Below are 55726 nucleotides of genomic sequence, written 5' to 3'. Positions count from 1 at the left end.
TTGTACAGCTGCGATGGAGACTGACCCGTAACGGCCGTGATCTCGGACGCCAGCAGCGCCAGCAGGATGCCGTCCTTGTCCGTGGTCCACACGCTGCCGTCCAGCTTGTTGAAGGAAGCGCCGGCAGATTCTTCGCCACCGAAGGCGCCCTCGCCGGACAGCAGGCCGGGCACGAACCATTTGAAACCAACGGGAACCTCCACCAGCTTGCGGCCCAGGCCGGCAGCAACGCGGTCGATGATGGAGGAAGACACCAACGTCTTGCCGACCACTGAGTTCGGGTTCCAGCCGCTGCGGTTCCGGTACAGGTAGTCAATGGCGACGGCGAGGTAGTGGTTCGGGTTCATCAGCCCACCATCTGGTGTAACAATGCCGTGGCGATCCGCGTCGGCGTCGTTCCCTGTGGCGATGTCATAAGCAGCAGTGCCGTCGGCACCTGCGGCCATCCGCTGGATCAGGGACGCCATGGCCGACGGCGAGGAGCAATCCATGCGGATCTTCTCGTCCCAGTCGAGGGTCATGAAGGCCCACTGCGGATCAACGGTGGGGTTCACCACGGTGAGGTTGAGCTGGTGGCGTTCGCCGATCTCGCCCCAGTAGTCCACGGAAGCGCCGCCCATGGGGTCGGCTCCGATTCGGACACCGGCGTTACGGATGGCGTCAAGGTTGAGCACGGTCGGGAGGTCGTCAACGTAGCTGCTGAGGAAGTCGAACTTGCCCGTGGTGTCGGCGGCCAGTGCGTCGTTCAGCGGCATGCGCTTGACGCCTCGGAGCCCGTTTTCCAGGAGCTGGTTGGCGCGGTCGGCGATCCAGCCGGTGGCATCAGTGTCTGCAGGGCCGCCGTGCGGAGGGTTGTATTTGAAGCCGCCATCGCCGGGCGGATTGTGGCTGGGGGTGACCACGATGCCATCGGCCTGTGGCGTGCCGGGCGCAGCTTCGCGGTTGTACTTGAGGATTGCGTGGCTCAGGGCCGGCGTCGGAGTGTAGGCGTGGCGCGCGTCCACCAGAACAGTGACTCCGTTGGCTGCAAGAACCTCCAACGCGGAGTTCTGCGCGGGTTCGCTCAGTGCGTGGGTGTCGCGGCCGATGAACAGTGGGCCGGTGATGCCCTGGCGCCCGCGGTATTCGACGATTGCCTGCGTGATCGCGAGGATATGCGGCTCGTTGAACGATGCCTTCAAGCTGGATCCGCGGTGTCCCGACGTTCCAAACGCCACGCGCTGCGCGGGATCGCCCAAGTCCGGAGCTACGTCGAAATACGCGTCCAGCAGGGCTGTGATGTCAACAAGGTCCTGGGGAAGGGCAACTGTGCCCGCTCGGCTAGCCATGGGTTCCAGCATGCCAGACCACACGGCCTGCTGACAGGAAATGTCCGGGATCTGGCCCCTGTGACGTTGGATGGCGTCAGGACAACCCAGGAAGAGGCAAACTTTCACTTTGCGTTCAGGAGTGACTGCTAGCCAAAAAAAGATCGCTCCCTCCCGGCGCATCAGGCCGGGGAGGAGCGATATCAGCGCGAAGAGCGGCCGACGCTAGACGGCGGTGTACCCACCATCAACCAAGACGTACGAGCCGGTCATGAAGCTGGCCTTCTCGGAGAGGAGGAAGGTAGTAACGTTCGCGATCTCCTCGGCCTTACCCAACCGACCCAGCGAATGCTTCGCTTCGAGCCCGTTGATGACTTCCTTGGGTGCGGCGGACAGCAAGGGTGTGTCGATGTAGCCGGGTCCGATTGCGTTGACGCGAAGACCCTGGGCGCCATATTCGGCAGCAGCGTTCTTCGTCAGGCCCACCACTCCATGCTTTGCGGCGGTGTAGGCGGCGTTGCCGGGAGCGGCGACAGCGCCGTGGATCGATGCCATGTTGACGATGGCTCCCTCGGCAGCGCCTGCCGCAAGGATGGCCGGGACCTGGTAGCGCATTCCGTACAGGACACCGCTCAAGTTGATGGCGATGACGCGGTCCCAGTCTTCGATGTCGACTTCTCCAACAGGAGCGCTGGCCCCGCCGATACCGGCATTGTTGACGGCATAGTTGAGGGCTCCATAGGTCTCCACGGCGAAGTCCACGGCCTTCTTGCTGTCCTCGGCCACAGCTGTGTTGCCTTGGAACGCAACTGCCGTGCCGCCGTCGGCCGTGATCTGATCGGCCACGCGCGTGGCGGCGTCGAGGTTGACATCCACAACCACCACTTTGACGCCGTTCTTTGCGAGGTCCTTGCTGATCGCTTCCCCGAGCCCTGAACCGCCGCCGGTGACGAGTGCGGTCTTGCCTTCGAAGTTACCCATGATTCCTCCTTCGCGGGACAGGATCCCGCCGATTTCGTTGGTGAGCGCCTCTTGAGTCGCTACTGATGTAAACCGAGTCAGACTCGAAAACATTCCATGCGTATGCATGAATATGATCTTTCTCGCATTTGTGGCCATGTCCACGGAGCCCGCTACCTTATGCGGCACCCGCGACGGCGGTAGTGTTGGGACCAAAGACCAAATGCAGGGGGATTCCTATGTCAGATCAGCCATCCAAGGGCAACGAAGACAAGCCGGCGGGCTACGAACCGCCGCAGTACGTTCCGCCCGCCCAGTTCAGCGCACCCGAGTCGAGCGCGCCGGGCCAAGGCGCACCGCACCAGGGCGCCTCAGACCAGGGAGCGCCGGGCCAGGGCGCATCAAGCGAGGGCGCCAACGCCACGCAGCCCCTCCCGCCCTATGAGCAGAGCGCACAAGGGCAGGACTCCTACGCGCAGGACGCATACACGCATAATGCCCAGGGCCAGAACGACTTCTACGCCCAGCCGCAGTCGCCCGCCAGCGCATACACGCCGGGCGACTACAGCCAGCAGCCCCCGTCGCCCTACGGCCAGCCGCCCAGCCCGTACCAGCAGCAGGCGTTCGGCCAGCAACCCTACGGCCAGCAGCCGTACGGTCAGCCCCAGTCGCCGTACGGCCAGCCTGCGTACTACGCCATGCAGGCCGAGCCCAAGGGCTTGAGCATTGCCAGCATGTGCTGCGGTATCGCCATCTTTGTTGGGTTCGGGTTCTTCATCCTGCCGCAGATCGCCGCCGTGATCCTGGGACACCTCGGGCTCAAGCGCGAGCCCGCAGGCAAGGGCATGGCAATCGCCGGCCTGGTGATGGGATACATCGGCATTGCGTTGACCGTGATCTTCGGCATCATCTTCTTCGCTGCGATCGGCGCCTCCAGCAGCGGGCGCTACAACTACTAAAACAAACGCGTACGACGGCGGCCCTTGCGTCAGGTGGGAATCCCACCGAACGCAAGGGCTGCCGTCGTTTAACGTCAGTCCGTTACGGCTGTTACCGCACGCCACCCATCAGCTTTTTGATCGCGGGCGATGCTGCAGCCAGACCGACAGCCAGGACCACTGCCACGCTGCCGATGCCGATGAAGTACGGGAGTTCATCCTCGGGGTTGTAGAGCCCGGCGAGGATGCCGGCCAGCGTGGTGCCGAGCGAGACGGACAGGAAGAACAGCGCCACCATCTGGGTGTGGAAGGCCTGCGGTGCGAGCTTGGTGCTCACGGACAGTCCAATGGGGGAGAGGAACAGCTCCGCCAGGGTGAACATGAACAGGATGCCCACCAGTGCCAGCAGCGGGGTCTTGCCCTCGCCGGCCAGCGGGATGAACGCCAGGAATGCCAGGCCCATGATCAACAGGCCCGCGGAGAACTTCAGCGGCGAACTCGGCTGCTTGGAGCCCAGCTTGGTCCAGAGGGCAGCCATGACGCCGGCGAAAATGATGATGAATACCGGGTTGATCGACTGGACCCAGGCCGCCGGCATTTCCCAGCCGAACAGGTTGCGGTCCAGCTTCTCCTGCGAGTAAACGGCGATGAAGGTGAACTGCTGCTGGAACAATGCCCAGAACCCGGCCGATGCGACGAACAAGGGGATGAAGGCGATAACGCGCTTGCGCTCCACGGCGGTCACCAAAGGGCTGCGGAAGATGAGGAACAGGTAGACCACAGCGGCGCCGATTGCGGCGTAGGCCATGCTGCTGGCCAGGTTGTTGGCGTTGACGAGCCCCGTGCCGAGCAGGACGCCAATGACAATCAGGATGCCCAGGAAGATCAGGCCGTACTTGGTGCGGTCTTTCGCCGGCAGGGGGTTGGGAACGCGGTGGGCTTCCTCGGGGAGCCTCTTGCGGCCCAACGAGTAGATGACCAGGCCGATCGCCATGCCCACGGCTGCAGCGCCGAAGCCGATGTGGAAGCCGTAGCTTGTCTGCAGCCAGCCGGTGACCAGCGGGCCAATGAGGCCGCCCAGGTTGATGCCCATGTAGAAGATGGAGAAGCCGGCGTCGCGGCGCTCGTCCTTCTCGCCATACAGGCTGCCCACCAAGGCCGTGGCATTGGCTTTCAGGCCGCCGGAGCCAATACCTACCAACACCAAGCCTGCGATCAGGCCTGGAATGCCCGGCAGGAGGGCCAGCGCGATGTGGCCCGCCATGATCATGATGGCCGAACCGAACAGGACCTTTTCGGAGCCGAAGAGACGGTCGGCGAGCCAGGCGCCGAGGATCGTCGACAGGTAAACGCCACCACCGTACGCGCCCACCAAACCAGCGGCGAGCCCCTGGTCAATGGAAAGTCCGCCCTGCTCGGCGGTGAAGTACATGTAGTAGAGCAGGATTCCCTGCATGCCGTAGAAGGAGAATCGCTCCCACATTTCCACGGAGAAGAGGCTGGCCAACATCTTTGGGTGGCCGAAGAATGACGTATCGCCCGCTGGCTTTGCGGACTCAGCCGTGGTTTGAGGTGTGCTCATTTTCTCAATGCTGGCACTGACTGCGGGCATTGTCACATCGATATATGCCCGGGGCAACCACTTTCCATATGTTAGACGCTGGTCTTAGTGGGTCTCGAGGACTGCTGCGAGCTGGAGAAGCAACAGTTCAGATCCCTTACGGCCGATGAGCTGAATCCCCATGGGTAACCCTGATGCAGTGGTGTGCACCGGAACGCTGATGGCCGGCAGCCCGCACACATTCACCATGGAGGACCACGGCGCGTACTCACACTGTCTCTTATAGTCCTCATCCGCGTCGCCGGCCCACTCGCTCGGCCACGGTTCGCCGCTGTGCCCGCCACCGGTGAACCAGCCGATCGGGCGAGGCGTCTTCGCCAATGTGGGCATGAGGATCACATCCCATTCGGAGTATTGCGCGATGGTGTCGTGCTCGAACTGCCGGAGGAATCCCAGAGCCTCGTTCACCTTGGACGCGCTCCGTTGTTGCGCCCGACGTCGGAACGTCCGGGTCAACGGGGTCAGGAGCGCCTCGCGCTGGGGTGCTATCCGGGCACTCCCGACGCCGGCAGTCCAGGCTGCTGTGAAGGCTGCGGGATAGCGGTTGTCATAGCGGATTTCCGCTTCGGCGACGCTGTGGCCGGCGTTCTCCAGGAGCTTTGTCCCGAGCGCCAAGGCGTCCATTGCTTCCGGCTCGATCCCGAACGGATAGACACCCGCCCACGGGCTGTCCAGGCTCACACCGATTTTCAGCGGCTCCGGTGCCCGGCCCACATTGGCGAGGTAACCGCCGTCGGGCGCTTGATCCCGGGGAACCAGCGCGTCCATCAGCAGCGCCGCATCCGCTGCAGATCGTGCGAGCGGTCCGGCGACCACCAACTTGGCGGCGTCGCCTGCGCTCGCGCCCGACGGCACCACGCCCCGGCCCGGTTTCAACCCGACCAGTCCGCAGGCGCCGGCTGGTATCCGGATGGACCCGCCGCCGTCGGTCCCTGGCGCGAACGGAACCAGCCCCGCAGCCACCGCGGCAGCGCTACCGCCTGAGGACCCGCCGGAGCTTCGACCCATGGAATGCGGATTGCGCGACGGCGGTGCGACGCGGTTTTCGCTGTAGGCGGTCAGCCCAAACTCTGGAACCTGGGTCTTGCCCAGCGAGATGACGCCTTGACCCTTCAAGGTTGCTGCGAGGGCGCCGTCCTCGGGCGCGGGCTTGTGCTCAAGAGCTGCGCTGCCGTGGGTTGTCGGTACCCCGGCGACGTCGGTGAGGTCCTTGAATGCGGTGGGCATGCCGTGAAGAAGGGGCAGCTCTTCCAGACGGCCTTCCCCGAGCAGCCTGACGTGCAGGTCATCGGCCGTCTTGGCATCGGTGAGGGCTTGCTCGGAAGTCACGGTGACAAAGGCGCCCAGCTGCCTGTTTCGGGATTCGATGGCAGAGAGGAAGTGCAAGGTTGCTTCGCGGGCCGAAAGCTCACCGGCAGCCAGGGCATCGCGGAGTTCAACAGCGGTGAGGCGTGAAAGGTCCTGCAATGAGGGATCAACCAAGGAAACGCGACTCCAACCGTTCCTCAACAGCAACAGCGTCCACGCTCTCCCCGGCACCCGCGGTGACCCGGAAAGCGGCCTTGTTCTTCACTTCGGACACCACCTCCACAAGGTCCGTGCCCCGGTAAACCAGCCCAACGCCGTCGTCCGTGCAGTGCGTTTCGCCCAACGTGCCGTCGGCTACCAGCTTGTGGATGGCGGGTGCACGGGTCAGTTCAGAGTCGTAGTGCACCCCGTTGCCGTAAGGGAGGAATCCCAAGGCGTTGGTGACTGGGCGCAACTCGGGTCCGAAGGAGTCCGTTACGCCGCCCTGATACCAACAGATGGATCCGGCGGAGACGCCGGCCAATACCACGCCGCCTTCCCACGCTTTCCGGAGGATCCGGTCCAGCCCATGCGCGCGCCACACGGCCAGCAAGTTCACCACTGAACCGCCGTTGACCCACACCACGTCCTGTTCCAGGAGGTGGGCTTCCGGATCCTCGATATTGGGCATGGTGAAGAGGCTGAGGTGGCTGAAATCGAAGCCCGCAATACGTGCGGCCTGGTCCATTTCCGCTGCCCACCAGCGCTGATCGCCGGATGCGGTGCCGATGTGCGTCACGCGGGGCGCCCGGCCATTCACGCCGGAGAGTTCCACGGCGTAGTGCATCAGGTGGTTGAACTCGATCCTGGTACGCTCGCCCGGCTTGATGCCGCCCGATGTTGCCAGGATGGTGGGTTGATCAGCAGCCATGGGTTACTCCTGCCAGCAGATTTTTGGAGCGCTTGGGTCCCAGTCTTGACGTCCGGGCCAACAGCGCGCAAGTCACGGAGCAGCACCCAGCTCCGGGGACTAGGCTTGTTGCTGACTTGAATCGATGGAAGGGACTGCCATGAGCGATTTCGATACCGTACCTGTGGGCGACATTCCGGCCGATGCCAGCATCCTGGACGTCCGCGAAGACTATGAATGGGTTGCCGGGCATGCTGAAGGTGCCCGTCACATCCCCATGGACCAACTGCCGGCACGGCTGGACGAGCTGGACCCGGATGATGATCTCTTTGTCATCTGCCGCACCGGCGGCCGATCATTCCGGGCTGTGCAGTGGCTGGTGGGCCAGGGCTACTCGGCTGTGAACGTGGCCGGCGGCATGGACATGTGGTTCGAGGCAGGCAACCCGATGGTCTCCGATAATGGCCTCAAGCCGGTTGTTCTCTAGCCCGCGTATATAACCAGCAAGGAATATTCGATGTCAGCAGTCACCTACACGTTCCTCGGCCCCGAGGGCACCTTCACCGAGGCTGCCCTCATGCAGGTGCCAGGTGCTGCTGACGCCACCCGAATTCCGTGCACCAACGTCAACACGGCACTGGAGCGCGTGCGCGTGGGTGAAGCTGACGCGGCCATGGTCCCCATCGAGAACTCAGTGGAAGGCGGGGTCACTGCCACGCTGGACGCGATCGCCACAGGCCAAGAGCTTCGGATCATCCGTGAGGCCCTTGTTCCCATCACTTTCGTGCTCGTGGCGAGGCCCGGCGTCGGGCTTTCCGACATTAAGCGGATCTCGACGCACGGCCACGCGTGGGCGCAGTGCCGCCTGTGGGTGGACCAGAACCTTCCGAACGCGGACTACGTCCCCGGGTCGTCCACGGCCGCGTCCGCCATGGGCCTGCTGGAGGACGACGCTCCCTACGAAGCCGCCATCTGTGCCCCGCTGATTGCTGCCGAACAACCCGGCCTCAACGTGCTGGCAGAGAACATCGGCGACAACCCGGACGCTGTCACGCGATTCATCCTGGTGAGTCGCCCCGGTGTCCTGCCGGAGCGGACCGGAGCGGACAAAACCACCGTGGTGGTGCCGCTGCCTGAGGACCATCCCGGCGCCCTCATGGAGATCCTGGACCAGTTCGCGTCCCGCGGCGTGAACCTGAGCCGCATCGAATCACGGCCCACCGGACAATACATGGGACACTACTTCTTCAGCATCGACGCCGATGGTCACGCCACCGATTCGCGGGTGGCTGACGCCTTGGCCGGCCTCCACCGAATCAGCCCCGCAACCCGGTTCCTGGGCTCCTACGCCCGCGCGGACAAGCAGGCCGCCGTGGTGGCTCCGCATACCTCCAATGCTGCTTTTGCTTCGGCGCATGCATGGGTTGATTCGATCCTTAAGGGTTCGTAGGCGCAGTCCACAAGGTAGAACCATTGCCCTTTCGCGGTGATACTTCTGTGCGTATGCTTGCCTGATCCATAAACGATGGATGAATGCCAAATGAAGGGAGCGGTCATGACTGTCCACAGCGATGACAAAGACGGCCAGGGCATGATCGTCAATCCCAAGCCCTCAAGTGAAAACAAGGATGACTGGGACGGCGACGATGCTGATCGTGCGGATCGCCTGCGCTTTGAAGAAGAGCAAGCCATGATCAAGGAGCAGTCCGAGGCCCGGGCTGCAGCCAAAGCAGCAGCTGAAGAAGCCGAGAAAAACGCAGGCCAGCCCGAGAACGGCGCCGTCTAGGCGGTCTTGGCCTTCGGCACCCGGACCAGCAAGGACCCTGGCTCCACCTGAACCGTGACCTTCGTGGCTTCACCCGAGGGGTCGCCGTCGAGCTGTGTCGCCATCGGTTCCTGGCTGCGAATGACGACCTTCCCCGAGCGGTAGAAGCTCATCATCGGCAGGTTCCGCTTGTGCTTGAACAGGATCTTTGCGTACATGGCGAGCCAGCCGAAAGCGCTGCGGGGACTCATCACCACGATGTCCAGCATGCCGTCGTCGATCATGGCTTGAGGGATGAAGTCGATGCCGCCGGGTATCAGTCCACAATTGGCGAACAGCACGCTGCGGATCTTCCGGGACTGCTCTGGCTGGTCATCCATGGTGATGGTGACTCGTTTGCGACGGCCCGGCAGGTGGCGGACGCCTGCCTCTGTGTAAGCGAGCCAGCCAACACTCCTCTTGAGGTCTTCCTTGGTGTCGCCAACTACCTCGGCATCCAGGCCCATGCCGGCGATGACCAGGAACGTGTGCTCGGCTGACTCGCCGGTGATGTCGTTATCGATGCCCATGGTGGCGGTATCGATGTAGCGCTGATGCCCGAACAGTGCGATCTGGATGCAGTTGGCAACGTCCGTGACGTCCAGGTCCACATTGCGGGCCAGCAGGTTTCCCGTGCCCAGCGGGATGAGCCCCATGGCAACATTCTTGTGCGCCAGCGACTCAGCCACCACGCGCACGGTACCGTCGCCACCGCACGCCAGAACGACGTCGGCCCCGGAGGCCAGCGCCTGGCGCGACTGCCCGTAACCGGGGTCCTCCGGGGTGGTTTCGAAGAATTTTGGGGTGTCCCACCCTGCGAGGTCGCAAGCATCAATGATGGCCTGCCGCGCTACTTCCGCATTGTTTTTCACCGGGTTGAGGATGACAGCAACGCGCTGGTCACCGGCGCCCGGCTTGTGGGCGTCCTCCCGGACTGCGCTCCTGATGTGCCGGGCTTTCAATCTGCGCACACCCCACCAACTGGAGACGGCAAACGCCACGCCCCCAGCGAGAATCACGTACAGGATCCAGTCGCTCATGGTGCTCCAACACTATCCTCCTGGGCCGTCCCCTCTTTGCCGCCCGGTCGGGGCGGCCAGCCTTTGCCCGCCCCGGGCCGGAAATCCGCGGCTGATTCGATACTCTTGTGTGGTGATCGACGTAAAAGACCTCAGCGAAAATCCGGACAAGTTCCGTGCCAGCCAGCGCGCCCGTGGCGCCGACGAGTCCGTCGTGGACGCGATCATCTCTGCTGACTCCGACCGCCGTGCCGCGCTGATCCGCTACGAGAACCTGCGCGCCGAGCAGAACGCCTTCGGTAAGAAGGTGGCGCAGGCCAAGGGCGAGGAGAAGCAGGCGCTGCTTGCCGAGGTTAAGGAACTGGCCAACTCGGTGAAGGCCGCCTCGGCTGAGGCCGATGCTGCCCAGGCCAAGCAGGAAGAGCTGCTCCGCGTCATTCCAAACCTCGTTGTGGACGGCGTCCCCGAGGGCGGCGAAGACGACTACGTGGTGGTCAAGACCGTGGGTACCCCACGCGAATTCACCGACTTCGAGCCCAAGGACCACCTGGAAATCGGTGAACTGATCGGCGCCATCGACATGGAGCGCGGTGCCAAGGTTTCCGGCTCGCGCTTCTACTTCCTCCGCGGCGTCGGCGCGCGGCTGGAAATGGCGCTGCTGCAGATGGCCATGGAACAGGCCATCGATGCCGGCTTCGTCCCCATGATCACTCCTACTTTGGTGCGTCCGGAGACGATGCAGGGCACCGGTTTTGATGTGAAGCACGACGCCGAGATCTACCGTCTCGCTGAAGACGACCTTTACCTTGTGGGAACCTCGGAGGTGGCCCTCGCCGGCTACCATGCGGACGAGATCCTGGACCTCTCCGATGGCCCCATCCGCTACGCGGGTCAGAGCTCCTGCTACCGCCGGGAGGCTGGCTCTCACGGCAAGGACACCCGTGGCATCATCCGTGTGCACCAGTTCAACAAGGTGGAGATGTTCATCTACACCACCGTTGAAGAGGCAGCTGCCGAACACGAACGCCTGCTGGCTTGGGAAGAGGAAATGCTGGCCAAGTGCGAGCTCCCCTACCGTGTAATCGACACCGCTGCCGGCGACCTCGGAATGTCCGCGGCCCGCAAGTTCGACTGTGAAGCCTGGGTACCCACGCAGAACGCTTACCGTGAGCTCACCTCGACGTCCAACTGCACCACGTTCCAAGCACGCCGCCTCAACATCCGCGAACGTGTGGTCAATGAGGAAGGCGTCGCCAAGGGCACGCGCGCCGTGGCCACACTGAACGGCACTCTCGCCACCACACGCTGGATCGTGGCCATCCTTGAGCACCACCAGAACCCGGACGGTTCCGTCAACGTCCCCAAGGCGCTGCAGAAGTACCTTGGCGGGCTTGAGGTTCTGCCGGTTATCTAGTTCCTCTTTGGTTCCGCGGATCCCGCTCTTGTCCGTTAAGCCTGCCGTTGTACGGCTCGCATAGCCGACAAGAGCGGGATTTTTCGTTGGCACCTGTCCTCCACAGCCTGGGTTGTGCACATAGGAGGGCTGGCCTGGTGACCCTTCGCCTTAGTGGGGCTTGCGGGCAATAACGATCAACTCGCCCTGCCCGGAACCCACTTCCTCGCCTGCCCATCCTCCGAGGATGCGCTCCACCTCGAAGCCCGCGAGGCCCAGGTCTTGGCGCAGCTGGTCCTCGCTGCGAAACGCCAGGACCGACGACTCTGTTTCATCGAGGCTTCCGCCAAGGAGCCGGTGCTCGGTTAGCGCAACGAGCCCGCCGGGCAGCAGAACACTCTCCATCCACGTTTCCATGATGGAGCCATCGGGAAGCGTGTGAGCGCCTCTGGTGTTGCCTGGAGTCCAGCGCTCCCACGCCTTGGCTGCAGGATCCCGGGAATCGAAGGCCAACCGCCCGCCGGGTCCCAGCGCGCGGTGCACGTCGGCAAGCGTCAGTGACCAATCGGCGTCGTCATTAATCGCTTGCGCGACGTGTGCGGTCATGACCGCCGTGTCGAAGGAATCCTCTTCGGGGATCTGCGCCGACGTGCCGTCCACCCACGTGACATTGTCTGCCCCGGGTTTCTGCCGTGCGGCGGTGAGTGACGCGGAGTTCGGATCGATGCCAACCACGTCATGTCCATGGGCAGCCACAGCCAAGCTGATCCGCCCGGTGCCGCATCCAAGGTCCAACACCCGGCTGTTCGGACGCTCATTCACGAACGTCAGGAAGAAGTCGTCATCCACAGCCCATTGATTCTCTGCGTCATAGAGGGCTGACAGCTGGGCGCCGGTCATTCGTGTAAGCATCCGACCACCCTACCCGCGGTCAAAACCCCGCGTTGTTTGCCCCACTTATCGTTGTGTGGCGGGGAATTCGAACGAACGCGGGAGCGTGGGGAATGGGCACAAAAAAGGAAGGGAATTATCCCTTCCATATTCAATGTATAACGCACTGGGGGGCTTGCGGCAAGGGCCCCCCGGTGCCGAACAATTGATCCACGAACCCCATCACCAACGGAAAAGGGAGTCGTGGTATGCCTAAAATCAGCCCCCTGAAAACCAGCGCCTTCGCTCTGCCTGAACATCTGGAACGCAAGGCGGATTCGAAGCTGATCGGCAAAGATGAGCAGCAGTTCGAAGCCATCGCAGCGAGTCTTTCGGAGTCTATTGCGGAACTGTCCAACCGTCTCGATGTCACTCGAAAGCAGCCCGGCGGTCGCGGCCAGGCTGCACTGGACCGGGACCAGGAGATTCACAGGACCGCAGCGCGCCTCAAGGCCCTACGGCGCTTCGGTTTGGACCTTTGCCTGGGACGGATGGTGAGCGCGGATAGTCCGGACCCCGTGTACATCGGCAGGCTTGGCCTCAACGACAGCCAAGGGCGCCGGCTCTTGATTGACTGGCGCTCCCCGGCAGCCGAGCCCTTCTTCGGAGCAACCCATGCCAATCCGATGGGGCTGGTAAGTCGTCGCCGTTTCCGCTGGACGCGGGGGCGGATCAGTGACTATTGGGACGAAGTGTTCACCACAGGTGGCTTGGAAAATAACACTGCCCTTGATGACCAGTCGGCATTCATTGCCAGCCTGGGCAGCAGTCGCTCACCGCGGATGAGGGACGTGCTGGCGACAATCCAGGGTGACCAGGACCAGATCATTCGGGCCGGCTCTCGCGGTGCTTTAGTGGTGGACGGCGGTCCGGGCACCGGAAAGACTGTGGTCGCCTTGCACCGCACGGCCTACCTGCTCTATTCGGATCCCCGGCTGAGCCGCCGCAGCAACCATCGAAAGAGCGACGTCCTGTTCGTTGGTCCGCACCAGCCTTACCTCGCCTACATTGCCGATGTCCTTCCCAGCCTGGGTGAGGAAGGTGTGCAGACATGCACGTTGAGGGATCTTGTCCCCGAAGGTGCCACGGCTGCCGCCGAAAGTGATCCCGAAGTGGCACGGCTCAAGTCCAGCGTGGACATGGTGAAAGCGATTGAGCGTGCGGTGAAGTTCCATGAGGAGCCACCGTCCGAGGGCATGGAGGTCGAGACGCCTTACGCCGACGTCTCGCTCAGCAGTGAGGACTGGGCCGAGGCCTTCGACGCCGCAGAGCCCGGAACCCCGCACAACGAAGCCCGTGACGATGTGTGGGATGCGCTGCTGGAAATCCTCGCGGACAAGATGTCTGGGCACGACGTTCCCCAGGGCCTGCTCCGCAGGGCATTGACCCTCACCCCGGAGCTTCAGGCGAATTTCAATCGGGCGTGGCCGTTGCTGGACTACGGAGCACTGGTGGCAGACCTCTGGCGGGTGCCGGCGTATCTGCGCCTTTGCGCACCCTGGCTTCAGCCTGATGAACGAGCCACCCTGCAGCGTGAAGACCCCGAAGCCTGGACGACGGCGGACCTGCCGCTTCTGGACGCAGCCCGGCAACGGCTCGGTGACCCGGAGGCCCCGCGACGCAAGAGAAAGCAGGCGGCGGCTCAGGCAGCGGAACGGGAGCTCATGGACCGGGTTGTTGATGACCTGATTGCAGCTGATGATTCTGAAAACCTGGAGATGCACATGCTTCGCGGTGACGACATGCGGGACAAGCTCGTGGACCGGGACGCCTTGGAAGCAATCGATCCGGATGTCCTCGCCGGACCGTTCGCACACATCGTGGTGGACGAGGCCCAGGAACTGACGGACGCGGAGTGGCGGATGCTGTTGCTTCGCTGCCCTTCGCGGAGCTTCACTGTGGTGGGGGACAGGGCCCAAGCCCGGCACGGGTTCACCGAGTCCTGGGAAGAGCGCCTCGAAAGGGTGGGCCTGGCCAACGTGAAGCTGGCTGGCCTCAGCATCAACTACCGCACGCCCGAGGAAGTCATGGCTGAAGCTGAACCGGTCATCAGGGTGGCGCTCCCGGACGCCAACGTACCTACTTCGGTGCGCAGCAGTGGCGTCCCTGTGGGCCATGGGAAAACGCAGGAGCTCGGCGGAATCCTGGAAACCTGGCTCGCGGCAAACCCAGAAGGCACTGCGTGCGTCATCACGGCGCCGGAAGCCATTCCCGTGAAGCCCCGGCAGGACCGTGTCAGCTGGCGCACTCCGGAACTCGCCAAGGGCCTGGAGTTCGACCTCGTGGTCCTCATCGATCCGGAGACGTTGGGCTCAGGCATCGAAGGCGCCGTGGACCGCTATGTTGCGATGACGCGCGCCACCCGTCAACTTGTCATCCTCAGGAGCGGCCAATGACCGGCGCAGGGATGACTGTTCATTTCCCGTTAATCGTCCGCTGTGGCGCCGGTCCTAGTTCACTGTCGGAGGTGTCTGCTCTACTGTAAGCATGACTATTTTGACTGATACTCCAGTTGCTGGCATCGATGACCAGCCAAATAACAACAACAAGCTCATGATCGCCCTGGACGTCGACGGCACTCTTGTGGACCACGACGGCCACATGTCGCCGGGTGTTCGCTCCGCTGCACAGGCTGTAGTGGCCGGCGGCCACGACGTCATGATCGCCACCGGCCGCTCACTCAATGCAACGCTCCCGATTATCAAGCAGATCGGCCTCGAGCGAGGGTACGCCGTGTGCTGCAATGGCGGCGTGACACTTCGCTTGGATCCTTCGCTGGATAACGGCTACGAGATCATCCACAAGGCCACCTTCGATCCCGCTCCGGCCCTGAAGGCCTTGCGCGAACGGCTGCCCAATGCCAAGTACGCCCTGGAGGACGAGGACGGTAACTTCCTCTCCACCGAGCGATTCCAGGATGCCAGTTTCGGCGTGGAGTCCATCGGCGTGGATTTCCAGACCATGTTGGATGCCACCGCTGTCCGCGTGGTGGTCTTCAGCAGCGAGAACACCTCGGATGAATTCAACGAGGCCATCAAGCACATCGGGCTGTCCGGCGTGACCTACTCGGTGGGCTGGACTGCCTGGCTGGACATTGCGGCTGACGGCGTCACCAAGGCCAGCGCCTTGGAGGCCCTGCGCCACAAGCTCGGCACGGACCAGGCCAACACGGTGGCCGTAGGCGATGGCCGCAACGACATCGAAATGCTCACGTGGGCTGGTCGCGGCGTTGCCATGGGCCAGGCTCCGGATGAAGTGATCGCCGTGGCGGATGAGGTCACCGCCTCAGTGCTCGACGACGGCGCCGCCTTGATTTTGCGCGGCCTGCTGTAACAGCCGCTCGCCACGGACGGAGGCGCTGCTGTTGTGCCCGAACTCGCTCTTTTTTGTCACACTCACCGCTGAGAGACGGGGGGTCCCATAAGAGCGGGATCGGCGGTGGTGCTGCCTAGACTGGGGCTGTGTTCTACGAAGAGTGTCCGGCACCACCCGGGCTGCAGCCGTTTGTCACCCAGCTGTGGTTCGTCCGTGCGCAGCCGCAGGCGCGTTACGAGAAGATCCTCCCAGGGCCAGCGGCACACCTGATTCTTAACCTGTCGGACCCCTACCGCCTGATCAGCCCGCCCAACATCAGCCCGCCCAAAACCAGCCCGCCCAACATCAGCCCGCCCAAAACCAGCGCGCCCGTGAAGGCGGGCGACCGCCACCTCAACGCTACGGAAGTCTCCACCGGCTTCTACGCAGGGCTGCAACGCAGCTATGTCATCAGCGAGAACCCGGCGCAGCTCTTCAACGTTGGCGCCCGACTCACTCCCTATGGCCTTGCAGCGTTCACCAGCCAGCCGCCGTCGAGGTTTCAGAACCGGGTGGTGGATGCTGAAAGTATCTTCCCGGGCTTTTCGGAACTGCGCTCGCATCTGATGGACGCTGAACCGGAGCAGGCTTTCGCGTCCTTGGCAACGTTCCTGCTGAAGCACCTCAGGCCGGGTTACCCAGCAGACTCCAGGACAGTCAAAGCCGTTGAAACCCTCGCGGAAGAGGATGTCGAAATCAGCGTGCTGGCCGCTGAACTGGATATCAGTACGTCCACTCTTGAACGCATCATGATGCGGGATTGCGGAACCACGGCCAAGGCGTATTCGGATGTGTGCCGTTTCAACAGGATCGTGAACCAGGCGGCGGCCCTCCCCAAAGGTTCAGTGCCTGGCCGTGAACTCCTGCACTTGGCCGATTACTACGATCAGCCGCACCTCATCAGGTCGTTCCGGCGGTTCAGTGGTTTCACGCCGTCGGAGTACCTTCGGGTGGTGCAGAACTACGGAGCGGAATACGCCACGTTTGTCCCACTGGAGGACATAGCCGGTTAGCCTGCGGGGTTTTTACAAGACCTCGGGTCCGCCCGGGCGTACTGTCCATTCAGGGACTGCTCAGGAGGGGACACCGATGGACGTTCAGATTAATTGGCTCGCTGTCTTGTTGGCTGCTGTGGCTACGTTCGTGGTGGGCGGGCTTTGGTATTCGCTGTTGTTCGCTAAGCCGTGGCAAAAGGCAGCCGGGGTGAGCGATGAGCAGTTGAAGTCCGGAACGGCGCGCGTCTTTGTGGGCTCGTTTTTTCTTGCCCTGGTGATGGCGATTTTCCTGGCAGCCTTCATTGGCCGTGGTGGTTTGGCATTCGGGACCTTCGCCGGGCTGGCTGCCGGCGTGGGTTGGGTGGCAACCGCCCTGGGCGTCAACTACCTGTTCGAGCGCCGCAGCCTGACACTGTTTGCGATCAACGGCAGCTACAACGTGGTCACTTTCACGGCGATGGGCGCAATTATCGGCGCGATGCAGGGCTAACACCACCGCAATAAGCGGCCTACTTGAACACTGTCTGGATGGGGCCCCCGCCGGCAGATTCAACAATGGCCTGGGCGACCACTCGGAGCTTGACGTTCCGGTTGCTGGAAGCCTTCTTGATGAGTTCCATCGCCTCCTCCTGGGTGCAGCGGTTCTGCGCGATGATGATGCCCGTGGCAACGTCGATCACGGTCCGCGACTCCATGGCTGCCCGCAAGTTGGCGGCGGTTTGGCTGTGTTGTGCAATCAGTACGGCCAGCTGAAGCCCTTTGGAGGCCTGCCCCACATAGTCGTTGGCGCGTTGCACGGCTGCTTGGTCAAAGGCGTTGGGGCGGTCGGAGTACAGGTTGAGGCCTGCCATGGAGGTGTTGTCCGGAAGCGGAAAGGGAACCGCCAGTACGGAACGGAGTCCGTGGCCGGTGATGGCCTCGTTGTAGTCGGGCCACGTGTTGTCTTTTTCAAAGTCGGGGATGTGGACCTGGGTGCCCTCACGACAAGCGTGGAGGCAGGGCCCGTCGGCATACGCGTACTGAACCTCGTCCAGTTGCCTGGCCCGTTCGCTGCTGCTGGCCACAGTGCCGGCTGTGCGGTGGCGCATCAGCGTAATTCCGCAGTAGACCTCAGCCTCAGGGCTGCTGAACATGCTGGCCGAGTGCCGGGCCAACTCCTCCAGGAACGCTTCGACATCAGGCGTGCTGAGCAGCAGGTCTTGAATATCCGCGACCACTGTAGTCGTTTCGGCGAGTTGTGGGTCTTCCATGTAGATCTCCGATCCGTGGATTTGACTACCTTTCGAGCCTAACCCCGTTGAAAGCTAATAGTAAGTGTGCTTCTCTTTTTAAGGAGTCTTGCCGTGGGCTCATCCCTAACCAGCAGGTCCGAGGATTGAGCCCATGCGACACATCCCACCCTTTGACGACCCAACCCGTCCGCCCGCCGCAGCGCCGGAAGGTTCCATTCGCCAGAGTTTTCAGGACAGCCTGATCCTTGACCACCTCAATTTGGCCAAGTCGATTGCCGCAAGATATTCCGCCCACACGCATGACCTGGACGACGTCAGGCAAGTTGCCTACATGGGCCTCATTAAGGCTTCACGCGGCTTTGACGAGTCCAAAGGCGTCAGCTTCCCCGCCTACGCCGCGCCCACGATCGCCGGTGAGGTCAAGCGGTACCTCCGCGACCATTGCTGGGTTGTCCGCCCGCCACGCACCATCCAGGACGTCCGCCGCCAAGTGCTGGCGCGGACGGAAGAACTGACTCAAACCCTGCAGCGGACCCCATCGCCGGAGGAAGTTGCCGAGGATCTGCGCCTGGAGCCTTGCCAGGTGCGTGAAGCACTGATGGCCGGTACCAGCAAGCGCCCGGATTCCCTGGATGCTCCTGCGTCCGAGGGGCGTGACGGCCTGCAAGGTTCCCTTTCCGCTTTCGGCTGCCCGACGGATCGGCTGGAGGACGTGCTGGCCCTGCGCAACGCCATCCGCGAACTGAGTGCTGAGGACCGTCACCTGCTCTACCGGCGCTATTACCGCGAGGAGACGCAGTCCACTATCGCGGAAGCGCTGGGGATGTCGCAGATGCAGGTGTCGCGCAAGCTGTCCAAAATCCTCGTCTCGCTCCAAACGCAGCTGCTGGACGAAGAAGCCCGGTTACGGGACGGGACGGCCCCCTAGACGCCAAGGATTACAACCCGGGTTACCACCGGAAGAGGGTCCTTAGCAGCCCAGCCGCTCCACGGCCTCCACAACGTCGCGGACACTGACGGCCATCAGCGCGGGGTCAGGATCGCTGGAGAACACATCACCGCGGCGGAGTTCGACGGCGGTGAGCACCACGTGCGGGCCCGGCGGCGGACCCCATTCTTCGACCGGAGCAGGGCCGAACAGCACTACGGACGGACGCTCATACGCGGACGCCAAATGTGCGGCGCCGGTGTCCGCGGAGACCACCAGCCGGGCTTCGGCAACTGTTGCCGCGAATTCGGCGAGGCCCTGCCTCCCAGCCAGCAACCCGTCGTCGAGGTTTGCTCCTTTGAGCCTCGCCAAGGCGGCGGTCTCCTCAGCCCGCCCACGCTCAGATGAACTACCAGTGAGAACAATGTGGTGCCCCGCAGCAGTGAGTTCGACTGCAACATCAGCGAACCGCTCCACAGGCCAGAGCCTGCTGCCGTACGCGGCACCCACATGGATAACAGTGGCGCCGGGACGTGGCGAAGGAACGGCCGGTCGGTTCAACCGGTAGTCGAGCGGATCGGCGTCGATGCCGTGCCAGTTGAGCAGGCGGGTCCAGCGCTCGCGTTCAGGCAAGCCCGTGACCCACGGCGGCCCACTGACCCCTGGGCCCGCATGCGCAACCACGCGCCTGGCCTGCAATTCGCCTATCCGCAAGCGGCTCTCAGGCCCGTTTCCGTGCAGGTTCACCGCAATATCCACGGCACCACGGGGGACGGTCAGGGGATGGTCGAGACCGGGCGTGGGCAGGTGGTGGATGTCGCCTACCAAGTCCAAGGCCTCGGCTACCCAAGCCGGCGCGGCATACAGGATCCGGTGTTCCGGAAAGGCCCGGCGCAAGCCGCGGAGGGCCGGAACTGCCACCAGGAGGTCGCCGAGTTTCAGGGCGCGCAGGGCAAGCAGCAGGGGTTGATCGTTGCTCTCGTCTCTGTCCAAAGCCGTGTTCATGGTGGCCTCCCGCTAGGAGTCTAGCGGCATGAAACTTCTCACTGCCGCACTGTTTAGCGCGCAGGGAACTGGGGAACGTTGCGGGTATGGGAGGAACCGGAACGTTGAAGGCGGTCCTGTTTGACCGCGATGGAACGCTCGTCGTTGACGTGCCATACAACGGCGACCCGCAGCTGGTGCGGCCCATGGACGGCGCCCTGCCGGCCCTCGAAAAGGTACGCCGGGCAGGGTTGGCCACTGGTGTCGTCAGCAACCAGTCAGGTGTGTCACGTGGGTTCCTGACCCTGGATCAGGTGCACCAAGTCAACCAGCATGTAGAGCAGATGCTGGGGCCCTTCGACGTGTGGGAGATCTGTCCGCACGGACCGGAAGAGGGATGCAGCTGCCGGAAACCCGCCCCCGGAATGATTCTGGGAGCGTGCCGCACACTTGGCATCGAACCGTCCGAGGCCGCGTACGTCGGCGATATAGGAGCGGACATGGAAGCGGCCGCGGCTGCCGGTGCGCGTGCGGTGCTGGTGCCAACGCCCATGACACGTCAGGAAGAAATAGATGCTGCCGCCGTGGTGGCCCAGGACCTGCGCCATGCAGTGGAATTCCTCCTGAACGAAGACACGGCGCCACCCGCGGACCCAGCACGGCAGGACGCCCCTGTATGAGCCGCGTCCTGGTGGCCCGGTTGGACAGCATGGGCGATGTCCTCCTTTCAGGACCTGCCCTGCGTGCCGTGGCGAACGGAAGCCGGGCCGATGGCAGCCGCCCGAACGACGTCGTCCTGCTCTGCGGTCCCGAAGGATCAAGCGCCGCGGAAATGCTGCCCGGCGTCACCCAGGTGCATACGTGGGAGTGCCCGTGGATCGTCAACCCGGCACCACCCGTGACGGAAGAAATGGCCAACGGGCTGATCGACTTTGTGCGCAGCTCCCGGATCGACGAGGCCGTTATCCTGACGTCCTTCCACCAATCTCCGCTCCCGCTCGCGCTGCTCCTGCGCCTTGCGGGAGTCCGGAAGATCACCGGCGCTTCCACGGACTACGCTGGTTCGCTCCTCGACGTCCGGCTCAAACCGGGCGAGGACTTTTCCGACGACCAACCGGAGGCCGTCCGCGCGCTTGCCATTGCCGATGCCGCAGGCCACGTCCTGCCGAACGGTGACGATGGAAAACTGCGCATCACACCCGCTCCGGACCCGGGGGTTGTGGCGGCCGGTCTGGCGGAAGACGGCCCGTACATCGTGGTTCACCCCGGGGCCTCAGCACCGGCCAGGGCGTGGCCCGCGCTGCACAATGCCGCCACGGTGGAATTGCTCGAAGCGTACGGGCACCGGGTGGTGGTCACTGGCGGACCGGGCGAAACGTCGCTCACGGCAACGGTGGCAGGGCCTTCGGCAAGGAACCTCGGCGGGGAAACAAACCTTCGGACGCTGGCAGCGGTACTGGCGGGTGCCGCCGTCGTGGTTACCGGGAATACAGGTCCGGCCCATCTTGCGGCAGCGGTGGGTACGCCGGTGGTGTGCCTGTTCGCCCCCGTGGTTCCGGCCATCCGATGGGCACCATATGGCGTCCCGCTGGAACTGCTGGGTGACCAGGAAGCGGCCTGCAAAAACAGCCGCTCCCGGGTTTGCCCGGTCCCAGGACACCCCTGTCTGAGCTCGGTGACCCCGGAGCAGGTTGTCGAGGCAGTTGAAAGGCTCCTGGGAGGCGTGTCGTCCCTTTCCACACGACGGAAGGTCTGGAAGCCATGAGGATCCTGGTCTGGCATGTCCACGGTGGCTGGATGGAGGCATTCGTCCGCGGTCAGCATGAATACCTGCTTCCAAGATCGTCCGACGGCGGCGCCTGGGGTTTGGGGCGGGGCGGCCGTGAATGGCCACTCGCCGCGCGGGAAGTGGATATGGGGACCCTTGACCCCGGCAGTGTGGACGTGGTGGTCCTGCAACGTCCCGAGGAAATCGCGGCCGTTGCCGGTACATTGGGCCGCCGCCCCGGAGTCGACCTCCCGGCCGTCTACCTGGAGCACAACACCCCCAAGGGCGACGTCCCGTTTTCCCTGCATCCATTGGCGGACCAAAGCAACATCCCGGTGGTCCACGTGACCCACTTCAATCAGCTGTTCTGGGACACGGGCACGGCAACAACCACGGTGATAGAGCACGGCATCCCTGACCCCGGGCCCCTGTATACCGGTGAACGGGAAGAGATGGGCGTGGTGGTCAATGAACCCGTCAGGCGCGGCCGCGTCACGGGAACGGATCTCCTGCCCGGATTCGCGGCGGTGGCACCACTGCGGGTATTCGGCATGGGAACGGAAACCTTGCCCGAAGCCCTCAATCTCAAAGGTTTGGGGCTGAGCGAAGAACAGCTCCGCGTCAGCGGCGACGTGCCTGCGCCGAAACTCCATCAGGAGCTGGCCCGATGCCGCCTCTACCTGCATCCCCTCCGCTGGACGTCGTTGGGTTTGGCCCTGCTGGAAGCCATGCACCTCGGCATGCCCGTCCTTGCCCTGGCCACCACTGAGGCGAGCCGCGCCATTCCGCACGGTGCAGGCTTGGTCTCCAACGACGTCGGCGACCTCCAAAGGTTTGCCCGGCGCCTCCTGGGCGATCCCGACGATGCCTATGCCATGGGGATCATTGCCCGTGAGGCCGCACTGCAGCGTTACGGGCTCGGCAAGTTTCTTAGGGCCTGGGACGAACTCCTGGCCGACCTCCCCAAGCGCATCCAGGGAGGAAGCAGTCCGCAACCCGGTTCAGGTTCCGTCAGCCGTGACCCAGATCAGTCGTGACACAGATCGGCCGTGACCCAGATCAGCCATGACACAGAGAGGACGCATCCATGAAAATCTCCATGGTCTCCGAACACGCCAGTCCGCTGGCTGCTTTGGGAGGCGTTGACGCCGGAGGGCAGAACGTCCACGTTGCGGCGCTGTCCTCCAGCCTGGCCGGCCGCGGCCACCAGGTCACCGTCTACACGCGGCGTGACGACCCGGACCTTCCCGCAAAGGTGCTGGTTGGACCGGGACTCACCGTGGTTCACGTCGACGCCGGCCCTGCCCGCCATATCCCCAAGGACGGGTTGCTGCCGTTCATGGGCGAACTGGCAGACGGGATCTGCGCGGACTGGGCAGGCCAGCTCCCGGACCTGATCCATGCGCATTTCTGGATGTCCGGACTCGCCGCGATCCAGGCTTCCAGACGCGCAGGCTCAGCCCTTCCCGTGCCCGTGGTGCAGACCTTCCACGCGCTGGGATCCGTCAAACGCCGCCACCAGGGTGCCGCGGATACCAGCCCACCGGCCAGGGAATGGCTGGAACCCTGGGTGGGCAGAACGGCTGACTGGGTCATCGCCACCTGCCCGGACGAGGTCTTCGAACTCAAGGCCCTGGGCATCAGCCGATCCAAGATTTCCATTGCGCCCTGCGGAGTGGACCTCACGTTGTTCCCCGGAACGTCCGACGCCGACCCCAAACCGCGCACGCATCGCATCCTCAGCGTGGGGAGGCTCGTGCAACGTAAGGGCGTGGACCTGGTCATCCAGGCGCTGCCGCTCCTCGCGGAGGCGGGCTTCGAGGACGTCGAACTCTTGATCGTTGGTGGCTCCGGCGACGCCCTGACGCTCGAGGAAGACCCGGAAGCGCAGCGGCTCCATGCCTTGGCGAAGGAACTTGGCGTTGAGGACAAAGTGACCATGCGCGGCCAGGTTCCACGGGACGCGATGCCCGGTATCTTCCGCAGTGCCGATGCCGTGGTTTGCGCACCCTGGTACGAGCCGTTCGGCATTGTGCCGCTGGAAGCCATGGCGTGTGGCGTGCCTGTGGTGGCGGCCGCCGTGGGCGGACTCCGGGAGACGGTAGTGGATCAGAAGACAGGGCTGCATGTGCCACCGCGTGACCCGGAAGCGCTCGCCGAGGCTTTGGAAAAGGTGCTGGGGGACCCGGACCTGCGTGCCGATATGGGCCGAGCCGGCGCTCGTCGCGCACGGTCCCGCTACTCCTGGGAACGGGTCGCCTCCGACACTGAGAAGGCCTACCGATCCGTCATGGCCGCGGGCGTCCAAGCCGGCGAAGACCTGGAACCACTGGAAGGAGCGGCACTGTGACTCCCGAAACCACCGTCCCGGACACCTTGCCTGTGCGCTGGACCCCGGACGTAGGCGACCCTACCCACAACGCCGAGGTCACCACTCACCTGGACAACGTCCTGCCCGCCCTGGAATCACTGCGCTCGCAGTCCGGACGCCTATCCGAGTGGGGAACCGAACTGGCCACCCGGCTGCTGTCCGGGCAACGCCTGCTGGCGGCCGGCAACGGCGGCTCGGCTGCTGAGGCGCAGCACCTGACGGCCGAGCTCGTGGGCAGGTTCGATGAAGAACGTGCACCGTTCTCCGCGATCTCCCTTCATGCGGAGACCTCCGCCGTCACGGCACTGTCAAACGATTACGGCTACGAGGAAGTCTTCGCGCGCCAAGTCAGGGCCCATGGCCGTGCCGGCGACGTCCTCATTCTTCTCTCCACCAGCGGCCGGAGCCCCAACCTGCTCAACGCCGCGCGGGCAGCACGGGAACGCGGCATCGCCACGTGGGCGTTGACCGGCCCTGGCCCCAATCCCCTCGCCGGCGCCTGCGATCAAGCCATCACCGTGGACGCCATCGCCGCCAACGCCCAGGAGGGCCATCTCATTGCGGTCCATGCCGTCTGCAGGGCCTTCGACGCCGAAGTTGCCAAGCGGGCCCGCTCATACGGTTCGGGCTCCTTTGGCGCGGGCCAACCATGAGAATCACGGTGGTGGGGGACGTCCTCCTCGACGTGGACATCAACGGGTCCGCCACGCGCCTCAGCCCCGACGCGCCGGTTCCGGTGGTCGACGTCGCGGACATCCGGCGTCGGGCAGGTGGGGCGGGACTCGTGGCGACCGTCCTCGCGCAGGACGGCCACAGCGTTTCGCTGGTCACGGCAGTATCGGACGACGACGGCGCAAGCCACCTCCGGCGGGCACTGTCCGGTGTGTCGGTTCTCGCCGGCGCCCCACTTGCCCCGACGCCCACCAAGACGCGGGTGCGGATTGGAACACATCCGGTGGTCCGGTTCGATGAGGGATGCGCCCCGCCTCCTGTTCCGCACTGTACGGCAGGGATGCTGGCAGCCATCGGTTCGGCGGAGGCCATTGTGGTTGCCGACTACGGCCGGGGAATCACTGCCAATACCGACATCCGTGCCGCGCTCGCTGAAGCCGTGCGCCGCGTCCCGGTGGTGTGGGATCCGCATCCTGCCGGTTCCGTGCCCGTGACTGGAGTCGGGGTCGTGACGCCCAATCGTGCGGAGGCGCTGGCAGCGGCGAAGGCGGGTGGGTTGGATGTGTCCCGCAAAGCAGCCGAAAGGGCCGGCCAATACCTGCTGGAGAAGTGGAAGAGCAACGCCGTGCTGGTGACGATGGGCGAAGGCGGCGCCCTCCTGCTGTCGGGGGATCACGGGGTTCAGGACATCCCCGCCCCCAAAACCAACGTCAGCGATCCCTGCGGCGCCGGTGACCGCCTGGCCGGTAGCCTTGCCGTGCATCTGGGGCTCGGGCTGGACCTCCCGCAGGCCGCCGCCAGGGCTGTGGAGGATGCGTCCGCGTTCCTCGCCGCGGGAGGAGCTGCAGCATTGGCTGAGGCACCCAAGGTGAGTCCCGTCGTCGGGCTTAAAGGGCTTGGGTTCGTGAGCCTCCAAACGGTGGACGGCCTCCAACTGGCCAGTGCCATCCGCGCCAACGGCGGGACAGTGGTGGCCACCGGCGGCTGCTTCGACCTCCTCCACGCCGGTCACGTCCGGACGTTGGAGGCCGCCCGCAGCATGGGCGACTGCCTTATTGTCTGCGTGAACTCCGATGAATCCGTGCGTCGGCTGAAGGGCCCGCACCGGCCAATCGTCAGTGTGGAAGACCGGTCCGAACTGCTGCTTGCGCTCGAGTGCGTTGACGCCGTGGTGGTTTTCGGCGAGGACACCCCGGAGGCCTGCCTGGCCGAAGTCCGGCCCGATATCTGGGTCAAGGGCGGCGACTACATCCCTGAAGAACTGCCGGAAGCCCGCCTGGTTGCGGGGTGGGGAGGACGTTGCGTCACAGTGCCCTTCCATCCGGCGCGCTCCACCAGCGGCCTGGCTGCAGCACTGGCCAAAGTCGGCTGACATTTAGCAAGGACCAACCGAAAGGAACCGCATGAAAACGCAAACACCTGGCCGCGTCATCATCACAGGAGGCGGCTCCGGACTTGGTGCCGCGATCGTAGAGGCCATCCGGGATGCCGGTGGCACGCCCTTCGTCTTCGACCGCGACGTCAGCAACGTCTCCGGTGCCAAAGCACTGGAGGTGGACGTTTCCGACCGGGAAGCCGTGGAGGCAGCCGTTAAGGAGGCCGCCGACAGCTTGGGCGGGCTGGATGGAGTGGTGACTGCGGCAGGCATTGATCGCTGCGGCAAGCTGGGCGATGTCCCCGCTGAGGAGTGGGAAAAGGTCATCGGCGTGAACCTCCTGGGCACCGTGTCCGTTGTCCGGGCTGCTCTGCCGTATCTCAAGGAATCCCGCGGCCGCGCCATCACCATCGCCTCCACCCTGGGCCTGCGGGCACTGCCGGATGCCACGGCTTACTGCGCCTCCAAGTTCGGTGTCATCGGCTTCAGCCGGGCGCTCGCGGCGGAGACCGGGGGAGTCATCGGCGTGACCACCATCATCCCGGGCGGCATGAAGACCCACTTCTTCGACGACCGTGACGAACAGTACAAGCCGCAGGACGATTCCAAGCTCAACGATCCCGCCAACGTGGCGCAGGCAGTGGTGTTCGCCCTCTCCCAGCCGTTCGGAAGCGAGGTCCGCGAACTCCTTATTTGCCCCGCAGAAGAAGGCTCGTGGCCGTAAGGTCCAGCACGTCCTGAACAACGTCGGCCACGGCGATGCCCTGGATGAGGGTGTCGTCGTGGCCGCAGTGCGGTTCTGTCCATCCCACTTGGGTGACATCCGCCCCGCATCGCGGACACCGGGTTACCCAGGACATATGGACGCGGTGCAAGCCCCTGCCCCTCGGCCCCGCATTGAACGCGTTGCCAACCCAGAAGATGCCTACCGTCGGAGTCCCCACGGCCTGGGCCAGGTGCCGTGGACCGCTGTCGCTGGCCAGCATGACGGTGGCCTCCTCCAGAAGTGCGGCCACATCTCCGATGTGGAGTTCCCCGGCCACGGAGCGCACGGCGGGCCGGTCTGCTTCGGACAGTTGCCGGACCGCCAAAGCCGCTACTTCCTGCGCCAAGGCCTCCTCCGATCGGTCGCCAACGATCAACACCTGCGCGCCTTCCCGCGTCAGCGCCGCCACTGCTGCAGCGAAGTACGACGCCGGCCATCGCCGCCGCGGATCGGTGGCACCCGGGTGGACCACCACCAACGATCTCCGCTGACCGTCCCTCAGTCCCACGATGTTCCGGCGGTGTTCCCGTCCCGGACGCAAAGGTGGTGTTAGGGCCGGTGGCGCACCGGCGAGGCCAACGACTTCCAGCCAACGATCCGGCTCGTTCTGGTAGTACACGTAGTCCAGGTTGCGCTCCAAAGGCTCCGCATCCTTGGTACGCGTCCCCACAGTGTGCTTTGCGGCGAGGCGGAGCAGGAACGGGTTGGAGAACCGGCCGCCGCCATGCATCTGCAAACCGAGATCGAACTCCTTCGCCCGCATGGATTCGACGATGGCCTCCCGCGCGGCCACGTCGTCCTCGCGCCCGCCGTTGTGGGAACCGTCGCGGACGCCCGGCGTCGGTGGCAGGAGTTCGACGTCGTCAACCGGCCCGTCCACTGCGGCCACCACCGCGGCGTGGATGGGGGTGCCCAGAAGCGTGATGGTGGCCCCGGGGTACGCGTGCTTCAGGGCATGGAGGGCAGGGTAGGTGTAGATCAGATCGCCCAGTCCGCCGCCCCTGAGTACCACAATCCGCTTGACGTCGTTGAACTTCTCCAGCACGGGTCCGATGCCGGGCTTCGGGCTTGCCGGCGGATTCTCCATGGGTGCTTCCTTTCGTCCAAGACGCGGAAAACTGCGCCGCGCGGCGTGTGAAGAACGTTCCGCGGGGTACCTGAGGGGAACAGGAAACTGTCGCCCAACCGGAAGGTACCCCATGGCACGCCTATCCAATCAGGAGGGCCTGGCTGACTGGTTGCCGGGCCGCTTGGCCGAGGAACGCCCTGTTGTGACGGTCATCGGCGATTCCATCCTGGACGGCTGGTGGGATGGAACCATTGAGCGCTTCTGCCGCGAAGCCCCAGCCCCGGTAGTCCAGGTCCGGCGCCGTGATTTCGCTCCGGGAGGCGCTGCCAACACGGCGATGAACCTCGCTGCAATGGGGGCCGAGGTTCGTTTCGTTTCCCTGGTCGGAGAGGATTCGGCGGGCAGCACGCTCCTTGAACATCTCCAGTCCGGAGGGGTGGATGTGTCGGGCGTGGTGTCGCAGGCCGGGATGATCACCACTACCAAGTTCCGCGTCAGCAGCGGGGGACAAGTCATGCTGCGCCTTGACGACGCAGCCACCGAGCTACCTCCCACGGGCCTCGAAAGGATGGCCGCCGGCGTTCCCGCAGCGATTCACGGGTCGGCAGCCGTGGTGCTGTGCGACTACGGAGCCGGCGCGTTGGAAGGTCCGGTGCGCAACACCATCCTCGAGCATTTGGGTCCCCGGAATGACGGCGCAGATCCGCTGAAGTCCAGTGATGCCCGGAAGGGCACCCTGGTGGTGGTAGACGCGCACTATCCCGGACGCTGGGCTGAACTCAAACCTGATCTGGCCACGCCGAATGCGCAGGAAGCCGCGGGTCTGCTGGCCATGGGGTTTCCCGGGGGCGCCGCCCGATGCCCGTTCGTGGAAGCCCACGCAGACCAGCTGCTTCGCGCCTCAGGTGCGGCTGCCGTGGTGGTGACCCTGGACCGTGAGGGAACCTTGGCGATCCGACGTAACGCTGACTCCCTCCAAGCGGTTACCCACAGAACCTGGGCCCGTCCCGAAGCGGAGAAGCAGGCCTCCGGTGCCGGCGATACTTTTGTGGCCGCCCTTACCCTTGCACGAAGTGTTGGCCTGCCGTTGACCACCAGCGTTGACTTGGCCCAAGCGGCAGCGGATGTGGTGGTCCACCGGCCCGGCACGTCGGTCTGCACCACCGAGGAACTGGCAAAGCATCTCCGCGGTTTTGCGGATACAGCCGTAACGGCCACCGAGTTGGCCGAGCATGTCGAAGAACATCGTCGGGAGGGCAGGAGGATCGTCCTGACCAACGGATGCTTCGATGTCCTGCACCGCGGCCACACCCGGTACCTCAACCAGGCCAAGCAACTGGGCGACGTCCTGGTGGTGGCCTTGAACAGTGATTCTTCGGTTCGGCAGCTCAAAGGACCGGAGCGGCCGGTGAACCACGAGGCTGATCGTGCGGCGGTGATTGCTGCCCTGAGCTGCGTGGACCATGTCACCGTTTTTGATACGCCCACGCCCATCCCCCTCATCGAACTCCTGCGTCCGGACGTCTATGCCAAGGGCGGCGACTACACGCCGGAGATGCTCCAGGAAACCGAGGCCGTAGAGCGTTATGGCGGCACAGTGGCCATCCTGGATTACGTGCCTGAACACTCCACGAGTGCGGTGCTGGAACGCATCCGCTCCACGGGCAAGACTCCGGAAATTTAGGGAGAATTCGATGCGAATCGTCGTCACAGGCGCCACCGGCCATGTGGGTACCGAAGTCTTGAAACGGCTTCAGGCGGCCCGGTCCGGGGAAGGCGCTGACCTGGAGCTCGTAGGCGTCGTCCGTCGCGAACCGGATCAGGACGCTGCGCCGTACCACGGTGTGGAATGGCACGCCGTGGATATCGGCGCCCGCGAGGACCAACCAGCTTTGGAGGAGGCCATGGCCGGAGCGGACGCAGTGGTGCATCTGGCCTGGCTCATCCAGCCCAACCATAACCGCGAGCTGCTTCGCAGGACCAACGTCGCAGGGACGGCCCATGTGCTGGCCGCCGCCCGGAAAGCCGGAGTAGGGCACATTGTGTGCGCGTCTTCCGTGGGAGCCTACGCGCCGGCACCGAAGGACCAGCGGACCAAGGAGGGGTGGCCTGCAGCTGGGATCCACACGTCCCACTACAGTGCTGATAAGGCCGCCCAGGAGCGGATCCTGGACAGCTTCGCGAAGGAGAATCCGGACATCGTGGTGGCACGTCTTCGTCCTGCACTGACGTTCAGTGCGGGGGCCGGCAGCGAGGTTGGACGATACTTTCTGGGCCGGTTCTTACCCCGTTTGGTTCCCCGCAGGCCGTGGCTGCCGCTGCTGGCCCTTCCCAATGAATTGGTGTTCCAGGCCGTGCACGCAGCCGATGTCGCGGACGCCTATTGGCGGGCACTGGAGCGAAAGGCGGAAGGTGCCTTTAACATCGCCGCTGAGCCCGTGATCGACCCCAACGCCTTGGCGTGGATTTTCAACGCCCGGCGGTTGCTGCCGTTTCCGCTTCCGGTGCTTCGCGCCGTCGTCGAGGTCAGTTGGCGCCTCCGACTGCAGGTGACGGACGGCGGGTGGGTGGACATGGCTGCCAATTCGCCCATCATGGACACGTCCCGGGCACATCGCCTCCTGGGCTGGTCGCCACAGCATTCATCACTGGAATCACTGGCGGAAATGCTGGACGGGATCGGCGCAGGAAAGGGCCGGAAAACATCGCCGCCGCTCCAACCGCGCCAACCCCTTATTCGGACGTCAACACCACGGTAAGGATCCGGCGGAGGCTCATGGCGACGGATGCCGGTGCGTTGACAGGTGATTGATGGGCGGCGGCCTCGGCCACAGCATCACTGAGGGCCGAGATGCTGTCCTTCGCTGCAGCAAGGCGGCTGGCGAGCTCGCCGGACTCGGCGTCCCGCCAGTGGTCGATCACGGCCGCCGCGGCTTCCAAGGAATCAGCCAGGTTTCCCACTACTGAGTCGGGGATGACCGTCCCTGCACCTTCTTCCCAGATGGCGCTGGCAAGGACATCGGTGATGTCCTGGACATGGAATGTGAGGCGTTCCAGAGTCCGCAGGCCGCTGAGGTCGCCGGGGAGCCGGGTTGCCCGACGGCGGGACCTGGGGTTCGCTTTGGCGCTCAGTTCTGCCTGGTGCACGGCAGTCCGAACGGCCGCGGCGGTGAGCGAGAGATCGTCGCTTCGGGTGGCCCAGGCCTCGTGGTTGGGTGGCCACGACTCCTGCATTGCCTTCGCCATGTCCTTGAGCTGCCGGGACAAAGCTCCCTGGTGGCCGGCGATGGCGGGGTCAATGTCGTCAAGGTGCAGGGGTGGAAACACGAGCCAGTTCACGGCGAAGCCAACAGCAACCCCCAACCCCATCTGGAGCACGTAGGCGAAGGAGAAACCTTCGGCGTTGGAGTCGCCCAGCACCAGCACGAACAATGCCGCCATGGGAATCCATTCGGACGCAGTTCCCAGCCGTGGAAGACCGCCAATGAGAACGCCGAGTCCCACCACCAGGGCAACAGCAAAGGCGGTGGGCGCGGCGACCGTTGTGATGGCGAAGGCCATGCCGATACCCAGCACCAACCCTGCCAGGCTTTGGAGGCCATGCTTGGCGGAGTCCGCCACGGTGGGATGCATGCTCACCAAGGCGCCCAGCGGGGCATAGTACGGATACGCGGCGGCGGGGCCTGGCATGAAAGGTGCGAGGTACCAGGCGAGCCCGGCTGCAACGGCTGTTTTGGCCGCGAAGAGGAGGCGGTGGCGTGTAACGGTTTTTCGAAGCGCGGGGATCAGCCGCCGCCTGCTTGGCAGTTGGCTCATCAAGCCCACGTTCGCAGGTATGGCGTCACCTGTCGAGCCGAAAGTGTTGAACGTGAGCGAAGCATCAATTTCCTCTGTGGTTGTGATTGGAACCGCCGCAAGCGGGTACACACCTTTTGATAGTAACGATACTTACTATCCCGGCTGCTGTCCGCAGCCTGCCAACTGTGGAAAGAGAGCGATAATGACTGAGAGCAAATCGCCGCAGGACGGAAGCTTCGCGGCGCCAACCACCGGTGCCCATGCAGGCACCGAACCGTTCACGGGAAATTACTTGGACTCGGCCGATGTCGGGGCCCAGACTGCAGGAACCACTGGCATCAGCGGAACCCCCACAGGTTCGGGAACCGGTTCCGCCGGTTCCGGCAAGGTGGATACGGCCAAGGAGGAGGCCGCAGGCGTGGCCAGTGCCGTAGGTGACGCCGCTGGAGGGGTCGTAGACACCGCCAAGACCGAAGCCGGGCATGTGGCCCACGAGGTCAAGGTGAATGCCCGCCAACTGCTCACGCAGACCAAGGGTGAGCTGACCGATCAGGCCCAAGCACAGCAGCAGCGTGTTGCCGAAGGACTGCGGTCCATTTCCGACGAACTCTCCACCATGGCCAACTCAAGTGAAAACGGTGGCGTGGCTACGGACCTGGTCCAGCAGGCGGCCCAGCGTTCCTCCTCCGTTGCCCAGTGGTTGGAAGGCCGGGATCCCGGCTCGCTGCTGGATGAAGTCAAGGGCTTCGCGCGCCGCAAGCCCGGGACTTTCCTGCTGCTGGCTGCCGGTGCCGGTGTCCTCGCAGGACGTCTCGGCCGGGGAATGGCCGGCAACGCCTCCGATTCGGCGTCCGCGAGCGGCACTCCAGCAACCACCACTGAGACGCCTCGCGCCGTTTATTACCCGTCGCAGGGCGGCGCGGTGACTCCTCCGGCAGTGGACCTGCCCGGGCCGACGGCTACCACCGCCGGATACGGTTCAGCCACCACTACCGGATACGACGCCGGCACGACTGGCGGCTTCGACGGATCCACGCTCCCTTACCCGGAGGCGGACGCCGGCGGAGTAAAGGCCCAGGGCGATCCTCTCGCCGGACAGCTGGATCCCGATGACCCACAGTACGGAGGACCCCGATGAGCAGTCCCGCCGACCTGCCTCCCACGGAAGCCCACGTAAAGGCGGAGACTCTTCCCCTTGGTGAGCTCCTGGGCGACCTGACGCGCGACGTTTCCACGTTGATGCGCCAGGAAGTGGAGCTGGCCAAGGCGGAACTGAAGGAGTCCGCCACCAAGGCCGGCAAGGGTGCGGGGATGCTGGGCGGAGCTGCATACGCCGGCCACATCACCGTGCTGTTCCTGTCCATCGCCCTTTGGTGGGCGTTGGGTCAGCTTGTTGGCCTGGGATGGTCAGCCCTAATTGTCGCGGTCATCTGGGGCATCGTTGCAGCAGTTTTGGCTGCCAAGGGCCGCAAGGAACTTAACGCCATCAAGGGCATGCCCCAGACCGCTGAGACGGTCAAAAAAATACCACCCGCTTTGAAACCGAACACTGAGGAGACACGATGACGCAGAACCCCGACGCCCTGCGCGCCGATATCGAAGAAACTCGCCGGCGGCTCAGTACCAACGTTGATGCCGTGGCTGACAAAGTGACCCCGTCGCACATCGTCAATCGCAGGGTGGACAAGATCAAGACCGCTGTGTTCGGCGCCCGCGACGACGTCAGTGATGCTGCAGGCAACGCTGCGCACCGGGCCGGGGGCGCTGTCTCCGACGTAGCCAGCAACGTATCCGGCGCCGTCTCTGACCTGGGTGACGCGCCGCAGGCAATCACCCGGAAGGCCCAGGGCAGCCCGATCGCCGCCGGCCTGATCGCGTTCGGCGCCGGCTTGCTGGTGTCCTCGCTGTTCCCGGCGTCGGAGAAGGAGCGCGAAGCTGCCCAGGCTGTCAAGGAAGCAGCCCAGCCGCTGACTGATGAGCTGAGCCACGCGGCCCAGGAAGTCGCCGAGCACCTGCGCGAGCCTGCCCAGGACGCCATGCAGAACGTTAAGGACAGCGCCACGGAAGCCGCCGCCAACGTCAAGGACGAGGGCCAGGCAGCCGCAGCTGATGTCCAGGACCGCGCCGGCACAGCCAAGGACAACATCAGTAACCAGTAAGGTGCCCCGCTGACCCAACTGAGTCGCAGAAGATGCCGTTTTGAGCCCTAAAGAAATGGCGTTAACTGCGACTCGGTTGGGTTAACCCTGCGGTTGGGTGGGAGCCGGCGGGTACTCGCCCTTGATCACGAAATAGGAACCACGGATAACGCCCGCAAGTTTCGATTTCTGCCGGGCGAACTTGAACTTTGCTTCCAACTCGGCGGGGATGTCCATCCCATCGGCCAGCTTGAATCCCACGGCCCTTTTCCCGTCCTCGAGGCTGTACATCACGTTGATGGACAGCCCTGATTCGTAGAACACGTAAGCCATGTGCAGGTCCTCAACCTGGAAGGCAGTGGCTTCCAGGGGACGGGATTCAATGACAATGTCGCGTTCTTCCCGGAGGATGCGGCTCACCCGCTCCACCACTGCCGGAACCTCTTGTGCGGGGCTCACGGTGAAAACGTGCTTGTACTTGTTGCGGAAGTACCGGGCTTCGTTGGCGCGCAATCCTGCGGCAGCCTCGGCCACAGGCGACGATTCCAAACCGACTGTAGAGACATTCTCGAAGTCAACGGTGTACGGCATAGGTCCTCCTGGTCAGGCACGGTAGACGCGGCTGGACGCGGTCAGACGTGGTGGGACCCATGCTAACGCGGCCATGGCCCTGCCGGTGCTGAACCCCTCAGCGCACTTCCAGGATCAGCTGCAGAAGCCGGGCTGCGGCCGGCCGGGCGGCGTGTTCCTCGGACCACTGGGCACGGGCCAGGGTCTTGCTGACCGCCTGGGTGGTGATGCCCAGCTCCTGGGCCACGGCCTTTTGCTGGCCGCGGACGCCGGGCGTGAGCAGGTCCAATACCCGCCATTCCGCGGCGCTGCGGTGTTGCACGATGTGTCCAAGGAGCCGCAGCACAGCCTCGGCTTCTGAAGCCAGCGCGGTTAGTGGCCCATCCACGGCCACGGGGATGCGCTCTTTGCCGTTGCGCAGCCTGTCGACGGCCCGGCGCGCGTACACCAGGCCGTGGCCCGACGCGTCCTTCACCAGGTTGGGCAGCGGCTCATTGATGGGTCCTACGCCGATTCCTACGTACCACTGGCTGGACCGCAGGGCGATTAACGCAGTCTCCACGGCCTGGTGGCCCGATTCGACGATTCCCTGCACTTCATCCTCAACCGAGCGGTCAAAGTCGAGCCGCGCAGGAATGTGCCGCAGGTCCTTGAGCAGCTGCGGCACAAGGTCGCCGTCGCGGCGGCTGTCGCGTTGGTTGATGGTGAGAGTGAACATAGTGGATCACATGCTACCGGCTGGTAGACGGTCTGCAAGGGCACATTTTGCCCATTGTTCAGTCAAGCTGGTCAGTCGAGCGCCATTCGCCCGGTAAGTACGACGGCGGGCAGCGCACCTGCCGCTGCCCGTGCGGCGCCGGGTATTCCTGCATCATTCATGGCCCCGTGGATGGCGAGGACCAATGGGGCGGGATCCTGGTTCGAGGCGAAGACCCAGAAGGTGCCGCGGGCCTGGAAAACCACGGCATTCCGGCCGCCGTCGCCCAGCGAAACCTTCTGGCGTGCAACCAGGCGGCGGTCCGGATCAGTTCCGTCGGCTGTGGTCACGGCTTTGATGGTCGCAGGCGCGATGTCCCTCCATGGAATCACCAAGAGGGTCTGTTTCTGCGAGTACTTGGCCACGATCCCGAGATCGAAAACCAGCAGTTTCCGGAAGCTTCCCAGAAAGGTCATTGACCATAGCACCAGGCCGGTGACGGTACTGGCGGTGATGAACAGGACTGGATCGTTGAAGTGCCCGGCTTCCCGCGTGGAGCGGATGGGGCTGACGAACTCGGCGATGGTTCCAAAGATGAATCCCACCGCCAAGCAGGGGATCAGGACCTTCCAGAAGATACGCCGTGAAGACGCTACATGGCGGAGCTTCCCCAACTCGGGCCCAAGCTTGCGCTCAACGCGGCGAACAAGCCAGTTACGGCCGTGCATCCGGGCGGCGGCCGTAGAGGTTGGGCAGGCTCGCCTGCTCGGACGCGGCGGCCTGTTCAGCAGCAACAGCCTTGGGGTCCGGAACGGGCTGCTGGCCCCGGGCCACGCCGGATCGACGATCAACAGCGGCAAACTTGGGGTCCCAGGTATCGCCGCCCCCGCCGCTGAGGGCTGAGGCAATGACCATGACCACGAAGAACGGGAAGAAGGACCAGCAGATGGCACGCCAGCCGCCCAACCAGGCTCCCGCCGTCGTGCCGTTCTTGATCCGTACGGAGCGCATGCCCGCAGCCGCGTCACCCACGCTGCCCGCCGTCCCCCAGATCATCCCGTAGGCGAACAGTCCAACGAACCACAGGACAATGTAGAGAGTCAGCCAGAAACCGTCTTTGTATCCCAGCAGGGATCCGTTGGTCATCATCGACTCACGCACCACTGCGGCGATCGCAGCCAGGATGACGTAGCCCACCAGGAACACCACCGCGTCCAGGACGCGACCCCAGAAGTGGGCGCTTCCCGACGCCTTGACGAAGTACGCGCCGGTGTCGGTGTGGCGGCGAACAGCGCGTCCGGTGACTGGGTCGACCAAACCGGTGGAGGTTGTGGATTTAGGAGTGCTCATGAGTGGCTTTCAGCTCGACGGCGGTAGGCGGCTTGGGTGCGGAACGTCAGGCCAGGCCGGCCAGTCCGCCCAGAACGCGCGCCAGGGATGCCGCGGAAGTCTCCTGCAGCTCGAACGAAACCGATTCGCCCGCCACCTGTGGGGTCAGGACGTGGACACCGGACGGGCCGGTGTACACGGTGACCGTGGGGAAATCATTAGTGTCGGAGTTGAACGCCACCACATTGCTCGCGGCCTGGGTATCGGCCAGCGCAGTGGAGGCGTGTTCCTCGAACTGGGCCTCCGTGTAGAGGGCAGGATCGGTGTCCTTGGCAGCAGCCTTTTCAGGATCGACGAAAGCGGCCAGGCGCGGGACCAGCTGATCGCGGGTGACCACGGTGAATCCGTGCAGGCCGCCCTCGTCCACTTCCTCCAAAAGAACACCTTCATCGTGAAGGTAGCCGTAGAGCCAGCGCTTGCCCGTGGAGACGGTGCGCTCCACCGAGACAACGCTGCTGCCACTGCGGCGCAAAGTGAGCGCTCCAGTGATTTCTTCGGTGGCGTGCAGGCGGGAGGGTTCGGTTTCGCCTTCGAAGACAACCGGGTACACGAGTTCTTTGGCCAGCAGTCCGCGCAAGGCGATGGCGCACATCAGTTCCTTGCTGGCATCCTGGGCGGTGAACCAAGGCAGGGCCACCAGCTGCTCGTGCTGGACACCGTCCAGGGCCACAACTTCTTCGTCGGTCAACGTGGGCAGGGCTGCTCCAGTGGCGCTGGCTGAAGCCAGGACCTTGGCCGCGGCCTCGATGTCCCGCTGGGTCCATTTCATGGTGCTGGTGGTCATCCGAATATCCCTCCGACAAAGTTTCCGACTGACTTGGCGGCGTCACTGACCCCGTCTGCCACCTTACTGCCTACATCCTTGGCGAAGCCCGCCACTTCCTTGGCGCCGTCCGCAATGTAACTGCCTGGGTTCCGCGCGAAGTTGCTGATGGAATCCCAGTTGTCGGCCACGAGGTTGCCCAGGGCCCACGCGCCGGCAACAAGGCCCGCGCCAATGACGATCGGGGCGCCAATCGGCCCCAGAAGGGCCGCGCCACCTGCGGTCATCAGCATGATGCTGCCAACGCCACCAACCACAGACAGTCCGCCTGCAACGCGGTCGCCGGTACCGCGCCAGCCCTCATGCTCCGGGTTGATCATGTCGCTGATGCCGCCCACGATGTTCAGCGGAGCTGCCACCGCTCCGGCGATGCGGAGGCCCTTGGAGAACTTGCTGGCATCCTGGAATGCCTGGCTGTAAGGGATGTTGGCTTTGAGGTCGGTGATGACATCGGTGACCTTCTCGCCGTTTCGCAGCGCGGTCAACGCATCGCGCACCACCGTTCCGCCGGCACGCCAGTTCGTGAGTACCTCGCGTGTCTTGACCCATTCCGCGTGGCCGAGCTTGCCGTATTTATAGGCAGTCCAGAGCTGCGCGCCGAGTTCTTTGACGCCCATTCCGGTGTCGTAAACATCCTTCAGGACGCCCACGGAAGTCCCCGAGCCGTCGTTGTGGCTGGCGAATTCCTGCTGGTTGGCGTGCTTCTTCAACTGGCTCGCGTTTTCGCGCAGCATGTTGGCCGCCTTGACCAGGCTCTGCCGGTGCTGTGAATTCCAATCGCCCTTGAACACAGTGGCATCCCTGCCCTGCCACGCCGTCGTCGAATTAATGGCGTTGGACAGTTGCGAGCTCTCCAGATTGATGGCATCGGCAGCCTTGCCCATCACGCCGGCCAGACTGCGAAGCTGCGCGATGTCTGCGCCGTAGAACCCAGCCATGTGGAACCCCCTGTGTACAAGCGTCGAAAAGTCTCGTCCCAGCCTAGGCGGACCTGCAAGCTGCCGCGATGGGGAGACATGCCCATGTGCACAAAATCAGGACGTTAAAGTACGACGGCGGCTGGTGCGGTTCGCAGTGAACCGTACCAGCCGCCGTCGGGCGTCAGGCGCAAGGCGCGCGACGCAAAAGCGCCACGCGAACAGCAAAAGCCTTAGTGTGCTGCCGGAACGTAGCGCTTGATGGAAGCTTCCAGCTCGGCTTCGGCAGCGGCGCGGTCGCCCCAGCCTTCAGCCTTGACCCACTTGCCGGGCTCCAGGTCCTTGTAGCGCGTGAAGAAGTGCTCGATTTCCTTGATCAGGAATTCGCTGACGTCGCTGACTTCCTGGATGTGGTCGAAGCGGGCGTCAACGGGGACGCAGAGGACCTTGGCATCTCCGCCGCCGTCGTCGGTCATGTTGAAAACGCCGATGGGGCGGGATTCAACGATGACGCCCGGGTGGAGGTCGAAGTCCTGCAGGAGCACCAGTGCGTCCAGCGGGTCGCCGTCTTCGCCCAGGGTGTTCTCGAAGAAACCGTAGTGCGTGGGGTACTGCATGGAGGTGAACAGGACGCGGTCCAGGCGGACACGGCCGGTTTCGTGGTCAACTTCGTACTTGACGCGCGATCCCTTGGGGATCTCGATGGTCACGTCGTGCTTCATGGAATGCTCCTTGACGGGTGTGGGTGGGGCGTCGCTCCGCCGAAGCGGCCGTCACGGGTGACGGTGCCTCAGGCAGGCTGCTCAGCCCGGGGCTGGCGGCAGGCAAAAGTACAGCCGGTGCCGCCGACTACTATTGAGGATATAGCGAGAGGCCCGGGTTTCTTGAACCGGCGGGGACATTTCAGGACTGACAGGACCAAGCAACTGCATGAAGGGCGTTAAAAACGGGGATGCCCGCTCGGGGTTGTCCGCGGCGTGGGGGCGCTTGAAATGGCCAGTGCTGTTGGCCGCCGTTCTGCTGTGCCTTGGTGCCGTGGTGGTGGTCGGTATGGTGCCGGGCCTGCTGAGCGTGCCCAAGCCTTCACCCTCCAGTCCCGCGTGGCAGCAAGAGCCTGACCGGTTGTCCGACGCCAGCGCTGTGCTTCCCTTGGACGCCGATGCCCCCATACCCGTGCCAGCCGAGGTCACGCGGCTCCTCGACGCCACGCTGAAACCTGCCGGCGCAGGCAACATCACCGGCGTCGTCATGGACGCCTCCACCGGCCAGGTCCTCTTTGACCGCGATGCCAACGCCAACCGCATTCCGGCGTCGAACATGAAGCTGCTGACCGCCGCCGCCGCCCTCAAGGCCCTCGGACCCGAGTCGCGCTTCACCACCCGAGTGCTTGCTTCCGATAACCCCTCCACAGTGGTGCTGACTGGTGGAGGGGACGTGCTTCTGGGTGCCGGCGTTTCCGATCCCGGTGCAGTCATGGGCCGTGCAGGGTTGGCTTCCCTGGCTGCGGACACCGCGGCCTCCTTGACTGAAGCTGGAATCAAAGGGCCGATTACCGTTCAGGTGGACGACTCACTGTTCGCGGGTGCGCCACTCAACCCCGCATGGAGCCTGGATGACGTCGCCGCCGGGGAGACGGCACCACTGTTCTCCCTCGCGTTGAACTCCGGCCGCTACGCTCCGGACGTCTTGACGGGCCCGCGGCCCCAGGAGTCCGCCGTCACCACCGCCCAGGCGTTCGCGGAGCAGTTGGCGGCTGCCGGCGTCACGGTCAGTCCCGGCGTCGAACGCGGCAAAGGCCTCCCCGCCAAGGTGTTGGCCGCTGCCGGGTCGGCCACGGTCAGCGACCAGGTTGACCTCATGCTGGAGTCCTCGGACAACTTCCTCGCCGAGGCGCTGGGACGGATGACCGCCTTGGCTTCCGGTCAAAAGGCCACGTACGACGGCGCCACTGCGGCCGTGCGGCAAAGGCTCGGGGAGTTGGGAATCGCCACGGATTCGATGCAGTTGGCCGACGTTTCGGGCCTCGCACTGGAGAACCAGGTCAGCGCCCGCCAGTTTGCCGATGTAGTCCGGGCGATCACCAGCGGACCGGACCTCGCTCTGCGCACCGCGCTGGACGGGTTCCCGGTGGCCGGGCTCACCGGCACCCTGGACGACAGGTATGTGGACGCCTCTACCGCGGAGGGCGCCGGGTTGGTCCGGGCCAAGACGGGAACGCTTAATACGGTGATCGCTTTGAGCGGTTACGTGGTGGACGCTGACGGACGTTTGCTGGTGTTCTCGTTCATCGGCAACGGCCTGGATCCGGGTGCCGCCGGGAACAAGGCGGCGATGGACCGCTCGGCGTCGGTGTTGGCCTCGTGCGGTTGCCGGGGCTGAATGCTCCGCGTGGAGCGAACTTAAGGGTTCACTGTCGGTTACGTGTGGTGTGATGGACCGTATGGTGTCATCTGCCCAAGATTCGTCAGCAGGGGCCCAGTCCCTGATCAACTGGGACCTGGCCGCCTCTACGGCTGCCCGGCTTGCCCCTCCCGGCCCTGAGCTCAGCGCCGGGGAGATTGGCAAGGCGGTGGAGAACCTGCGCTTCAACGCAGACATCTCCGTCCCGCACGTTCATGACATCACTGGGCTGGATGCCGCGCGGGACCTGCGCGATTCGCACGTCCTTGTAGTGGACCGGGCCTCCTGGTCGAAGGCCAACACGCAGAGTTTCTCGGTGATGCTCCAGCCCGCGCTGAAGAAGATGCTGGAAAGCCGTAGCGGTGTGGGAATGACCCCGGCTGCGGCTGCTGCCAGTGGCGCCATCACCGGCACCCAGCTTGGCGCGGTACTGGCGTTCCTGTCCAGCAAGGTCCTGGGCCAGTACGATCCTTTTGCTGCCCTGGCGCCTGACTCCAACGTTCCGCCGGGCGGCCGGCTACTGCTCGTGGCGCCGAACATCATCTCCGTGGAACGCGAACTCAATGTCCACCCGGACGACTTCCGGCTCTGGGTCTGCCTGCACGAACAAACCCACCGCGTGCAGTTCGCTGCCGCACCGTGGCTCCGGCACCACATGCTGGACGAAATCGAGAAGCTCAGCGGCAACCTCCTGGGCAACATGGACTCCTTGGTGGAACGTGCCGGCGCGGTGGCAAAGTCGCTGCGGGACCGCACTCCCTCTGAGAAGGCGCCGGGTCGCGGCGCCATCCTGGATCTCCTGCAGAACCCCGAGGAGAAAGCGTCGCTCTCCCACATCACGGCCGTCATGAGCCTCCTCGAAGGGCACGCAAACGTGGTGATGGATGCCGTTGATTCCAGCATCGTTCCGTCAGTGAAGACCATCCGCCAGCGCTTCAACGAGCGCGGCAAGGACCGCGGTGTGGTGGAGAAGTTCATCCGCAACCTCCTGGGCCTCGACGCCAAGATGCGCCAGTACACCGATGGCGCCAAATTCGTCCGCGAAGTGGTTGCCGTAGCAGGCATGGAGGGTTTCAACAGGGTCTGGGAATCCGCCGAATACCTCCCCACCGAAGAAGAGATCCACAACTCCAAGCTGTGGCTTGAGCGGATGGGGCTTTGAGCGTTCCTTTCGATTCCATTGCTGGTTCCGCCGGTAAGGGTCGACGCCGGCCGGGCCGTTTGGCGCCGGTCGTTGGCAAGGCACGGAAGCAGTTGCAGAACGCCTTGGCCTCGGCGGGCTACCCATCACGTGTGCTGGTGGCCTGCAGCGGAGGCCCGGACTCCCTGGCGCTCGCAGCCATTGCCGCCTACTTTGGCAGGCGGGGCCACGTGGACGGACATCCGGTGTCCGTGGCGGGTGTTGTGGTTGATCATCAACTGCAGTCCGGCTCAGCCGAGGTAGCTGCCCGGACAGCGTTGGTACTGCGCGAGCTGGGGCTTTCTCCGGTGGAAGTGCGCACCGTGGAAGTGGCTTCCACTGGCTTTGGGCCTGAAGCCGCAGCCCGGGACGCCCGTCATGCTGCGTTGGAGTCCACCGCCGATGACCTCCGCTGCGACGCGATCTTGTTGGGCCACACCTTGGATGACCAGGCTGAACAGGTGCTTCTCGGTTTGGCCCGTGGTTCCGGAACGCGATCCCTGGCCGGTATGAGGCCTGCCCGTGGACGCCTGCTCCGGCCCTTCCTGGGCCTGCGCCGCGAGGAGATCCTTGAGATCTGCGAGGTGGAGGAACTGGAACCTTGGCATGACCCAAGCAACGCCGATCCCGCGTTTGCCCGCTCCCGGACCAGAGTGGAAGTCATGCCCGTTTTGGAGGACAAGCTCGGCCCGGGCGTTGCCGAATCCCTGGCGCGGACAGCTGCAATCCTGCAGCAGGACGCAGACTTCCTTGAAGAATTGGCCAACGAGACCTATCTCTCACTTGTGCAGCGGGAAGGCGGCGACGCGTGGTTGCCGGAGGACTCCGTCCGTGGACTGCCGGCAGCGCTGAGGTTCCGCGTGATCGCGAAGGCGGCGGCCGACGTCGGGGGCCAACAACCCGGCTATGGGCGCCTCCAAGCTGCGGAAGCATTGCTTCGGCGCAAAGGTTCGGCCGGGCCCGTCGAGCTTCCAGGCCACGTCAGTGTGTACCGCTTGTCCCTCAGCGATTTGGAGCTGGAACGGGCCGTCTCCACAGATGGATCGGCCCCCGGTGCAGCGGGCGATTCGGCCGACGCCGGTCCCCGCGAAGCCGCGCGCTGTGGGAAGCTAGTATTCCGGCATCAGAAACCGTCCCAACAGTAGCCGCACCCGAGCATCAAAACAGGAGCCATTGGTGGATTCAAACGACGTCCAGGCAGATCTCAAGCACGTTCTTTACACCAAAGAGCAGATCCAAACGCGCATCGCGGAACTCGCGGCGCAGATCGACAAGGACTACGAAGGCCGCGACATCTTGATCGTGGGCGTCCTGAAGGGTGCGGTCATGGTCATGGCTGACCTGGCGCGCGCGCTGCACAGCCACGTCAGCATGGACTGGATGGCTGTCTCGTCCTACGGCTCCGGTACCCAGTCCTCGGGTGTTGTCCGGATTCTCAAGGACCTGGATACCGACCTCATGGGCAAGGACGTCCTGATCGTTGAGGACATCATCGACTCCGGCCTGACCCTTTCATGGCTTAAGTCCAACCTCGAATCCCGTGGCACGGCCAGCGTCGAGATCTGCACGGCCTTCCGTAAGCCGACGGCAGCCAAGGTGGAAATCGACGTCAAGTACGTCGGTTACGACATCCCCAACGAATTCGTCGTCGGTTACGGTCTGGACTACGCCGAGAAGTACCGCAACCTGGACTTCGTGGGCACCTTGGCGCCGCACGTTTACGAGTAAGGCCCACTTGGCTTTTCGCCGCACCACTTCCCGCTGTCCGCGCACCCCTGGTGCCGTCCGGTGGGAGTGGGTGCGGCGTTTGCGTTTAAGGGGGTCATTTTTAGGGGTGCCCTACCTGGGGGCCCGGAGCTAGACTGAACCATGACTGGTGCCCCTGCCCGTCTTCTGGCGTGGCTCGCCGTCCTTGCCACGCTTCTCACGGCCTGCACACCCACGGTGGATCTCGACGAGGCCACCGGTCAGCCACCCTCTGCCTCCTCGGCCCAGGCAACTGCGGGCACCACCCCTGCAGCTCCGGTACCTGCTCCGCCTCCTCCGCCGGTTACTGCAGCGCCACCGGCTCCGCCACCGATCCCTCAGCCGTTCGCGTTCAACCTGTACCAGGAGGGGGATTTCGTCCCGCAATACACCTTTGACTGGTGTGTTGCCGCGAGCATCCAGATGGCCCACAACCTCATCGATGACACTGGTGGCGCTTCCTGGGCAGGATCAGCACAGCAAAGCGAACTGTGGGAGATGGCACGCGCACGGTCATCGAATTCGTTCAATGGAGCCAACCCGCGTGGTTGGGCCCAAGTCTTGACCGAGGTGGGGATGGGGCCGTACCAAGTGGTTAGCGTCCCGGATTATGAGGATGCCCTGCAGACAGCGGCGCGCGCCATGGCCGGCACCGGACGTCCTGTGGGCCTGGTCATGTGGAGTGGCCGCCACGCATGGGTGATGAGCGGCTTCGAGTCGCTCGGTGATCCCGCCCAATTCCCGGAGCTCCAAGTCACGGGCATCCGGGTCATGGATCCGCTGTACCCGCACGGAAGCGGGCAGTGGGGCCCATCGCCCGAGCCCAACAGCTTGTTGAGCCCGGAACAGCTGGCGAAGCAATTCGTGGTCCGCGAACCCAGACGCTGGAGCAGCGAGCTGCCTACGGGGTACCTCCTGGTACTGCCTGTCGCCTCGGCCTGAGCTGCGCCGCTGGCAAAGCCGGAGCCAATAAACCCTGTCCTGACGGTCGGGACGCGAGTATCCTGTGTACGCCCAGAGGGAACTTTTGGACTTTCCGGTGCGTGAATTACTGGGAACGGTGTATAGCTTGAAACTGAAGCAGCACCACTCGCGCGCAGAAGTTGCGCCTTGCAGCACTACCAGGAGGGACGGGGCAAAACCCCGATCAGATGAAAGCTAAGAGTTTCTTCAAGGGCCCGGGCATCTGGATTGTTGTCGTCGTTGGCTTGCTCCTGGTGGCATTCGCAACACTGGCTCCGGGCGGTTCCACGCGCATTGACACCAAGGACGGCCTCGAGCTCCTTTCCCAGAGCGGGAAGGTTGAGCAGGCCAAGATTTTCGACGCCGAGAATCGTGTTGACCTGGTGCTCAAGGACAACCTGAACCTGGACGGCCAGGACAAGGGCAAGAATGTTCAGTTCTTCTACGTCACGGATCGCGGTCCGGATGTGGTCAAGGCTGTCACCAACGCCAACCCGGACAAGGGTTTCACGGACCAGCCGGTCGAGAACAACTGGTTCTCCGGGTTGTTCTCGCTGCTCATTCCGGTGCTCCTGCTCGGTGTCCTGTTCTGGTTCCTGCTTTCCCGCATGCAGGGTGGCGGCTCCAAGGTGATGCAGTTCGGCAAGTCCAAGGCCAAGCTGGTCAACAAGGACATGCCCCAGGTGACCTTCTCTGACGTTGCCGGTGCTGACGAAGCCGTGGAAGAGCTCCAGGAAATCAAGGAATTCCTCCAGGAGCCGGCCAAGTTCCAGGCTGTGGGTGCCAAGATCCCCAAGGGCGTGCTGCTCTACGGCCCTCCAGGTACCGGTAAGACACTGCTTGCCCGTGCTGTTGCCGGCGAAGCCGGTGTTCCCTTCTTCTCCATCTCAGGTTCTGACTTCGTTGAAATGTTCGTCGGTGTTGGTGCTTCCCGTGTCCGTGACCTGTTCGAACAGGCGAAGGCAAGCTCCCCGGCCATCATCTTCGTGGATGAGATTGACGCTGTGGGGCGTCATCGTGGCGCCGGTATTGGTGGCGGCAACGACGAACGCGAGCAGACGCTGAACCAGCTCCTCGTTGAGATGGACGGCTTCGACGTCAAGACCAACGTCATCCTTATCGCGGCCACCAACCGCCCGGACGTCCTGGACCCCGCGCTTCTGCGCCCGGGCCGCTTCGACCGCCAAATCACCGTGGAAGCCCCGGACATGATCGGCCGCGAACAGATCCTCAACGTTCACGCCAAGGGCAAGCCGATGGCCCCCGGCATCGACCTCAGGGGCGTTGCCAAGAAGACCCCCGGCTACACGGGTGCCGACCTGGCCAACGTCCTGAACGAAGCTGCGCTGCTGACAGCGCGTTCAAATGCAAACCTGATTGACGATCGTGCGCTGGACGAGGCAATCGACCGTGTCATGGCCGGTCCGCAGAAGCGCAGCCGCGTCATGAAGGAACTCGAGCGCAAGATCACCGCTTACCACGAAGGTGGACACGCGCTGGTTGCCGCCGCATTGCGCAACTCGGCCCCGGTCACCAAGATCACCATCCTTCCCCGTGGCCGCGCACTGGGCTACACCATGGTGATTCCCGAGGACGACAAATACTCGGTTACCCGCAACGAACTGCTGGACCAGATGGCCTACGCCATGGGTGGCCGTGTCGCTGAGGAAATCGTCTTCCACGATCCTTCGACGGGCGCTTCCAATGACATCGAGAAGGCCACCTCCACGGCCCGCAAGATGGTCACGCAGTACGGCATGAGCGAACGCGTTGGCGCTGTAAAGCTGGGCCAGGGTGGCGGCGAGCCGTTCCTCGGCCGCGACGCCGCGCAGGAGCGGAACTTCTCGGACCAGATCGCCTATGTCGTGGACGAGGAAGTGCGCCGCCTGATCGACCAGGCGCACGACGAGGCTTACGCCATCCTGACGGAAAACCGGGACGTTTTGGACCGACTGGCACTGGAACTGCTGGAACGGGAAACCCTGAACCAGACCGAGATTGCCGAGATCTTCCACGACATCCGGAAGCGCGATTTCCGCGAGATCTGGCTGTCCAAGGAATCCCGTCCGGTGCAATCGATTCCTCCCGTGGAGAGCCGCGCCGAGAAGGCTGAGCGCCAAGCCCAGGAAGAGGCCAAGAAGGCCCGTTTGGACGAGCCGCTGGACGTCGTCGCTCCGCACGCACAGGGAGTCAGCAGCCAGGATTCCTTCCAAGCCCCGCAGCCCGACGGCGGCAACGACCACCCGCATCACGGCTAAGCTTTCTGCTGTGACTCATTTCGACGACGACGACGACCTCGCCGCCGCCCACGGTTCCGCCGCGGGCTCCAAGCACGGCCACAAAGTGGACCGCCCGCGCATTGAAGCGGCTGTCCGCGAGATCCTCCTGGCTATCGGTGAAGACCCTGACCGTGGCGGCCTCCAGGACACGCCCAAGCGCGTGGCCAAGGCCTATGCGGAGGTGTTTGCAGGTCTCCACCAGCACCCGGCGGATGTCCTGTCCACCACGTTTGACCTCGATCACGAGGAGCTTGTCCTCGTGAAGGACATTCCCTTCTACTCGACGTGCGAACACCACTTGGTGCCGTTCCACGGCGTCGCGCATGTCGGTTATATTCCGTCACATGACGGCAAGGTAACCGGCCTCAGCAAGCTGGCGCGGCTCGTCGACATCTATGCGCGACGCCCGCAGGTGCAGGAGCGCCTCACTACGCAGATCGTTGAGGCGCTTGTGAAGCACCTCAACCCGCGTGGGGCGATTGTCGTCGTCGAATGTGAACACATGTGTATGTCCATGCGCGGCATCCGCAAGCCCGGCGCGAAGACCGTCACCAGTGCGGTGCGCGGTCAACTCCATGACCCGGCCACCCGCGCCGAGGCCATGAGCCTCATACTCGGAAGGTAAGCACTATGGACTCCCTCGCTGCAGCACCCGGAACCGGCCCGGCCACAAGCCCGTTGCCGGTTCTCCGTAAACCGCGACCCGCGGCCAGGTTCGAGGACCTGCCAACGGGCCGCACGCTCGTCATGGGAATCCTCAATGTCACCCCGGATTCCTTCAGCGACGGCGGCACCCACCGGACGCCGGACACCGCCATCGCACTTGGCCTGCGGATGTTCTACGCCGGCGCGGACATCATCGACGTCGGCGGGGAATCCACCCGCTCGGGCGCTGAACCGGTGTCCCCGGAGGAAGAGCAGCGCCGCGTCATCCCTGTGATCGAGGCCTTGGTAAAGGCAGGTGCGCTGGTCAGCATCGACACGATGCACACGTCCACCGCGGCCGCAGCAGTGGAGGCCGGAGCGGCCATTATCAACGATGTGTCCGGCCTGACCATCGAGCCGGACATGCCCGAGCTCGTAGCCCGCACCAAGGTCCCGTACATCCTCACGCACCGCCGTGGGGACGCCCTGACCATGGACAGCCTCACGGACTACAACAACGTCACCGAGGACGTCGTGGCTGAACTCAGCGGAGTCCGCGACAAGCTCTACGCAGCGGGCGTGGCTCCAGAGCAGATCATCATCGATCCCGGCGTGGGGTTCTCCAAGAACGAGGACCAGAACTGGGAGATCCTCAAGAACCTCGACCAGCTCTTTGGCCTTGGCCATAAGGTGATGGTGGCTGCTTCCCGCAAGCGGTTCCTCGGTTCGCTGCTCACCGTGGCCGGCAAATCGGCTGCACCCTTGGAACGTGACGCTGCCACGGCTGCCATCACTGCTTTGAGTGCCACGAAGGGCGCTTGGGCTGTCCGCGTCCACGACGTCGGACCCAGCCTTGACGCCGTCAAGGTCGCCGCGCGCATTACCCGCTGATTGGATACCGCTGTGGACAGGATCACGCTGACCGGCGTCACCGCCGTCGGTTATCACGGAGTGTTCGATTTTGAGCGCCGTGACGGCCAGCCATTCGTGGTGGACGCCGTGCTTTACACGGACTTCACCAAGGCGGCCAGGACGGACGACCTCCAGTACACGGCGCACTACGGCGAAGTCGCGGAGCTGATTACCAAACACATCGAGGGCGAGCCCTTGAACCTCATCGAGGGCCTGGCTGTAAGGATCGCCGAGGGCATCCTCGAGAACTACAGCGTGGCCGCCGTCGACGTCACCGTCCACAAGCCCAAAGCACCCATCGAGGTGCCCTTTGGCGACGTCACGGTCAGCGTCCACCGGGAGCGATCATGACGTCCGGCTATACCAAGGCCATCCTGGCTCTTGGCAGCAACCTGGGGGAGCGGAACGACACCCTGTCCACTGCCGTCGCGGATCTGGTGGACCCGCCGGAGGTGCGTCTCTTGGGTGTGTCGCCGGTGGTGCAGACCAAGGCCGTCGGCGGTCCGGAGGGCCAACCCGATTTCCTGAACATGGTCATGGCTGTGGAAACAACATTGACTCCGTTGGAGCTCCTGAAGCACTGCCACGACGTCGAACAGAAGCACCACCGCACCCGGGAGGTGCGCTGGGGTCCAAGGACGCTGGACGTGGACATTATCGTGTTCGGCGACCTCGTGAGCGACGACCCCATCCTCACCATCCCGCACCCCCGGGCAGTAGAGCGCGCCTTCGTGCTCTACCCGTGGTCGCTGTTGGAGCCGCACGCAGAACTGAACGGGCAGGGCGTAGCTGAGCTGGCCGCCGTCGCCATCGACATGCCGGATATCCGGCGTTTCGATGGTTACGGTGACGTTGCCGGTGTGCCTGCAACGGGAGCAGTGGAGTAGCCATGAAAGCAATGCGCCCGGTTGTTCTGGTGCTCATCGCGGCTATCGCTGCCGTCATTGGGTGGCTGGCCACGGTCACTACCAACCGTTTCAGCATGCCCACCCCGGTGCTGCCAGTCTCGGCGCTTGTGACCATGGGCGTTATCGTCGGGCTCACGCTCGTCATGGGCATCCGCGTCCTGCGTTGGCGGAACGGCAAGAAGAAGAACCTGCTGAACCCGATCCTGGCCGCAAGGACGTTGATTCTGGCCCAGGCCTGCGCTTACGCCGGAACTTTGCTCCTTGGCTGGCATGCGGGGATCGCGGTGGATCTTCTCCGTATCGGCGGCTTGCGCGGTGGCGAGGGCATTCTGTGGAATGCCCTGCTGATGGGCGGCGGTGGCGTGGTGATGGTTGTGGTCGGACTCGTGGTGGAACGGTTCTGCCGGATTCCGCCGGAGGATCTTGAAGGTGGTACCGCCGGACCGGAACCGCGTCGCGGCGAAACAAAGGGTGAAGGCGAGTATGCATACCGAGGCGATTGATCCTCCCGGCGTCCAGTGGCTGCGGGTTTCCCCGAAGTACGTCACGGTTCGCTTGGTGGAGTGGGCCTTCGGCAACGTGTTGATGCTGGCCGTCCTCAGTTTGCCCCTCGTTTTCGTGCTGCTCGGTTGGTGGCGGTGGCCACCCTTGTGGCTCGCCATCACAGTTCCCGCGGTGATGCTGGTGCTGGCGGTGTGGCGGCTTGTGTTGATACCCCGCCAAGTACGCGCAATCGGCTATGCCGAGCGTGACGACGACCTCCTGATCCGCCGTGGCATCTTCTTTCAACGGACCATGGTGGTTCCATACGGACGGATGCAGTACGTTGACGTAGCCGTTGGTCCGGTTGAACGCAGCTTGGGACTGTGCACCTTGAAACTTCACACGGCTTCGGCTGGAACCAACGCGCACCTGCCAGGACTTCCCGCTGCGGAAGGCGCACGCTTGCGCGAGCAGCTTTCGGCCCGCGGAGAAGCCAGGCTGGCCGGGCTGTGAGCCTGGAAAGCAACGCTACTGAGAGCCTCCCGGGCACTGCGGTCGACGGCGACTGGAAGCGCGTCCATCCCGCGTCACCGTTCGTTCGCGGCTGGGTGGCGCTGGCCGCCGTCGCATACTTTGTTGGCCGTGACGCATTCGAGCGCATGCTGCAGGGCAGGGATTTTCTGGATCCGAACCTCAACGGGCGGGTGCCGTGGCTGCTGGCCGGCGGCGGCATTCTGCTGTTGCTGACCGTTAGCGGCTTCATCCTCAGTTGGTACTTCACGCGCTACCAAGTGGCCGAGGGCTATGTCCGGGTCAACACCGGATTCCTGTTCAAGCAGCAGCGGCAGGCCCGCCTGGACCGTGTCCAGGCCATCGACATTGTGCAGCCCCTTTTGGCGCGGATCTTTGGTCTCGCTGAGCTTAAGTTTGAAGTGGCCGACGCCGGCGAGTCAGCGGTGCGCCTCGCTTACCTTCCGCTCGCTCAGGCGAAGCAACTGCGCGCGACCATCCTTGCGCGGGCCGCCGGCGTTGTCAGCGAGCCCGGCAAGGAAGAGGAAATTCCTGAGGCGCCGGAGCATGTGGTGCTGTCCGTGCCCCCGGCACGGCTCATCGGGTCGTTGGTGCTGAGCGAGCAAACCGTCGGCATCCTGATCGGCGCCGCTGTTGTTGTTGCCACCTCTGTCCTCTTTGAAAACAGTGCCATCTTCCTGGCGCTCATCCCCGGCCTCCTGGGTATTGGCGCCGCGTACTGGAGCTCCTTCAACAAGGGCTACAACTTCACTGCTGCCATCTCCCCGGACGGTATCCGCCTTCGGTACGGTCTTCTGGACACCCAGGCCCAGACCCTGCCGCCGGGTCGCATCCAGGCACTCATGGTGACGCAGCCTCCCATATGGAGGCTCTTCGGTTGGTACCGGATGCACGTCAACGTGGCGGGATATGGCGTTTCTGCCAGCACGGAGGGTGCCGCCCGCACCATGTTGCTTCCCGTGGGCATGAAGTCCGATGTCCTGCGCATGATGTCATTGGTGCTGCCCGATCCGGGAGTTGAGGATCCGGAGCGGGTATTTACTGCGGGGCTGGACGGGTTGGCGCCGGCCGCGCCTGAATCTGCCCTGGCAGATGGCTTCACCACCACCCCGCGCCGTGCCCGCCTGCTGGCCCCGCTTGGCTGGCGGCGCAACGGATTCTTCGCCACCAAAACTGCCTTGCTGATCCGTTCGGGTCGCTGGTGGCACACGCTGGTCCTGGTTCCACATCAGCGAACGCAGTCCATGGCACTCCACCAAGGCCCGGTGGCCAGGCGTTTCGGCGTGGCTGACCTTGTCCTCCACACCACGGCGGGACCCGTTTCGCCGCGGGTTTTCCAAGCCAGCGTAGAGCAGGCGGTGGAGCTCTTCGACCAGCAGGCAGCCCGGGCCCGGGAGGCTCGGAAACGGCAAACCAGCGAGCAATGGCTGGCGCAGGTAGCGCCGCAGGCCCCCGAGGTTGCAGCTGCGGCCCAGCCTGTAGAGCCGGACCAGCCTGTAGAGCCGGCCCAGTCTGTTGAGCCGGCCCAGCCTGAACAACCCCAGACTTCACACCAACAGGAGGACCGCCACCATGGCTAGGCCAGGACGACTCGGAGTCGGAATCATCGGCGCCGGCAAGGTGGGTGCCATCCTGGGTGCCTCCCTGCGCGCGGCCGAGCACGCCGTCGTCGGGGTTTCTGCTGTGTCCGACGCCAGCCGCGAGCGGGCCGAGAACCTGCTTCCGGGTGTCCCGATCCTGGAAATCCAGGACATCGTGGAGCGTTCGGAGCTTGTGTTGCTGGCTGTCCCGGATGACGCGTTGGGCGAGCTGGTTGCGGGGTTGGCAAAGCTGGGCGCCTGGCAGCCCGGCCAATTGGTGGCACATACGTCGGGCCGGTTCGGAGTCGGAATCCTGAACCCTGTCCGCGCGGTTGGTGCGATCCCGCTGGCGCTGCACCCTGCCATGACGTTCACGGGCATGAGCCTGGACCTGACCCGGTTGATGGACTGCACGTTCGGGGTCACAGCCGATGCTGCGATGCTGCCGATCGCGCAAGCCCTGGTCGTGGAGATGGGGGCCGAGCCGGTGGTCATTGCCGAGGCCGACCGCACGCTCTACCACGCATCCCTCGCGCACAGCTCGAACCACATGGTCACACTGGTGGCGCAGGCATCGCAGATGCTGCGGGAGATCGGCGTCGAAACCCCGGAGTCCATGCTTGGTCCGCTGTTACGCGCGACGTTGGAGAATGCCCTCGCCTCCGGCGAGTCGGCGCTCACCGGACCCGTGGCGCGCGGGGATGCGGGTACCGTGTCTGCGCACGTCCAGGCGCTGAGGGAGTACGACGGCGGTGCGGGCGGCGATATCTTCGCGGCCTACCAGGCCATGGCACGGGCTACTGCCCGCCGGGCCGGAAACCGCGGACTGCTGCGCCCCGAACAACTGAACGAGATTGACGAGGCTTTGGGCGCTGAACCCGAAGCGCCGGAAGGAAACTGAACAGCATGGCCATCAAACTCGTGACCACTGCGGCGGAACTGCGCGCCGAAAGTGCCCGGCTCCTTGCAGCCAAGGGGGGAAATTCGCAGGGCCTGGTGCCCACCATGGGTGCCCTGCATTCCGGCCACGCCGCCTTGGCACGGACAGCCGTGGCCGGGAACGACGTCGTGGTGGCCACCATCTTCGTGAACCCCCTGCAGTTCGGCGATGCCGTGGATCTGGAGCGCTATCCGCGCACGCTCGACGCCGACATGGCCTTGCTGGATGCTGAAGGCGTTGACCTGGTGTTCGCCCCTTCCGTGGACGAGGTATATCCGGGTGGGCAGCCGTTGGTGCGGGTGACCTCCGGCCCGCTTGGCGATAAATGGGAAGGCGCATCGCGCCCCGGGCACTTCGACGGTGCCCTCACCGTGGTAGCCAAACTGCTGCACTACGGACTTCCCGGAGGTGCAGCAGCGGACGGCACGACGGCGGCCTACCGGGCCTACTTTGGCCAGAAGGACGCGCAGCAGTTGGCTTTGGTGAAGCGCATGGTTTCGGACCTGAACTTCCCCGTGGAAATTGTTCCTGTGCCGATCGTTCGCAGCGAGGACGGGCTGGCCCTTTCAAGCCGCAACCGGTTCCTTTCCGATGACGAGCGCGAAGCCGCACTGGTGCTGTCGCGGGCTTTGCGCCTAATTGAGGCCCGCGCAAACGCGCACGAACCCCTGGACCTGGATTCCGCCGTCGCGCTTGTCGAATCCCAGCCGCTGGTGGAACTGGACTATTTCGACGTCGTCGATCCCACCACGCTGGAACCGTTGGCAGAGAACTGCAAGGAGACGCCCTTCCGTGGTGAAGGATTGGCGATCGTCGCTGCCAAGGTGGGGCCGGTAAGGCTCATCGACAACGCTCCGTTGTTTTCCTAACGTTTGGAATTTTCCTGCTGACGGGAATTGGATGGGCGCTTAGACTGTTTTAGTCTTCACCGGCACAGATCGCCGGACACCAAATCCAACCCTTGGGGAACCCTCATGTCTACCGACGTCACGTCCGACGCCAACGGCAAGCCTGAATCCGGCGCTTCCGGTACCGTCACCTCTGCAGAGGCGGCGCCCCCAGTGGTGCCGGTGTCACAGGCGCCGGCCTCGAACGCCCCAGTGTCCGGGAAGATGTCACGGGAATCCGTGACGGTCATCGTCACGTTGCTGGTGGCCACCTTCGTGGTGATCCTCAACGAGACCATCATGAACGTCGCCCTCCAGCGGCTCATGATCGACCTCCAGGTGAGCGCTTCGACGGTTCAGTGGCTGGCCACCGGCTTCATGTTGACCATGGCCGTCGTCATCCCCACCACCGGATTCATCCTGCAGCGGATGAGTACGCGCGGGGCATTCATGCTGGCCATGGGTCTTTTCAGTGGCGGAACGCTGCTGGCCGCATTGGCGCCGGGGTTCCTGGTGCTGCTGCTGGCACGCATCGTCCAAGCTGGTGGTACCGCCATCATGCTGCCGCTGCTGATGACCACCATCCTCACGCTGGTGCCGATGTCCAAGCGCGGCGCCGTCATGGGCAATGTCAGCATCGCCATCTCGGTTGCACCCGCCATGGGACCCACCGTTTCCGGCATCATCCTGGACAACTTCTCGTGGCGCTTCATGTTCGTGTTCGTGCTGCCGGTTGCCTTGGCCGCGTTCGCCATTGGTGCCAAGTACCTCACCAACGTGGGGGAGCGGGAGAAGACCACCCTGGATGTGGCCTCCGTGCTCCTGACCGTGCCTGCATTTGGTGGTTTGGTGTACGGACTGAGCCAGATCGGTGGTGCCGACGCTGGCATTGTTCCGGTCATCGCCCTGGTTGTTGGTGTCTTCTGCCTGGCCGTGTTTGTCTTCCGTCAGCTCAAGCTCCAGAAGTCCGACTCGCCCTTGCTGGACCTTCGCGCCTTCAAGTTCCGCATGTTCACGGTGTCCACGCTGCTGATGGTCGTCGCCATGATGGCCCTGTTCGGCGGCGTGATCCTGCTGCCTCTGTACCTGCAGAACACCCTGCACCTGCAGCCGCTGGAAACCGGGTTGGCGCTGCTGCCGGGTGGTTTGGCCATGGGCTTGCTGGGTCCGGTCATTGGCCGGATCTTCGACAAAGTTGGGCCCCTGCCACTGACGGTCTCCGGTTCGGTACTCATGGTGCTGACCCTGTGGCAGTTCTCCCGGCTGGATGAGGGCAGTGCGCTCGGCTGGGTCATCGCCCTGCACGTTACGCTGAGCCTCGGCCTGGCCCTGCTGTTCACGCCGGCTTTTACCACTGGCCTGAACCCGCTGCCGCCGCACCTCTACTCGCATGGTTCGGCGATCATCAGCACGGCACAGCAGGTAGCAGGTGCGGCAGGGACCGCACTGCTCGTGTCCATCTACGCAGTGGTTTCTGCTTCATCCGGTCTCGTGGCCGGCATGCAGGCAGCCTTCATGGTCGCCACCGTCATAGCCGTTGCCGCGGTTGTCCTCGGCGCCATGATGCGCAAGACCGAAGGTGCCGGAGGGCACGGAGGGCACTGAGGGCGCTGACCCTGGTTAGCTGACTCCGGTTAGCTCCCTCCCCTGGGACGCTCTCTCACCCAATCGTCGTTTTCGGGCAACGCTCTCTCACCCAATCGTCGTCTTCAGGCAACGCTCTCTCACCCAATCGTCGTTTTCGGGCAACGCTCTCTCACCCAATCGTCGTCTTCAGGCAACGCTCTCTCACTTTGGTGGGGGAGCGTTGCTGCTTTAGAGGCTGTTGGTGGGCCGACGGCGGTGGTCATCCTCTGCGCGCTCGGTCGTTCCTCCCCAGCGATTCCCTAACCTCGCAAGCCCGGCCAAGGAACCCGGTCGCTGTGGGCCCACCTTGGACGCGTGCTGCCGGATAACCGCTGCCTCCTTCCGACGCTCGATCACCTATCAGCCCCTTTGGAGCAACGCTCCTTCAGGTAATCGTTGGTTTTGGGCGATGCGCTCTCAGCCAATCGTTGTTTTCGACATCGCTCTCACGTCCCGTGTGGAGTGCTGTTGTTCGGGTGGTTGGTGCCTTTGGTGGTTGGCGGCGCGTGGGGTGGCTGGGTGGGGTGGTGTGATGGGCTTCACTGGGGTTGTTTTTGGTGTGTTTGGCGGGTTGGGGGGTGTTGGTGGGCTTGTTTGTTCAGTGTTTGCGGGGTTTTTGGGTGGTGTTGGG

General features: G+C 64.1%; 56 protein-coding genes (1 of these 56 cut by a window edge). 38 read left to right on the top strand and 18 right to left on the bottom strand.

All coding sequences use genetic code 11. The features are described from left to right. Positions 1–1328, bottom strand: partial view of a phosphoglucomutase (alpha-D-glucose-1,6-bisphosphate-dependent) gene (gene pgm, locus N7568_RS22120; protein ID WP_261611908.1) — the 5' portion only. It extends 334 nt beyond the left edge of the window; the window shows 1328 of its 1662 coding nt (coding positions 1–1328); its start codon is at positions 1326–1328; the stop codon falls past the left edge of the window. 204 nt (positions 1329–1532) lie between these two features. After that, a complete protein-coding gene (locus tag N7568_RS22115; protein ID WP_261611907.1) occupies positions 1533–2288 on the bottom strand; it encodes an SDR family NAD(P)-dependent oxidoreductase in 756 nt (251 codons plus the stop codon). Positions 2289–2506: 218 nt separating this feature from the next. Here N7568_RS22115 and N7568_RS22110 point away from each other — a divergent pair, with 218 nt between their 5' ends. Beyond that, positions 2507–3226, top strand: coding sequence for a DUF4190 domain-containing protein (locus N7568_RS22110; protein ID WP_261611906.1), 720 nt, complete (start codon positions 2507–2509; stop codon positions 3224–3226). Between the two features lie 91 nt (positions 3227–3317). On the opposite strand, the gene N7568_RS22105 is transcribed toward N7568_RS22110, so the two are convergent. From N7568_RS22105 to N7568_RS22095, 3 genes are read right to left on the bottom strand one after another with little or no spacing between them, the layout of a single operon-like run. Continuing rightward, the gene (locus N7568_RS22105) at positions 3318–4817 is read right to left on the bottom strand and encodes a peptide MFS transporter (RefSeq protein WP_261611905.1); all 1500 of its coding nucleotides are present in this window, start codon (positions 4815–4817) and stop codon (positions 3318–3320) included. A 54-nt stretch (positions 4818–4871) separates the two neighbouring features. Further along, positions 4872–6308, bottom strand: coding sequence for an amidase (locus N7568_RS22100; RefSeq protein WP_261611904.1), 1437 nt, complete (start codon positions 6306–6308; stop codon positions 4872–4874). Then, entirely contained in the window at positions 6301–7044 is a 744-nt protein-coding gene (locus tag N7568_RS22095; protein ID WP_261611903.1) for a peptidase E, read from the bottom strand. Before N7568_RS22095 ends, N7568_RS22100 begins: the two co-directional genes overlap by 8 nt. Before the next feature lie 139 nt (positions 7045–7183). Between N7568_RS22095 and N7568_RS22090 the strand changes: the two genes are divergently transcribed. From N7568_RS22090 to N7568_RS22080, 3 genes are all read left to right on the top strand, one after another. Beyond that, the gene (locus tag N7568_RS22090) at positions 7184–7510 is read left to right on the top strand and encodes a rhodanese-like domain-containing protein (protein WP_261611902.1); all 327 of its coding nucleotides are present in this window, start codon (positions 7184–7186) and stop codon (positions 7508–7510) included. Between the two features lie 30 nt (positions 7511–7540). Beyond that, positions 7541–8473: a prephenate dehydratase gene (gene pheA, locus N7568_RS22085; protein WP_261611901.1), complete on the top strand. Its 933-nt coding sequence runs from the start codon at positions 7541–7543 to the stop codon at positions 8471–8473. A 105-nt stretch (positions 8474–8578) separates the two neighbouring features. Then, positions 8579–8809 (top strand): hypothetical protein, encoded by a 231-nt coding sequence (locus N7568_RS22080; RefSeq protein ID WP_261611900.1) that lies wholly within the window; start codon positions 8579–8581, stop codon positions 8807–8809. Here the strand turns inward: N7568_RS22080 and N7568_RS22075 are convergent. Then, positions 8806–9867 (bottom strand): diacylglycerol/lipid kinase family protein, encoded by a 1062-nt coding sequence (locus tag N7568_RS22075; protein ID WP_261611899.1) that lies wholly within the window; start codon positions 9865–9867, stop codon positions 8806–8808. The two genes, N7568_RS22080 and N7568_RS22075, sit on opposite strands and share 4 nt — an antisense overlap. Before the next feature lie 112 nt (positions 9868–9979). On the opposite strand from N7568_RS22075, the gene serS reads away from it, so the two are divergent. Further along, on the top strand, positions 9980–11260 hold the full coding sequence (gene serS, locus N7568_RS22070) for a serine--tRNA ligase (RefSeq protein WP_261611898.1): 1281 nt from the start codon (positions 9980–9982) through the stop codon (positions 11258–11260). Between the two features lie 150 nt (positions 11261–11410). Here the strand turns inward: serS and N7568_RS22065 are convergent, their stop codons facing one another. Further along, the gene (locus N7568_RS22065) at positions 11411–12151 is read right to left on the bottom strand and encodes a class I SAM-dependent methyltransferase (RefSeq protein WP_261611897.1); all 741 of its coding nucleotides are present in this window, start codon (positions 12149–12151) and stop codon (positions 11411–11413) included. Positions 12152–12378: 227 nt separating this feature from the next. On the opposite strand from N7568_RS22065, the gene helR reads away from it, so the two are divergent. The 4 genes from helR (at position 12379) to N7568_RS22045 (ending at position 17008) form a co-directional block, all read left to right on the top strand. Beyond that, positions 12379–14565, top strand: a complete 2187-nt coding sequence (helR, locus tag N7568_RS22060) for an RNA polymerase recycling motor ATPase HelR (protein ID WP_261611896.1) — start codon at positions 12379–12381, stop codon at positions 14563–14565. 91 nt (positions 14566–14656) lie between these two features. Next, positions 14657–15502, top strand: a complete 846-nt coding sequence (locus N7568_RS22055) for an HAD family hydrolase (protein ID WP_261611895.1) — start codon at positions 14657–14659, stop codon at positions 15500–15502. Positions 15503–15630: 128 nt separating this feature from the next. Next, the gene (locus N7568_RS22050) at positions 15631–16536 is read left to right on the top strand and encodes a DUF6597 domain-containing transcriptional factor (protein ID WP_261611894.1); all 906 of its coding nucleotides are present in this window, start codon (positions 15631–15633) and stop codon (positions 16534–16536) included. Between the two features lie 76 nt (positions 16537–16612). After that, complete coding sequence (locus tag N7568_RS22045; RefSeq protein WP_261611893.1) at positions 16613–17008, top strand: DUF1761 domain-containing protein; 396 nt, start codon at positions 16613–16615, stop codon at positions 17006–17008. A gap of 19 nt (positions 17009–17027) precedes the next feature. Here the strand turns inward: N7568_RS22045 and N7568_RS22040 are convergent, their stop codons facing one another. Continuing rightward, positions 17028–17768 (bottom strand): GAF and ANTAR domain-containing protein, encoded by a 741-nt coding sequence (locus tag N7568_RS22040; protein WP_261611892.1) that lies wholly within the window; start codon positions 17766–17768, stop codon positions 17028–17030. A gap of 133 nt (positions 17769–17901) precedes the next feature. Between N7568_RS22040 and N7568_RS22035 the strand changes: the two genes are divergently transcribed. After that, the gene (locus N7568_RS22035; RefSeq protein WP_261611891.1) at positions 17902–18678 is read left to right on the top strand and encodes a sigma-70 family RNA polymerase sigma factor; all 777 of its coding nucleotides are present in this window, start codon (positions 17902–17904) and stop codon (positions 18676–18678) included. Between the two features lie 42 nt (positions 18679–18720). Here the strand turns inward: N7568_RS22035 and N7568_RS22030 are convergent, their stop codons facing one another. Continuing rightward, positions 18721–19683 (bottom strand): glycosyltransferase family 9 protein, encoded by a 963-nt coding sequence (locus N7568_RS22030; protein WP_261611890.1) that lies wholly within the window; start codon positions 19681–19683, stop codon positions 18721–18723. 86 nt (positions 19684–19769) lie between these two features. Between N7568_RS22030 and N7568_RS22025 the strand changes: the two genes are divergently transcribed. Genes N7568_RS22025 through N7568_RS21995 form a run of 7 tightly spaced genes read left to right on the top strand, consistent with a single transcriptional unit; the run spans position 19770 to position 26572 of the window. Continuing rightward, on the top strand, positions 19770–20342 hold the full coding sequence (locus tag N7568_RS22025; protein ID WP_261611889.1) for a D-glycero-alpha-D-manno-heptose-1,7-bisphosphate 7-phosphatase: 573 nt from the start codon (positions 19770–19772) through the stop codon (positions 20340–20342). Continuing rightward, on the top strand, positions 20339–21427 hold the full coding sequence (locus N7568_RS22020; RefSeq protein WP_261611888.1) for a glycosyltransferase family 9 protein: 1089 nt from the start codon (positions 20339–20341) through the stop codon (positions 21425–21427). Before N7568_RS22025 ends, N7568_RS22020 begins: the two co-directional genes overlap by 4 nt. Further along, positions 21424–22467, top strand: a complete 1044-nt coding sequence (locus tag N7568_RS22015) for a glycosyltransferase (RefSeq protein ID WP_261611887.1) — start codon at positions 21424–21426, stop codon at positions 22465–22467. Before N7568_RS22020 ends, N7568_RS22015 begins: the two co-directional genes overlap by 4 nt. Positions 22468–22517: 50 nt before the next feature. Continuing rightward, positions 22518–23780: a glycosyltransferase gene (locus tag N7568_RS22010; protein WP_261611886.1), complete on the top strand. Its 1263-nt coding sequence runs from the start codon at positions 22518–22520 to the stop codon at positions 23778–23780. 26 nt (positions 23781–23806) lie between these two features. Continuing rightward, positions 23807–24454 (top strand): D-sedoheptulose-7-phosphate isomerase, encoded by a 648-nt coding sequence (locus N7568_RS22005; RefSeq protein ID WP_261611966.1) that lies wholly within the window; start codon positions 23807–23809, stop codon positions 24452–24454. Further along, the gene (locus N7568_RS22000; protein WP_261611885.1) at positions 24451–25845 is read left to right on the top strand and encodes a PfkB family carbohydrate kinase; all 1395 of its coding nucleotides are present in this window, start codon (positions 24451–24453) and stop codon (positions 25843–25845) included. The genes N7568_RS22005 and N7568_RS22000 overlap by 4 nt, the downstream gene beginning before the upstream one ends. Before the next feature lie 31 nt (positions 25846–25876). Next, on the top strand, positions 25877–26572 hold the full coding sequence (locus N7568_RS21995; protein WP_261611884.1) for an SDR family oxidoreductase: 696 nt from the start codon (positions 25877–25879) through the stop codon (positions 26570–26572). Here the strand turns inward: N7568_RS21995 and N7568_RS21990 are convergent. Continuing rightward, positions 26538–27701 carry a glycosyltransferase family 9 protein gene (locus N7568_RS21990; protein WP_261611883.1) on the bottom strand — a complete coding sequence of 388 codons (1164 nt, stop codon included), beginning with the start codon at positions 27699–27701 and terminating at the stop codon, positions 26538–26540. The two genes, N7568_RS21995 and N7568_RS21990, sit on opposite strands and share 35 nt — an antisense overlap. 112 nt (positions 27702–27813) lie before the next feature. On the opposite strand from N7568_RS21990, the gene rfaE2 reads away from it, so the two are divergent. Further along, positions 27814–29367: a D-glycero-beta-D-manno-heptose 1-phosphate adenylyltransferase gene (gene rfaE2, locus N7568_RS21985; RefSeq protein ID WP_261611882.1), complete on the top strand. Its 1554-nt coding sequence runs from the start codon at positions 27814–27816 to the stop codon at positions 29365–29367. A gap of 10 nt (positions 29368–29377) precedes the next feature. Beyond that, on the top strand, positions 29378–30442 hold the full coding sequence (locus N7568_RS21980) for an NAD-dependent epimerase/dehydratase family protein (protein WP_261611881.1): 1065 nt from the start codon (positions 29378–29380) through the stop codon (positions 30440–30442). On the opposite strand, the gene N7568_RS21975 is transcribed toward N7568_RS21980, so the two are convergent. Next, positions 30417–31499, bottom strand: a complete 1083-nt coding sequence (locus tag N7568_RS21975; protein WP_261611880.1) for an FUSC family protein — start codon at positions 31497–31499, stop codon at positions 30417–30419. The two genes, N7568_RS21980 and N7568_RS21975, sit on opposite strands and share 26 nt — an antisense overlap. A gap of 184 nt (positions 31500–31683) precedes the next feature. On the opposite strand from N7568_RS21975, the gene N7568_RS21970 reads away from it, so the two are divergent. The 3 genes from N7568_RS21970 to N7568_RS21960 are packed head-to-tail and all read left to right on the top strand — an operon-like array spanning position 31684 to position 33640. Beyond that, on the top strand, positions 31684–32619 hold the full coding sequence (locus tag N7568_RS21970; RefSeq protein WP_261611879.1) for a hypothetical protein: 936 nt from the start codon (positions 31684–31686) through the stop codon (positions 32617–32619). Then, positions 32616–33047 carry a phage holin family protein gene (locus tag N7568_RS21965; protein WP_261611878.1) on the top strand — a complete coding sequence of 144 codons (432 nt, stop codon included), beginning with the start codon at positions 32616–32618 and terminating at the stop codon, positions 33045–33047. Before N7568_RS21970 ends, N7568_RS21965 begins: the two co-directional genes overlap by 4 nt. Next, on the top strand, positions 33044–33640 hold the full coding sequence (locus tag N7568_RS21960; RefSeq protein WP_261611877.1) for a DUF3618 domain-containing protein: 597 nt from the start codon (positions 33044–33046) through the stop codon (positions 33638–33640). Before N7568_RS21965 ends, N7568_RS21960 begins: the two co-directional genes overlap by 4 nt. Positions 33641–33721: 81 nt before the next feature. On the opposite strand, the gene N7568_RS21955 is transcribed toward N7568_RS21960, so the two are convergent. From N7568_RS21955 to N7568_RS21925, 7 genes are all read right to left on the bottom strand, one after another. Then, positions 33722–34210 (bottom strand): phage tail protein, encoded by a 489-nt coding sequence (locus N7568_RS21955; RefSeq protein WP_261611876.1) that lies wholly within the window; start codon positions 34208–34210, stop codon positions 33722–33724. A gap of 97 nt (positions 34211–34307) precedes the next feature. Continuing rightward, positions 34308–34907: a hypothetical protein gene (locus N7568_RS21950; RefSeq protein ID WP_261611875.1), complete on the bottom strand. Its 600-nt coding sequence runs from the start codon at positions 34905–34907 to the stop codon at positions 34308–34310. Between the two features lie 71 nt (positions 34908–34978). Continuing rightward, entirely contained in the window at positions 34979–35614 is a 636-nt protein-coding gene (locus tag N7568_RS21945; protein ID WP_261611874.1) for a hypothetical protein, read from the bottom strand. After that, positions 35601–36236, bottom strand: a complete 636-nt coding sequence (locus N7568_RS21940; protein WP_261611873.1) for a hypothetical protein — start codon at positions 36234–36236, stop codon at positions 35601–35603. Before N7568_RS21940 ends, N7568_RS21945 begins: the two co-directional genes overlap by 14 nt. Before the next feature lie 46 nt (positions 36237–36282). Then, complete coding sequence (locus tag N7568_RS21935; RefSeq protein WP_261611872.1) at positions 36283–37059, bottom strand: hypothetical protein; 777 nt, start codon at positions 37057–37059, stop codon at positions 36283–36285. After that, positions 37056–38036 (bottom strand): hypothetical protein, encoded by a 981-nt coding sequence (locus N7568_RS21930; RefSeq protein ID WP_261611871.1) that lies wholly within the window; start codon positions 38034–38036, stop codon positions 37056–37058. Before N7568_RS21930 ends, N7568_RS21935 begins: the two co-directional genes overlap by 4 nt. Positions 38037–38248: 212 nt before the next feature. Beyond that, positions 38249–38737, bottom strand: a complete 489-nt coding sequence (locus N7568_RS21925; RefSeq protein WP_024818962.1) for an inorganic diphosphatase — start codon at positions 38735–38737, stop codon at positions 38249–38251. Positions 38738–38945: 208 nt separating this feature from the next. Here N7568_RS21925 and dacB point away from each other — a divergent pair, with 208 nt between their 5' ends. The 16 genes from dacB (at position 38946) to N7568_RS21845 (ending at position 55074) form a co-directional block, all read left to right on the top strand. Next, complete coding sequence (gene dacB, locus N7568_RS21920) at positions 38946–40394, top strand: D-alanyl-D-alanine carboxypeptidase/D-alanyl-D-alanine endopeptidase (protein ID WP_261611870.1); 1449 nt, start codon at positions 38946–38948, stop codon at positions 40392–40394. Between the two features lie 61 nt (positions 40395–40455). Continuing rightward, the gene (locus tag N7568_RS21915; protein WP_261611869.1) at positions 40456–41577 is read left to right on the top strand and encodes a zinc-dependent metalloprotease; all 1122 of its coding nucleotides are present in this window, start codon (positions 40456–40458) and stop codon (positions 41575–41577) included. Positions 41578–41669: 92 nt separating this feature from the next. Continuing rightward, the gene (tilS, locus tag N7568_RS21910; RefSeq protein ID WP_306423157.1) at positions 41670–42740 is read left to right on the top strand and encodes a tRNA lysidine(34) synthetase TilS; all 1071 of its coding nucleotides are present in this window, start codon (positions 41670–41672) and stop codon (positions 42738–42740) included. A gap of 31 nt (positions 42741–42771) precedes the next feature. Then, positions 42772–43323, top strand: a complete 552-nt coding sequence (gene hpt / locus N7568_RS21905; RefSeq protein ID WP_011772910.1) for a hypoxanthine phosphoribosyltransferase — start codon at positions 42772–42774, stop codon at positions 43321–43323. A gap of 141 nt (positions 43324–43464) precedes the next feature. Then, complete coding sequence (locus N7568_RS21900; RefSeq protein WP_261611867.1) at positions 43465–44283, top strand: hypothetical protein; 819 nt, start codon at positions 43465–43467, stop codon at positions 44281–44283. Positions 44284–44492: 209 nt separating this feature from the next. Next, positions 44493–46562: an ATP-dependent zinc metalloprotease FtsH gene (gene ftsH / locus N7568_RS21895; protein WP_261611866.1), complete on the top strand. Its 2070-nt coding sequence runs from the start codon at positions 44493–44495 to the stop codon at positions 46560–46562. A 10-nt stretch (positions 46563–46572) separates the two neighbouring features. Beyond that, entirely contained in the window at positions 46573–47208 is a 636-nt protein-coding gene (gene folE / locus N7568_RS21890; RefSeq protein ID WP_090822646.1) for a GTP cyclohydrolase I FolE, read from the top strand. A gap of 5 nt (positions 47209–47213) precedes the next feature. Beyond that, entirely contained in the window at positions 47214–48119 is a 906-nt protein-coding gene (folP, locus tag N7568_RS21885; RefSeq protein ID WP_261611865.1) for a dihydropteroate synthase, read from the top strand. A 12-nt stretch (positions 48120–48131) separates the two neighbouring features. Beyond that, on the top strand, positions 48132–48491 hold the full coding sequence (gene folB, locus N7568_RS21880) for a dihydroneopterin aldolase (protein WP_261611864.1): 360 nt from the start codon (positions 48132–48134) through the stop codon (positions 48489–48491). Further along, positions 48488–49027 carry a 2-amino-4-hydroxy-6-hydroxymethyldihydropteridine diphosphokinase gene (gene folK / locus N7568_RS21875; RefSeq protein WP_261611863.1) on the top strand — a complete coding sequence of 180 codons (540 nt, stop codon included), beginning with the start codon at positions 48488–48490 and terminating at the stop codon, positions 49025–49027. The genes folB and folK overlap by 4 nt, the downstream gene beginning before the upstream one ends. A gap of 2 nt (positions 49028–49029) precedes the next feature. Then, entirely contained in the window at positions 49030–49551 is a 522-nt protein-coding gene (locus N7568_RS21870; RefSeq protein ID WP_261611862.1) for a DUF3180 domain-containing protein, read from the top strand. Then, a complete protein-coding gene (locus N7568_RS21865; RefSeq protein ID WP_261611861.1) occupies positions 49532–50044 on the top strand; it encodes a PH domain-containing protein in 513 nt (170 codons plus the stop codon). Before N7568_RS21870 ends, N7568_RS21865 begins: the two co-directional genes overlap by 20 nt. Further along, the gene (locus N7568_RS21860) at positions 50041–51642 is read left to right on the top strand and encodes a PH domain-containing protein (protein WP_261611860.1); all 1602 of its coding nucleotides are present in this window, start codon (positions 50041–50043) and stop codon (positions 51640–51642) included. The genes N7568_RS21865 and N7568_RS21860 overlap by 4 nt, the downstream gene beginning before the upstream one ends. Beyond that, positions 51635–52543 (top strand): Rossmann-like and DUF2520 domain-containing protein, encoded by a 909-nt coding sequence (locus N7568_RS21855; RefSeq protein ID WP_261611859.1) that lies wholly within the window; start codon positions 51635–51637, stop codon positions 52541–52543. Before N7568_RS21860 ends, N7568_RS21855 begins: the two co-directional genes overlap by 8 nt. Positions 52544–52548: 5 nt before the next feature. After that, on the top strand, positions 52549–53451 hold the full coding sequence (panC, locus tag N7568_RS21850) for a pantoate--beta-alanine ligase (protein ID WP_261611858.1): 903 nt from the start codon (positions 52549–52551) through the stop codon (positions 53449–53451). A 105-nt stretch (positions 53452–53556) separates the two neighbouring features. Further along, positions 53557–55074 (top strand): DHA2 family efflux MFS transporter permease subunit, encoded by a 1518-nt coding sequence (locus tag N7568_RS21845; protein ID WP_261611857.1) that lies wholly within the window; start codon positions 53557–53559, stop codon positions 55072–55074. The last annotated feature ends 652 nt before the right edge of the window (positions 55075–55726 follow it).

The organism is Paenarthrobacter aurescens (assembly GCF_025421775.1).
Classification (GTDB): Bacteria; Actinomycetota; Actinomycetes; order Actinomycetales; family Micrococcaceae; genus Arthrobacter; species Arthrobacter aurescens_B.
Note: the sequence above shows the minus strand (reverse complement) of the source record. Positions and strands in the feature narration are given on the sequence as shown.

Bases quoted from the DNA above. Each gene is read 5' to 3' on its own strand.
- N7568_RS22115 (WP_261611907.1), bottom strand. From the start codon at position 2,288: ATGGGTAACTTCGAAGGCAAGACCGCACTCGTCACCGGCGGCGGTTCA.
- N7568_RS22110 (WP_261611906.1), top strand. From the start codon at position 2,507: ATGTCAGATCAGCCATCCAAGGGCAACGAAGACAAGCCGGCGGGCTAC.
- N7568_RS22105 (WP_261611905.1), bottom strand. From the start codon at position 4,817: ATGCCCGCAGTCAGTGCCAGCATTGAGAAAATGAGCACACCTCAAACC.
- N7568_RS22095 (WP_261611903.1), bottom strand. From the start codon at position 7,044: ATGGCTGCTGATCAACCCACCATCCTGGCAACATCGGGCGGCATCAAG.
- N7568_RS22090 (WP_261611902.1), top strand. From the start codon at position 7,184: ATGAGCGATTTCGATACCGTACCTGTGGGCGACATTCCGGCCGATGCC.
- pheA (WP_261611901.1), top strand. From the start codon at position 7,541: ATGTCAGCAGTCACCTACACGTTCCTCGGCCCCGAGGGCACCTTCACC.
- N7568_RS22080 (WP_261611900.1), top strand. From the start codon at position 8,579: ATGACTGTCCACAGCGATGACAAAGACGGCCAGGGCATGATCGTCAAT.
- N7568_RS22075 (WP_261611899.1), bottom strand. From the start codon at position 9,867: ATGAGCGACTGGATCCTGTACGTGATTCTCGCTGGGGGCGTGGCGTTT.
- N7568_RS22065 (WP_261611897.1), bottom strand. From the start codon at position 12,151: ATGCTTACACGAATGACCGGCGCCCAGCTGTCAGCCCTCTATGACGCA.
- helR (WP_261611896.1), top strand. From the start codon at position 12,379: ATGCCTAAAATCAGCCCCCTGAAAACCAGCGCCTTCGCTCTGCCTGAA.
- N7568_RS22055 (WP_261611895.1), top strand. From the start codon at position 14,657: ATGACTATTTTGACTGATACTCCAGTTGCTGGCATCGATGACCAGCCA.
- N7568_RS22045 (WP_261611893.1), top strand. From the start codon at position 16,613: ATGGACGTTCAGATTAATTGGCTCGCTGTCTTGTTGGCTGCTGTGGCT.
- N7568_RS22040 (WP_261611892.1), bottom strand. From the start codon at position 17,768: ATGGAAGACCCACAACTCGCCGAAACGACTACAGTGGTCGCGGATATT.
- N7568_RS22035 (WP_261611891.1), top strand. From the start codon at position 17,902: ATGCGACACATCCCACCCTTTGACGACCCAACCCGTCCGCCCGCCGCA.
- N7568_RS22030 (WP_261611890.1), bottom strand. From the start codon at position 19,683: ATGAACACGGCTTTGGACAGAGACGAGAGCAACGATCAACCCCTGCTG.
- N7568_RS22025 (WP_261611889.1), top strand. From the start codon at position 19,770: ATGGGAGGAACCGGAACGTTGAAGGCGGTCCTGTTTGACCGCGATGGA.
- N7568_RS22020 (WP_261611888.1), top strand. From the start codon at position 20,339: ATGAGCCGCGTCCTGGTGGCCCGGTTGGACAGCATGGGCGATGTCCTC.
- N7568_RS22015 (WP_261611887.1), top strand. From the start codon at position 21,424: ATGAGGATCCTGGTCTGGCATGTCCACGGTGGCTGGATGGAGGCATTC.
- N7568_RS22010 (WP_261611886.1), top strand. From the start codon at position 22,518: ATGAAAATCTCCATGGTCTCCGAACACGCCAGTCCGCTGGCTGCTTTG.
- N7568_RS22000 (WP_261611885.1), top strand. From the start codon at position 24,451: ATGAGAATCACGGTGGTGGGGGACGTCCTCCTCGACGTGGACATCAAC.
- N7568_RS21995 (WP_261611884.1), top strand. From the start codon at position 25,877: ATGAAAACGCAAACACCTGGCCGCGTCATCATCACAGGAGGCGGCTCC.
- N7568_RS21990 (WP_261611883.1), bottom strand. From the start codon at position 27,701: ATGGAGAATCCGCCGGCAAGCCCGAAGCCCGGCATCGGACCCGTGCTG.
- rfaE2 (WP_261611882.1), top strand. From the start codon at position 27,814: ATGGCACGCCTATCCAATCAGGAGGGCCTGGCTGACTGGTTGCCGGGC.
- N7568_RS21980 (WP_261611881.1), top strand. From the start codon at position 29,378: ATGCGAATCGTCGTCACAGGCGCCACCGGCCATGTGGGTACCGAAGTC.
- N7568_RS21975 (WP_261611880.1), bottom strand. From the start codon at position 31,499: ATGAGCCAACTGCCAAGCAGGCGGCGGCTGATCCCCGCGCTTCGAAAA.
- N7568_RS21970 (WP_261611879.1), top strand. From the start codon at position 31,684: ATGACTGAGAGCAAATCGCCGCAGGACGGAAGCTTCGCGGCGCCAACC.
- N7568_RS21965 (WP_261611878.1), top strand. From the start codon at position 32,616: ATGAGCAGTCCCGCCGACCTGCCTCCCACGGAAGCCCACGTAAAGGCG.
- N7568_RS21960 (WP_261611877.1), top strand. From the start codon at position 33,044: ATGACGCAGAACCCCGACGCCCTGCGCGCCGATATCGAAGAAACTCGC.
- N7568_RS21955 (WP_261611876.1), bottom strand. From the start codon at position 34,210: ATGCCGTACACCGTTGACTTCGAGAATGTCTCTACAGTCGGTTTGGAA.
- N7568_RS21950 (WP_261611875.1), bottom strand. From the start codon at position 34,907: ATGTTCACTCTCACCATCAACCAACGCGACAGCCGCCGCGACGGCGAC.
- N7568_RS21945 (WP_261611874.1), bottom strand. From the start codon at position 35,614: ATGCACGGCCGTAACTGGCTTGTTCGCCGCGTTGAGCGCAAGCTTGGG.
- N7568_RS21940 (WP_261611873.1), bottom strand. From the start codon at position 36,236: ATGAGCACTCCTAAATCCACAACCTCCACCGGTTTGGTCGACCCAGTC.
- N7568_RS21935 (WP_261611872.1), bottom strand. From the start codon at position 37,059: ATGACCACCAGCACCATGAAATGGACCCAGCGGGACATCGAGGCCGCG.
- N7568_RS21930 (WP_261611871.1), bottom strand. From the start codon at position 38,036: ATGGCTGGGTTCTACGGCGCAGACATCGCGCAGCTTCGCAGTCTGGCC.
- N7568_RS21925 (WP_024818962.1), bottom strand. From the start codon at position 38,737: ATGAAGCACGACGTGACCATCGAGATCCCCAAGGGATCGCGCGTCAAG.
- dacB (WP_261611870.1), top strand. From the start codon at position 38,946: ATGAAGGGCGTTAAAAACGGGGATGCCCGCTCGGGGTTGTCCGCGGCG.
- N7568_RS21915 (WP_261611869.1), top strand. From the start codon at position 40,456: ATGGTGTCATCTGCCCAAGATTCGTCAGCAGGGGCCCAGTCCCTGATC.
- N7568_RS21900 (WP_261611867.1), top strand. From the start codon at position 43,465: ATGACTGGTGCCCCTGCCCGTCTTCTGGCGTGGCTCGCCGTCCTTGCC.
- ftsH (WP_261611866.1), top strand. From the start codon at position 44,493: ATGAAAGCTAAGAGTTTCTTCAAGGGCCCGGGCATCTGGATTGTTGTC.
- folP (WP_261611865.1), top strand. From the start codon at position 47,214: ATGGACTCCCTCGCTGCAGCACCCGGAACCGGCCCGGCCACAAGCCCG.
- folK (WP_261611863.1), top strand. From the start codon at position 48,488: ATGACGTCCGGCTATACCAAGGCCATCCTGGCTCTTGGCAGCAACCTG.
- N7568_RS21870 (WP_261611862.1), top strand. From the start codon at position 49,030: ATGAAAGCAATGCGCCCGGTTGTTCTGGTGCTCATCGCGGCTATCGCT.
- N7568_RS21865 (WP_261611861.1), top strand. From the start codon at position 49,532: ATGCATACCGAGGCGATTGATCCTCCCGGCGTCCAGTGGCTGCGGGTT.
- N7568_RS21855 (WP_261611859.1), top strand. From the start codon at position 51,635: ATGGCTAGGCCAGGACGACTCGGAGTCGGAATCATCGGCGCCGGCAAG.
- panC (WP_261611858.1), top strand. From the start codon at position 52,549: ATGGCCATCAAACTCGTGACCACTGCGGCGGAACTGCGCGCCGAAAGT.
- N7568_RS21845 (WP_261611857.1), top strand. From the start codon at position 53,557: ATGTCTACCGACGTCACGTCCGACGCCAACGGCAAGCCTGAATCCGGC.